Source organism: Amycolatopsis sp. NPDC059021 (assembly GCF_042739895.1).
In the GTDB taxonomy this organism is placed as follows: Bacteria; Actinomycetota; Actinomycetes; order Mycobacteriales; family Pseudonocardiaceae; genus Amycolatopsis.
Genome location: NZ_JBHYIQ010000008.1, coordinates 125,768 through 175,202, shown reverse-complemented (window position 1 = coordinate 175,202; position 49,435 = coordinate 125,768). Strand labels below are relative to the sequence as shown.

Annotated in this window: 57 protein-coding genes and 1 riboswitch; of the genes, 35 read left to right on the top strand and 22 right to left on the bottom strand. The window is 70.8% G+C overall.

The annotated features are described in order from the left end of the window. Positions 1–1,037, bottom strand: a 1,037-nt coding sequence (locus ACFWX1_RS07365; RefSeq protein ID WP_378384807.1) for an ABC transporter transmembrane domain-containing protein, incomplete at its 3' end; no start/stop codon positions are given. Between the two features lie 14 nt (positions 1,038–1,051). Then, positions 1,052–2,734: an ABC transporter ATP-binding protein gene (locus ACFWX1_RS07360; RefSeq protein WP_378384781.1), complete on the bottom strand. Its 1,683-nt coding sequence runs from the start codon at positions 2,732–2,734 to the stop codon at positions 1,052–1,054. A 127-nt stretch (positions 2,735–2,861) separates the two neighbouring features. Here ACFWX1_RS07360 and ACFWX1_RS07355 point away from each other — a divergent pair, with 127 nt between their 5' ends. Continuing rightward, positions 2,862–3,914 (top strand): FecCD family ABC transporter permease, encoded by a 1,053-nt coding sequence (locus tag ACFWX1_RS07355; RefSeq protein ID WP_378384779.1) that lies wholly within the window; start codon positions 2,862–2,864, stop codon positions 3,912–3,914. Continuing rightward, positions 3,911–4,966, top strand: a complete 1,056-nt coding sequence (locus ACFWX1_RS07350; RefSeq protein ID WP_378384777.1) for a FecCD family ABC transporter permease — start codon at positions 3,911–3,913, stop codon at positions 4,964–4,966. Before ACFWX1_RS07355 ends, ACFWX1_RS07350 begins: the two co-directional genes overlap by 4 nt. Here the strand turns inward: ACFWX1_RS07350 and ACFWX1_RS07345 are convergent. Beyond that, positions 4,963–5,829 (bottom strand): hypothetical protein, encoded by an 867-nt coding sequence (locus ACFWX1_RS07345; protein ID WP_378384775.1) that lies wholly within the window; start codon positions 5,827–5,829, stop codon positions 4,963–4,965. The two genes, ACFWX1_RS07350 and ACFWX1_RS07345, sit on opposite strands and share 4 nt — an antisense overlap. A 44-nt stretch (positions 5,830–5,873) precedes the next feature. Here ACFWX1_RS07345 and ACFWX1_RS07340 point away from each other — a divergent pair, with 44 nt between their 5' ends. The 3 genes from ACFWX1_RS07340 (at position 5,874) to ACFWX1_RS07330 (ending at position 8,443) form a co-directional block, all read left to right on the top strand. After that, entirely contained in the window at positions 5,874–6,401 is a 528-nt protein-coding gene (locus ACFWX1_RS07340) for a DinB family protein (protein WP_378384773.1), read from the top strand. A 203-nt stretch (positions 6,402–6,604) separates the two neighbouring features. Then, positions 6,605–7,723, top strand: coding sequence for a hypothetical protein (locus ACFWX1_RS07335; protein ID WP_378384771.1), 1,119 nt, complete (start codon positions 6,605–6,607; stop codon positions 7,721–7,723). Positions 7,724–7,732: 9 nt separating this feature from the next. Continuing rightward, positions 7,733–8,443 carry an MBL fold metallo-hydrolase gene (locus ACFWX1_RS07330; protein WP_378384769.1) on the top strand — a complete coding sequence of 237 codons (711 nt, stop codon included), beginning with the start codon at positions 7,733–7,735 and terminating at the stop codon, positions 8,441–8,443. Positions 8,444–8,455: 12 nt separating this feature from the next. On the opposite strand, the gene ACFWX1_RS07325 is transcribed toward ACFWX1_RS07330, so the two are convergent. Beyond that, positions 8,456–9,457: an amidohydrolase family protein gene (locus ACFWX1_RS07325; RefSeq protein ID WP_378384767.1), complete on the bottom strand. Its 1,002-nt coding sequence runs from the start codon at positions 9,455–9,457 to the stop codon at positions 8,456–8,458. 316 nt (positions 9,458–9,773) lie between these two features. Here ACFWX1_RS07325 and ACFWX1_RS07320 point away from each other — a divergent pair, with 316 nt between their 5' ends. From ACFWX1_RS07320 to ACFWX1_RS07305, 4 genes are read left to right on the top strand one after another with little or no spacing between them, the layout of a single operon-like run. Next, a complete protein-coding gene (locus ACFWX1_RS07320; protein WP_378384765.1) occupies positions 9,774–10,595 on the top strand; it encodes an ABC transporter permease in 822 nt (273 codons plus the stop codon). Further along, positions 10,580–11,296: an ABC transporter ATP-binding protein gene (locus tag ACFWX1_RS07315; RefSeq protein WP_378384763.1), complete on the top strand. Its 717-nt coding sequence runs from the start codon at positions 10,580–10,582 to the stop codon at positions 11,294–11,296. The genes ACFWX1_RS07320 and ACFWX1_RS07315 overlap by 16 nt, the downstream gene beginning before the upstream one ends. Then, a complete protein-coding gene (locus ACFWX1_RS07310; RefSeq protein WP_378384759.1) occupies positions 11,283–12,305 on the top strand; it encodes an ABC transporter substrate-binding protein in 1,023 nt (340 codons plus the stop codon). The genes ACFWX1_RS07315 and ACFWX1_RS07310 overlap by 14 nt, the downstream gene beginning before the upstream one ends. After that, positions 12,302–13,456 (top strand): LLM class flavin-dependent oxidoreductase, encoded by a 1,155-nt coding sequence (locus ACFWX1_RS07305; protein WP_378384757.1) that lies wholly within the window; start codon positions 12,302–12,304, stop codon positions 13,454–13,456. Before ACFWX1_RS07310 ends, ACFWX1_RS07305 begins: the two co-directional genes overlap by 4 nt. A gap of 79 nt (positions 13,457–13,535) precedes the next feature. Here ACFWX1_RS07305 and ACFWX1_RS07300 read toward each other — a convergent pair whose 3' ends face one another. After that, positions 13,536–14,294: an IclR family transcriptional regulator gene (locus ACFWX1_RS07300; RefSeq protein ID WP_378384755.1), complete on the bottom strand. Its 759-nt coding sequence runs from the start codon at positions 14,292–14,294 to the stop codon at positions 13,536–13,538. Positions 14,295–14,335: 41 nt separating this feature from the next. Here ACFWX1_RS07300 and ACFWX1_RS07295 point away from each other — a divergent pair, with 41 nt between their 5' ends. Together ACFWX1_RS07295 and dmpG are read left to right on the top strand one after the other, a co-directional pair. Beyond that, positions 14,336–15,232, top strand: a complete 897-nt coding sequence (locus ACFWX1_RS07295) for an acetaldehyde dehydrogenase (acetylating) (protein ID WP_378384753.1) — start codon at positions 14,336–14,338, stop codon at positions 15,230–15,232. Next, the gene (gene dmpG, locus ACFWX1_RS07290; protein ID WP_378384751.1) at positions 15,229–16,281 is read left to right on the top strand and encodes a 4-hydroxy-2-oxovalerate aldolase; all 1,053 of its coding nucleotides are present in this window, start codon (positions 15,229–15,231) and stop codon (positions 16,279–16,281) included. The genes ACFWX1_RS07295 and dmpG overlap by 4 nt, the downstream gene beginning before the upstream one ends. Here the strand turns inward: dmpG and ACFWX1_RS07285 are convergent. Continuing rightward, entirely contained in the window at positions 16,275–16,871 is a 597-nt protein-coding gene (locus ACFWX1_RS07285) for a TetR/AcrR family transcriptional regulator (RefSeq protein ID WP_378339144.1), read from the bottom strand. The two genes, dmpG and ACFWX1_RS07285, sit on opposite strands and share 7 nt — an antisense overlap. A 92-nt stretch (positions 16,872–16,963) precedes the next feature. Here ACFWX1_RS07285 and ACFWX1_RS07280 point away from each other — a divergent pair, with 92 nt between their 5' ends. Continuing rightward, on the top strand, positions 16,964–17,890 hold the full coding sequence (locus ACFWX1_RS07280) for an oxygenase MpaB family protein (protein WP_378384749.1): 927 nt from the start codon (positions 16,964–16,966) through the stop codon (positions 17,888–17,890). A gap of 13 nt (positions 17,891–17,903) precedes the next feature. Then, positions 17,904–18,929 (top strand): LLM class F420-dependent oxidoreductase, encoded by a 1,026-nt coding sequence (locus ACFWX1_RS07275; protein WP_378384747.1) that lies wholly within the window; start codon positions 17,904–17,906, stop codon positions 18,927–18,929. 13 nt (positions 18,930–18,942) lie between these two features. On the opposite strand, the gene ACFWX1_RS07270 is transcribed toward ACFWX1_RS07275, so the two are convergent. Then, positions 18,943–19,482 carry a DUF2599 domain-containing protein gene (locus tag ACFWX1_RS07270; RefSeq protein ID WP_378384745.1) on the bottom strand — a complete coding sequence of 180 codons (540 nt, stop codon included), beginning with the start codon at positions 19,480–19,482 and terminating at the stop codon, positions 18,943–18,945. 187 nt (positions 19,483–19,669) lie between these two features. On the opposite strand from ACFWX1_RS07270, the gene ACFWX1_RS07265 reads away from it, so the two are divergent. Beyond that, entirely contained in the window at positions 19,670–20,986 is a 1,317-nt protein-coding gene (locus ACFWX1_RS07265; RefSeq protein WP_378384743.1) for an MFS transporter, read from the top strand. 68 nt (positions 20,987–21,054) lie between these two features. On the opposite strand, the gene ACFWX1_RS07260 is transcribed toward ACFWX1_RS07265, so the two are convergent. Genes ACFWX1_RS07260 through mrf form a run of 4 tightly spaced genes read right to left on the bottom strand, consistent with a single transcriptional unit; the run spans position 21,055 to position 23,820 of the window. After that, positions 21,055–22,140: a GTP-binding protein gene (locus ACFWX1_RS07260; RefSeq protein ID WP_378384741.1), complete on the bottom strand. Its 1,086-nt coding sequence runs from the start codon at positions 22,138–22,140 to the stop codon at positions 21,055–21,057. After that, positions 22,137–22,295, bottom strand: coding sequence for a 50S ribosomal protein L32 (gene rpmF, locus ACFWX1_RS07255; protein WP_345392056.1), 159 nt, complete (start codon positions 22,293–22,295; stop codon positions 22,137–22,139). The genes ACFWX1_RS07260 and rpmF overlap by 4 nt, the downstream gene beginning before the upstream one ends. Continuing rightward, entirely contained in the window at positions 22,295–22,558 is a 264-nt protein-coding gene (locus ACFWX1_RS07250; protein WP_378384739.1) for a type B 50S ribosomal protein L31, read from the bottom strand. The genes rpmF and ACFWX1_RS07250 overlap by 1 nt, the downstream gene beginning before the upstream one ends. Next, entirely contained in the window at positions 22,555–23,820 is a 1,266-nt protein-coding gene (mrf, locus tag ACFWX1_RS07245) for a ribosome hibernation factor-recruiting GTPase MRF (RefSeq protein WP_378384737.1), read from the bottom strand. Before mrf ends, ACFWX1_RS07250 begins: the two co-directional genes overlap by 4 nt. A 93-nt stretch (positions 23,821–23,913) precedes the next feature. On the opposite strand from mrf, the gene rpmB reads away from it, so the two are divergent. The 6 genes from rpmB (at position 23,914) to cobA (ending at position 26,645) form a co-directional block, all read left to right on the top strand. Further along, positions 23,914–24,150 (top strand): 50S ribosomal protein L28, encoded by a 237-nt coding sequence (gene rpmB, locus ACFWX1_RS07240; protein ID WP_378384735.1) that lies wholly within the window; start codon positions 23,914–23,916, stop codon positions 24,148–24,150. Continuing rightward, positions 24,151–24,318, top strand: a complete 168-nt coding sequence (gene rpmG, locus ACFWX1_RS07235; protein WP_378322673.1) for a 50S ribosomal protein L33 — start codon at positions 24,151–24,153, stop codon at positions 24,316–24,318. Then, positions 24,318–24,623 (top strand): 30S ribosomal protein S14, encoded by a 306-nt coding sequence (rpsN, locus tag ACFWX1_RS07230; RefSeq protein WP_378384733.1) that lies wholly within the window; start codon positions 24,318–24,320, stop codon positions 24,621–24,623. Before rpmG ends, rpsN begins: the two co-directional genes overlap by 1 nt. Next, the gene (rpsR, locus tag ACFWX1_RS07225) at positions 24,620–24,871 is read left to right on the top strand and encodes a 30S ribosomal protein S18 (RefSeq protein ID WP_378384731.1); all 252 of its coding nucleotides are present in this window, start codon (positions 24,620–24,622) and stop codon (positions 24,869–24,871) included. The genes rpsN and rpsR overlap by 4 nt, the downstream gene beginning before the upstream one ends. 95 nt (positions 24,872–24,966) lie before the next feature. Then, positions 24,967–25,362 carry an ankyrin repeat domain-containing protein gene (locus ACFWX1_RS07220; RefSeq protein WP_378384729.1) on the top strand — a complete coding sequence of 132 codons (396 nt, stop codon included), beginning with the start codon at positions 24,967–24,969 and terminating at the stop codon, positions 25,360–25,362. 53 nt (positions 25,363–25,415) lie between these two features. Next, on the top strand, positions 25,416–26,645 hold the full coding sequence (cobA, locus tag ACFWX1_RS07215; protein WP_378384727.1) for a uroporphyrinogen-III C-methyltransferase: 1,230 nt from the start codon (positions 25,416–25,418) through the stop codon (positions 26,643–26,645). Here the strand turns inward: cobA and ACFWX1_RS07210 are convergent. Beyond that, the gene (locus ACFWX1_RS07210) at positions 26,633–27,508 is read right to left on the bottom strand and encodes an alpha/beta fold hydrolase (protein WP_378384725.1); all 876 of its coding nucleotides are present in this window, start codon (positions 27,506–27,508) and stop codon (positions 26,633–26,635) included. The two genes, cobA and ACFWX1_RS07210, sit on opposite strands and share 13 nt — an antisense overlap. Before the next feature lie 120 nt (positions 27,509–27,628). Here ACFWX1_RS07210 and ACFWX1_RS07205 point away from each other — a divergent pair, with 120 nt between their 5' ends. Continuing rightward, positions 27,629–28,471: a crotonase/enoyl-CoA hydratase family protein gene (locus ACFWX1_RS07205; protein ID WP_378384723.1), complete on the top strand. Its 843-nt coding sequence runs from the start codon at positions 27,629–27,631 to the stop codon at positions 28,469–28,471. Between the two features lie 25 nt (positions 28,472–28,496). Here the strand turns inward: ACFWX1_RS07205 and ACFWX1_RS07200 are convergent, their stop codons facing one another. Then, positions 28,497–28,886 carry a hypothetical protein gene (locus ACFWX1_RS07200; RefSeq protein ID WP_378384721.1) on the bottom strand — a complete coding sequence of 130 codons (390 nt, stop codon included), beginning with the start codon at positions 28,884–28,886 and terminating at the stop codon, positions 28,497–28,499. Positions 28,887–28,911: 25 nt separating this feature from the next. Next, a complete protein-coding gene (locus ACFWX1_RS07195; protein ID WP_378384719.1) occupies positions 28,912–29,433 on the bottom strand; it encodes a hypothetical protein in 522 nt (173 codons plus the stop codon). Positions 29,434–29,745: 312 nt separating this feature from the next. Here ACFWX1_RS07195 and ACFWX1_RS07190 point away from each other — a divergent pair, with 312 nt between their 5' ends. The 6 genes from ACFWX1_RS07190 (at position 29,746) to ACFWX1_RS07165 (ending at position 33,201) form a co-directional block, all read left to right on the top strand. Further along, entirely contained in the window at positions 29,746–29,973 is a 228-nt protein-coding gene (locus ACFWX1_RS07190) for a hypothetical protein (protein ID WP_378322682.1), read from the top strand. A gap of 64 nt (positions 29,974–30,037) precedes the next feature. After that, positions 30,038–30,640, top strand: a complete 603-nt coding sequence (locus ACFWX1_RS07185; protein ID WP_378384717.1) for a CDP-alcohol phosphatidyltransferase family protein — start codon at positions 30,038–30,040, stop codon at positions 30,638–30,640. Between the two features lie 101 nt (positions 30,641–30,741). Next, complete coding sequence (gene gcvH, locus ACFWX1_RS07180) at positions 30,742–31,125, top strand: glycine cleavage system protein GcvH (RefSeq protein ID WP_378384715.1); 384 nt, start codon at positions 30,742–30,744, stop codon at positions 31,123–31,125. Between the two features lie 149 nt (positions 31,126–31,274). Next, positions 31,275–31,739, top strand: a complete 465-nt coding sequence (gene garA, locus ACFWX1_RS07175; protein ID WP_378384713.1) for a glycogen accumulation regulator GarA — start codon at positions 31,275–31,277, stop codon at positions 31,737–31,739. Next, positions 31,739–32,500, top strand: coding sequence for a MerR family transcriptional regulator (locus ACFWX1_RS07170; RefSeq protein WP_378384711.1), 762 nt, complete (start codon positions 31,739–31,741; stop codon positions 32,498–32,500). Before garA ends, ACFWX1_RS07170 begins: the two co-directional genes overlap by 1 nt. Before the next feature lie 227 nt (positions 32,501–32,727). Continuing rightward, complete coding sequence (locus ACFWX1_RS07165) at positions 32,728–33,201, top strand: bifunctional nuclease family protein (protein ID WP_009078856.1); 474 nt, start codon at positions 32,728–32,730, stop codon at positions 33,199–33,201. Positions 33,202–33,300: 99 nt separating this feature from the next. Here ACFWX1_RS07165 and ACFWX1_RS07160 read toward each other — a convergent pair whose 3' ends face one another. Further along, entirely contained in the window at positions 33,301–33,942 is a 642-nt protein-coding gene (locus tag ACFWX1_RS07160) for a TetR/AcrR family transcriptional regulator (protein WP_378384709.1), read from the bottom strand. 304 nt (positions 33,943–34,246) lie between these two features. Between ACFWX1_RS07160 and ACFWX1_RS07155 the strand changes: the two genes are divergently transcribed. Continuing rightward, entirely contained in the window at positions 34,247–34,825 is a 579-nt protein-coding gene (locus ACFWX1_RS07155) for a MerR family transcriptional regulator (RefSeq protein WP_378322687.1), read from the top strand. Positions 34,826–34,871: 46 nt separating this feature from the next. Continuing rightward, positions 34,872–34,975: riboswitch (glycine riboswitch) on the top strand. 456 nt (positions 34,976–35,431) lie between these two features. Further along, positions 35,432–38,311, top strand: a complete 2,880-nt coding sequence (gene gcvP / locus ACFWX1_RS07150) for an aminomethyl-transferring glycine dehydrogenase (RefSeq protein ID WP_378384707.1) — start codon at positions 35,432–35,434, stop codon at positions 38,309–38,311. Positions 38,312–38,321: 10 nt separating this feature from the next. On the opposite strand, the gene ACFWX1_RS07145 is transcribed toward gcvP, so the two are convergent. Further along, complete coding sequence (locus tag ACFWX1_RS07145) at positions 38,322–38,684, bottom strand: nuclear transport factor 2 family protein (RefSeq protein ID WP_378384705.1); 363 nt, start codon at positions 38,682–38,684, stop codon at positions 38,322–38,324. Positions 38,685–38,818: 134 nt separating this feature from the next. Between ACFWX1_RS07145 and ACFWX1_RS07140 the strand changes: the two genes are divergently transcribed. Continuing rightward, positions 38,819–39,619, top strand: a complete 801-nt coding sequence (locus ACFWX1_RS07140) for a helix-turn-helix domain-containing protein (RefSeq protein ID WP_378384703.1) — start codon at positions 38,819–38,821, stop codon at positions 39,617–39,619. A gap of 53 nt (positions 39,620–39,672) precedes the next feature. Then, complete coding sequence (locus ACFWX1_RS07135) at positions 39,673–40,530, top strand: aldo/keto reductase (RefSeq protein ID WP_378384701.1); 858 nt, start codon at positions 39,673–39,675, stop codon at positions 40,528–40,530. Here the strand turns inward: ACFWX1_RS07135 and ACFWX1_RS07130 are convergent. The 6 genes from ACFWX1_RS07130 to ACFWX1_RS07105 form a co-directional block, all read right to left on the bottom strand. Next, positions 40,517–41,203, bottom strand: coding sequence for a hypothetical protein (locus tag ACFWX1_RS07130; RefSeq protein WP_378384699.1), 687 nt, complete (start codon positions 41,201–41,203; stop codon positions 40,517–40,519). The two genes, ACFWX1_RS07135 and ACFWX1_RS07130, sit on opposite strands and share 14 nt — an antisense overlap. Before the next feature lie 118 nt (positions 41,204–41,321). Further along, a complete protein-coding gene (locus ACFWX1_RS07125; RefSeq protein ID WP_378384697.1) occupies positions 41,322–42,197 on the bottom strand; it encodes a 3-methyladenine DNA glycosylase in 876 nt (291 codons plus the stop codon). Further along, positions 42,194–43,237: a hemolysin family protein gene (locus ACFWX1_RS07120; RefSeq protein WP_378384695.1), complete on the bottom strand. Its 1,044-nt coding sequence runs from the start codon at positions 43,235–43,237 to the stop codon at positions 42,194–42,196. The genes ACFWX1_RS07125 and ACFWX1_RS07120 overlap by 4 nt, the downstream gene beginning before the upstream one ends. Continuing rightward, positions 43,234–44,592, bottom strand: coding sequence for a hemolysin family protein (locus ACFWX1_RS07115; protein ID WP_378384693.1), 1,359 nt, complete (start codon positions 44,590–44,592; stop codon positions 43,234–43,236). Before ACFWX1_RS07115 ends, ACFWX1_RS07120 begins: the two co-directional genes overlap by 4 nt. Positions 44,593–44,798: 206 nt before the next feature. Continuing rightward, on the bottom strand, positions 44,799–45,365 hold the full coding sequence (locus ACFWX1_RS07110) for a TIGR03086 family metal-binding protein (protein ID WP_378384691.1): 567 nt from the start codon (positions 45,363–45,365) through the stop codon (positions 44,799–44,801). 47 nt (positions 45,366–45,412) lie between these two features. Then, complete coding sequence (locus ACFWX1_RS07105; protein ID WP_378322699.1) at positions 45,413–46,009, bottom strand: TetR/AcrR family transcriptional regulator; 597 nt, start codon at positions 46,007–46,009, stop codon at positions 45,413–45,415. 211 nt (positions 46,010–46,220) lie between these two features. On the opposite strand from ACFWX1_RS07105, the gene ACFWX1_RS07100 reads away from it, so the two are divergent. Genes ACFWX1_RS07100 through ACFWX1_RS07085 form a run of 4 tightly spaced genes read left to right on the top strand, consistent with a single transcriptional unit; the run spans position 46,221 to position 49,328 of the window. After that, complete coding sequence (locus ACFWX1_RS07100) at positions 46,221–46,646, top strand: hypothetical protein (protein ID WP_378384689.1); 426 nt, start codon at positions 46,221–46,223, stop codon at positions 46,644–46,646. Further along, positions 46,643–47,290, top strand: coding sequence for a DUF3558 domain-containing protein (locus ACFWX1_RS07095; RefSeq protein ID WP_378384687.1), 648 nt, complete (start codon positions 46,643–46,645; stop codon positions 47,288–47,290). Before ACFWX1_RS07100 ends, ACFWX1_RS07095 begins: the two co-directional genes overlap by 4 nt. Before the next feature lies 1 nt (position 47,291). Continuing rightward, positions 47,292–48,572, top strand: coding sequence for a hypothetical protein (locus ACFWX1_RS07090; RefSeq protein WP_378384685.1), 1,281 nt, complete (start codon positions 47,292–47,294; stop codon positions 48,570–48,572). Positions 48,573–48,596: 24 nt separating this feature from the next. Beyond that, positions 48,597–49,328, top strand: a complete 732-nt coding sequence (locus tag ACFWX1_RS07085; protein WP_378384805.1) for an ESX secretion-associated protein EspG — start codon at positions 48,597–48,599, stop codon at positions 49,326–49,328. The last annotated feature ends 107 nt before the right edge of the window (positions 49,329–49,435 follow it).

The window sequence follows — 49,435 nt, the reverse complement described above, 5'->3', positions numbered from 1 at the left end:
ACGGGATTGCCCGCGGCGGCGACCGGCCGGGCCGGCCGTTCCGGTTCGGTCGTGGCGGGGAGGTCGGCGACGCCGATGATCCGCGCCAGGCTCGCCGCCGCCGACTGCGCGTCGTCGACGAGCGCGAGCGCGACGTTGATCGGATTGAAGAGGCTGTGGAAGTACAGCGCGGCCGCCGAGGCGACGCCGACCGTGGCCGTACCCGCACCGACCAGGAGGAATCCGGTCGCGAGAATCGCGGACAGGCCGACGAACTCGGCGAGGTTGAGGCGGGAGAAGAACCGCGTCATCAGGCGGACGCCGCGCAGCGCGAGGCCGACGGCGGCGTCCGAGCGGTCCCGGACGCGGCCGATGTGGGCGTCGGCGAGCCGGAACGCGCGGACGGTCGGCGCTCCGCCGATCGTGTCGAGCAGCTGTTGCTGCTGTGCGCCGACCGCCTCGCGCTGGGCGGCGTAGACCGGCTTCGCCCGCCGGACGTACCAGCGGACGGTGTGCAGCTGGATCGGCGCGGCGATCAGCGCCGCGATCAGGAACCGCCAGTCCAGCACGGCGAGGGCGACGAGGGTGAGCACGATCGTCAGCACGGACCGCGCCAGCTGCGGCAGCGCCTTGCGGACGGCGTCGGCGACCACGGAGACGTCGTTGGTGACCCGGGCGGTGAGATCCCCGGACCCGGCGCGTTCGATCTGTTCCAGCGGCAGGTGCAGGGCACGCTCCACGAAGCGTTCGCGCAACTCCGCCAGCATCGTCTCGCCGAGCCGGGACACCAGCGACATGCCGAGCGCCGTCGCGATCGCCTGCGCGACGGCGACGAGCGCCAGCGCCACCACCGGGGTCACCAGTTCGGCCGCCGTGCGGTGCCCCGACACGATGTCGACGACCCGGCCGAGCAGCGGCGCGGTGAGCAGGCCGATCGCGGTCGCCCCGACGAGCAGTGCGAACGATCCGGCGGCCAGGAACTTCGCGCGGCCGAGGAGTTCGCCGAGGACGGCACGGATGCGCTGCCCGGAAGCGGTCGGCAGCAGGTGAGCGTCCACTGTGGATGGAGTAGTCACGAGAGCACCACCGCCCGGTAGTCGGCCCGTTCGGCGACCAAGCCGGTGTGCGTGCCTTCACCGGTGACGCGGCCGCCGTCGAGCAGGACGACGCGGTCGGTCGCGGCCAGGAGCGCGGGGCTGGTGGTCACCAGGATGGTGGTGCGGCCACGGCGCAGCCGCGCGAGCCCCTCGGCGATGCGTGCCTCGGTGACGGTGTCCACCGCCGTCGTCGGATCGTGCAGCACGAGCACCGGCGCGTCGGCGGCCAGCGCCCTCGCGAGCGCGACCCGTTGCCGTTGCCCGCCGGACAGCGAACGCCCGCGTTCGGACACTGCCGTCGCGGCTCCCGAGGGGAGTGCCGAAGCGACTTCGTCGGCCGCGGCGGCATCCATCGCTTCGGCCGTGCGAGCGCCGCCCGCCCGGACATTCTCCGCCAGTGTCCCGGCGAAGAGATCCGCGTCGTGGGCGGCGACCAGCACTGCCTCTCTGACCCGCTCGGGGTCCACTGTGGACAGCGGGACCGCGTCGACCAGTACCGAGCCGGACGCCGGATCGACGGTCCGGCCCAGGCAGTCGAGCAGCGCGGTGGCGTCCGCGGGATCGGCGGCGGCGACGCCGAGCAGCTCGCCGGGTCGTGCTTCGAGGTCGATTTCGCGCAATTGTCCTTGTGAGACGGCGGAAAGCCGGACGTGACCGGTCACCGGGGACGGCAACCCGGCCGAGCCGCCGTCGACGGTGTGCGGTGCGGAAAGCACGGCCGCGATCCGGCCCGCCGAAGCCCGGCCCTGCGCCAGGTCCGAGTTGACCTCGGCGAACACGGAGAACGGGGTGATGAGGTACTGGGCGAGGCCGACCGCCGCGACGAGGTCGCCCACGCTGATGTGGCCGTCGAGCGCCAGCTTCCCGCCGACGAGCGCGACCACGGCGATGAAGATCCCGGTCAGCGCGAGCAACGCGCCGTTGTGCCAGGCCTGTGCCCGCGCCGCGCGCAACGTCGCCAGCAGTGAGGAGCGGCTCGTGCGGCGGTAGCGTTCGATCGCGGCCGGTTCGGCGCCGATGCCCTTGAGCACCCGCAATCCGGCGACGAGGTCGGTGGCGACGCCGGAGGCGTGCGCGGACCGTTCCTGTTCGGCCTCGCTGCGCCGTTCGAGGGGTTTGCCGATCAGGTGTGCCAGCACCAGGATCGGCGGCGTGCCGAGCAGGACGAGCAGGCCGAGCGGAACCGACATCCGCAGCAGCATGACCGCGCTGACCAGCAGTCCGGAGAACGCCGCGACGCCGAACGGGATGATCGCGTCGACCACGCCGACCCGCCGGGCGTCCGAGGTCCCGATGCTGACGAGTTCCCCGGCGAGGTTCCCGGTTTCGGCGCCGCGAGGGTGCAGCACGCGGCGGCTGACCTCGATACGGAGGTCGTGCGCGCTCCGTTCGGCGGCGCGTTCCGCGGCTCGCGCGCCGAAGCGGTAGCAGTTGGACAATCCGGCGAACACGGCGCCGAGGACGGCGAGCCAGCCGAGGAGGACCCAGCCCGAGCCACCGGCGACGGCCTGGTCGATCACGACGCCGATGACGACCGGCACCAGCGCTTCGCCCGCCTGGTGCCCCGCGGCCAGCACGGAAGCGAACACGATGGGACGTCGCTGGCCGGCGATCGCGCGGCGCAGCACGTCCCGGCCGGTGATCCCTGCTGCCGTCACCGGCACCTCCGTGCTGCTCAGGGGATGGGTCGCGGGATAGGTAAGGCTAGTCTAAGTGCGGGCCCTCATTGTTCCCCTTCCGGGCGTTCGGTTAGCCTCGCCTCAGTTCCCCGAGCCCGGAGGTTTCGTGACAGCGACGACGGCGAGTCCGCCGGTTCACGAGGGGAGCCCGCCGGGCGCGCGGGCCCGGACTTTCCGCTCCGCCGGGTTGCTGGTGGCGTTGGCCGCGCTGGGCCTGGTGTTCCTGCTGAGCGTGTGGGTCGGCTCGAAGGGGATCCCGTTCACCGACACGTGGTCGGTGCTGTGGCACAACGACGGCTCCGCCGACGCGATCATCATCCACGACCAGCGCATCCCGCGGACCCTGCTCGGCGCCTTGGTCGGGGCCGCGCTCGGGCTGGCGGGCGCGGTGATGCAGGCGCTGACCCGCAATCCGCTCGCCGACCCCGGGCTGCTCGGCGTCAACAACGGTGCCGCGGCGGCGGTCGTCTCGGCGATCGCCTTCGCCGGGGTGACCGGTGTGCTCGGGTACGTCTGGTTCGCCTTTCTCGGCGCGGCGGCCGCGGCTGTCGCGGTCTACGTGCTGGGCGCGGCGGGCCGCGGCGGCGCGACCCCGGACCGGCTCGTGATGTCGGGCGCGGCGATGAGCGCGGTGCTGATCGCCTACATCAACGCGATCCTGCTGATCGACCCGAAGACGTTCAACCAGTTCAGGTTCTGGGACGTCGGCTCGCTGTCCGGTCGCCGCTGGGACGTGCTGGCGCAGCTCTCGCCGTTCATCGGCGCCGGCATCGTGCTCGCGTTGTTTCTCGCCCGCCCGCTCAATGTCCTGGCGTTGGGGGAGCAGACGGGCAAGGCACTCGGCGCGCACATCGGCCGGACCCGCGTGCTCGGCGCGGTAGCGGTGACACTGCTGTGCGGCGCTTCGACCGCGGCGATCGGGCCGATCGCGTTCATCGGGCTCGCGGTGCCCCAGGCCGTCCGCATCCTCGTCGGTCCCGACCAGCGGTGGGTGCTGCCGTATTCGATGCTGCTGTCCCCGATCCTGCTCATCGGCGCGGACGTCCTCGGCCGGATCGTCAACCCGCCGCAGGAACTTCAGGTCGGCATCGTGACGGCGTTCCTCGGCGCGCCCGTGTTCGTCGCGCTCTGCCGCCGCCGGAAGCTGGCCCGGCTGTGAACGCGGTGAAGGAGCGGCAGGGCCGCGTGCTGCGCACCCGGGGTGGTTCGGTGTCGATGCGGGTGACTCCGCGTGCGCTGATCGTCGGGGTGATCCTGCTGATGGCGGTGCTCGTCGTGAGCGCGATCAGCCTGACCACCGGTGATTACCCGGTGTCGGTCGGCGACGTCGTGAAGACACTTTTCGGCTTCGGCGACGCCGGGACCGAGTTCATCGTGACGACGTTGCGGCTGCCCCGGCTGCTGACCGGGTTGCTGGTCGGCGCGGCACTCGGCGTCAGTGGCGCGATTCTCCAGAGCCTGACCGGGAATTCGCTCGGCAGCCCGGACGTCATCGGCTTCACCGAGGGCTCGGCCTCCGGCGCGCTGCTGGTGATCGTGCTGGCGCACGGCGGGATGCTGGAGATCGCGGCGGGCGCGCTGGCGGGCGGGCTTCTCACGGCACTGGTCGTCGGCCTGCTCGCGGCGCGGCGCGGCGTACAGGGCTTCCGGCTGATCCTCGTCGGGATCGGTGTCTCGGCGATGCTCGTGGCGGCGAACAAGTACCTGATCACCCGCGCGTCGGTGCCGGACGCGGTGTCGGCGCAGGCCTGGCTCGTCGGCGGACTCAACGGGCGCGGCTGGGAACACGTCGTCCCGATGCTGATCGCCGTCGCGATCCTGCTGCCCCTCGCCTTCGGCTACGGCAGGCGGCTCGCGTTGCTGGAGATGGGCGACGACTCCGCGAAGGGGCTCGGCGTTCCGGTGGAGCGGAGCCGGATCGTGCTGATCGCGGTGAGCATCGGACTGGCGTCGGTCGCCACCGCGGTGGCCGGGCCGATCACGTTCCTCGCGCTGGCGGCGCCACAGCTGGCGAAACGGCTGGCGCGCTCGGCTCGCCCGGCGCTGGGCTCGGCCGCGCTGATGGGCGCGCTGCTGCTCGTCGGCAGCGATCTGGTCACGCAGCGGGTGTTCGGCGAGGAAGGGCTGCCGGTCGGGATCGTGACGGGCGGGATCGGCGGGCTCTACCTGATCTGGCTGCTCAGCCACGAATGGCGCCGCAACCGCGGCTAAGTACGCGCCGGAGAGTCCACTTCGGACTCGACGGGGGCAGGCTCGCCGAACCGGGCCAGCGCCAGCGCGGCGGCCACGGCGAGCACGAACCCGGCGACGGCGACGATCGCGAAGCCCGGCCGCGTCCGGTCGCCGAGTGCGAAAATCCCGATCAGCGAAGGGAAGACCGTCTCGCCGAGGACCATCATCGCGGTCGAGGTCGTGACGCTCCCGCGTTGCAGCGCGGTCGCGTAGAACAGCATCGCCATCGGCCCGGCGACCACCACCGTGTAGGTCGCGGGGTCGGTGAACAGGTCGAGCGGGGCGAGGCTCGGGATGACCCGGCCCGCTATCGCGACGGCGCCGAAACACAGCCCCGCCACCAGCCCGAGCGCGGGCGTCCGCACCCGGCGTCCCGCCTTCCCCGCGACGAACCCGCCGATCCCGAGCACCACGACGGCGCCGATCAGCACGAGCCGGAACCCGAGCCCGACCGGATCCGACCCTTCGCCCTCCGCCGACGTCCCGAGCAGCGCGAGCCCGGCGCAGACGAGGCCGACCGCCGCCCATTCCCGGCCGCCGAGCCGGATGCCGAGCACCCGCGCCGCGACGGCGGTCACCGCGAGGCTGGCCGCGAGCGCGGCCTGCACCACGAACAGCGGCAGGACGTGCAACGCGGCGATCTGGGCGACGAAACCGAGGACGTCGAGACCGACGCCCACCACGAACCGCCACTGGCCGAGCACCCGCACCAGCAGCCGCGGATCGACCCCGGCGCGGTCGTCACCGCCGTTGTCGGCGGCACGGGCGGCCACCGCCTGCATCACCGAAGCGACGCCGTACGCGCACGCGGCGCCCAAGGCGCAGAGCAGTCCCCACCACATGAGCCCAGCCTAGAGGTCGCGTTGCTCGCTGTAGGGTACGCGTCATGTCGAACGAGCGTTCGAGGATCGCCGAGCCGGTCGGCCGGTCGTGGCCGGCGAACATCGCGGACGACGAACTGCGCCTGCAGTGGGAGTTCCTGGCCTTCCTGCGCGCCACCGCGGTGAACAAGGTCGCCGGGCTGAGCCGCGCCCAAGCCGCCGCGACCCCGCTGGCGACGTCGCCGCGGCTGAGCGCGCTGGGCGTGCTCAAGCACCTCACGGCGGTGGAGCGGTGGTGGCTGTCGATCGAGGCGGGCGGCGCGGACCTGCCGTCGTTGTGGGCGGGTTCGCCGGATCCGAGCTGGGACCTCACGAGCGACGACGACCCCGTGTCGGTGGTCGAGGCCTATCGCGCGGAATGGGCGCACGCCGCCGCGTCCACGGCCGGTCTCGGCGCGGGGGACCGGGCGCGGCGTTCACCGGACGAGTTCACGGTGCGCTGGATCCTGGCCCACGTCGTCCAGGAAACGGCCCGGCACGTCGGGCATCTGGACTTGCTGAGGGAGCTGGCCGACGGCGAGACCGGCGAATAACGCGCGAATTCCGGTGCGCCCGCCGGTATGCTGGGTTCGTGGCCGTCGTAGCGGAAACCCGCCGATTTACCGGCCCCCTGGCCCCCAACGGGCGCCGCGGGGAACCGGTGCCACTGCACGCGTGCTGACCCGCCTCGCCGAGCGCTCCGGGGTCAAGGGGGGAGAAGTCCCGCCCGATCCCGTTCCGCTCAGGAGGCTTCGTCATGTCCACCCTCAGTTCCGCGCAACTGGCCCACGATCTCGCCGTTCGCGATCTCAGCGACCCCGCGACAGGCCCGCACGCACTTCAGCTCGTCGTCGAACGCGCGGTCGGCGCGCTGACGTCGCTGTGGGACTGCGAGGTCCGCTGGTGCCGCGGCGACCGGATCGTCACCGTCGAGGACAACTACGACAACCTCGGCTACGACCCCGCCGATGTCACGCGCGACGCGCGCTACACCCGCTACATCGACGAGCACCGTATGCTGCGCAGCCATTCCAGTGCGCTGATCCCCGCCGCGCTGCGCTCGCTCGCCGCGGCGCCCGTCGACGACGTCCTGCTCGTCTGCCCGGGTGTCGTGTACCGCCGCGACAGCATCGACCGGCTGCATACCGGTACCCCGCACCAGCTCGACCTGTGGCGGATCAGCCGGCGCGCGCCGATGGACCGCACCGCCCTGCACGAGATGATCACCGCGCTGCTGGCCGCGCTCGTGCCCGGCAGACCCGACCGCCGGGAACCTCGCCGTCATCCGTACACCCTCGACGGCGTCCAAGTGGACGTCGAGCATGGCGGCGAATGGGTCGAGGTCGCCGAATCCGGCGTCGCCCATCCCGGCGTCCTCGCCAAGGCCGGGCTCGACGGCGCCTGGTCCGGACTGGCGCTGGGCATGGGACTCGACCGGATGCTCATGCTGCTCAAGGGCATTCCGGACATCCGGCTGCTGCGCTCGGCCGAGCCCTCCGTGGCGGCCCAGCTGGGCGACCTCGAGCCGTATCGGCCGGTCTCGGCGATGCCCCCGGTACGCCGGGACCTCTCGGTCGCGGTCGACGCGGACGACCTCGCCGAAGACCTCGGCGACCGGGTCCGCGACGCGCTGGGGCCGGACGCCGACAGCGTCGAATCGGTGGAGATCCTCGCGGCGACGCCGTATGCCGAGCTGCCGCCGCGGGCGGTGGCACGGCTCGGCGCGAGCCCCGGGCAGAAGAACCTCCTCATCCGCATCGTGCTGCGGCCGCTCGGCGCCACGTTGTCCGATCACGAAGCCAACGTGCTGCGGGATCGGGTGTACGCCGCGCTGCACCGGGGCACCGTCATGCAGTGGGCGGCGGGCGGGTCCTAGGGTGGGCCCATGGCAGATCGGCTGTACTTCCGGCAGTTGCTCGCGGGCCGTGACTTCGCGGTCGGCGATCCGGTGGCGACCCAGATGGTCAATTTCGCCTACCTGATCGGCGATCGCGAGACCGGTGACGCGGTGGTCGTCGACCCCGCGTACGCCGTGCGCGATCTGCTGGACGTGCTCGCCGCCGACGGCATGCGGCTCACCGGCGTGCTCGCGACGCACCACCATCCCGACCACGTCGGTGGCGAGATGATGGGGTTCTCGCTGCCCGGGATCGCCGAGCTGCTGGCGATCGAGCAGGTCCCGATCCACGTCAACGGCGCCGAGTCGGAGTGGGTGCGCCGGGTCACCGGGGTGTCCGGCACCGACCTGCGCACCCACGACCACGACGACGTCCTCGAGATCGGCGCGATCCCGGTCCGGCTGCTGCACACGCCGGGACACACGCCGGGGAGCCAGTGCTTCCTGGTCGAGGACAAGCTCGTCTCGGGGGACACGCTGTTCCTCGAAGGCTGCGGCCGCACGGACTTCCCCGGCGGCGACGCGGACGCGATCTTCCGCAGTCTCCAATGGCTGGCCGGGCTGCCGGGTGATCCGGTGGTCTATCCCGGGCACCAGTACTCGCCGGCGCCGTCGGCCGCGCTGTCCGAGGTCAAGTCGACGAACTTCGTCTTCCGCCCGCGCTCGCTGCAGGAATGGCACCAGCTCTTCGGCGGCTGACGGGGTTTCGTCTCAGCCGTCGAGACCGAACAACGCGGCCGCGTTGCCCGAAGCGAACTTCTGCCGGTCCACCTCGGACGGGAAATGTCCGAGGAAGGCGTTGATGTCCTCTTCGGACGGTTGCTGGAAGGGATAGTCGGTCGAGAAGATGAGGCGGTCGGCCGAGGTCACCGCCAGTGCGTGGTGCAGGAGAGCCGGGTTGAGCATGCCGGACGCGGTGATGAAGAAGTTCGACCGGAGGTAGTCCGACACCGTGCGCCGCAGACCGGCGACCCGGGAAAGGCTGTCGGCCCGGTCCAGCCAGAACAGCAGCAGCTCGCCCCAATGGCCGAGCACGATCTGGAGATCCGGATGCCGGTCGAACGTGCCGCGCAGGATCAGCCGCAGCGCCGCGGTCCCGGCCTCGAGATGCCAGCCCCAGCCGAAGGTGGCAAGGGCGAGATCGGTCGTCGGGCCGAAGCCGCGATAGGACGCGTCACGGATGGCGCGCGACGGCAGCTGAGGATGGATGAACACCGGTTGGCCGAGTTCCGCGGCGGCCGCGAAGAAGTCGTCGTAGACCGGGTCGTCGAGGAAGCGGTCACCCGAACGGCCGTAGACCATGGTGCCCACGTGGCCGAGTCCCGCGGCCCGTTCCAGCTCGCCCGCGACGTCCTGGGGTGCGGACAGGGGCAAAGCGGACAGTGCGCGGAATCGGGACGGGTTCGCGCGCACGGCCGCCGCAGCGGTGTCGTTCGCGGCGCGGCTCAGCCGCAGCGCGTCCTGAGGTGGGAGCGGCTGGGTGCCCGGTGGGGTCAGCGCGAGGATCGACACGTCGATGCCCTGCGCGTCCATGGCCGCGATCCGGCCGGCACCCAGGTCCTCGAGCCGCTGCCGATGGTCGCCCCTTTCGTTGAGGGTGAGGCTTTCGTCGCGGACCTCCGGTGGCAGGGCGGTGAGGGCGGAGGTCAGTTCCGGCAGGATCCAGTGTTCTTCGATGGCGATGAGAGGCACGGTTCGGGTCAGGCCGGTCACCCAATCTCCTCTCGAGCGATAGTTGTCAAGTGACAGCAAAGATAGCGTGGACATCGCCGGAGAGCGCGGTCCCACGGGTGTCCGTCGTGCAACCGTTCCCACGGATGCGTTCACATTCCGGGACGCGCGGTCCACTGGTTGACTCCGCGCCGAGCGCGCGACGATGCTCGGGAGCATGAACCGCGGTGCGCTCCTGGTCGCCCGTCTGCACGTCGATCTCCGGCAGCAGGCGAGCGCGGTCTGTCCGGCTGGCTGATTCGCGCCCCGGCGTCCGCCGGCCAGTTTCCCCTTCCCCGAACGAAATCCGGAGAAATCCGTGTCCTTCTCCACGGGCGTGCTCACGCGCGCCGAACCGGCCGTGCCCGAGGCACCGCCGCGCCGCAGACGGTGGCGGCTGCCGAATCTGCGCCGCTGGATCAGCCCGCTAGCGCTCATCGCGCTCTGGCAGATCGCGAGCGCTACCGGGATCCTCTCGCCGGACAAGCTCAGCTCGCCGTGGACGGTGGTGCAGGCGGCGGGCGAGGTCGTCCGCAGCGGCGAACTGGGCACGGCGTTCGCGGTGTCGATCGGCCGGGTCGGCGCGGGGTTCGCGCTCGGCGCCGTGGCGGGGATCGCCCTCGGTATCCTCGCCGGGTTGTCCCGCTGGGGCGAGGCGCTGGTCGATCCGTCGGTGCAGATGCTGCGGACCCTGCCGTTCCTCGGCCTGATCCCGCTGTTCATCCTGTGGTTCGGCATCGGCGAGGAGACGAAGATAGTGCTCGTGGCGCTCGGCGTCGCGTTCCCGCTGTACCTCAATGTCCACTCGGGAATCCGCACCACCGACGAACGGCTCGTCGAAGCGACCCGCGCGCTGGGTTTCAGCCGGTCGGAGCGGCTCTGGCACGTGGTGCTGCCGGGGGCGCTGCCGCAGGCACTGGTCGGGCTGCGGCAGTCGCTGGGGCTGGCGTGGCTCGCGCTGATCGTCGGCGAGACGGTGAACGCGGACGCCGGAGTCGGCTACCTCATCAACAACGCGAGGGACTTCCTGCGCACCGACGTCGTGGTCGTCGGCCTCATCGTCTACGCACTCCTCGGGCTGGTCACCGACGCGCTGGTCCGGCTGCTGGAAAGGAGGGCGTTGCGATGGCGAGCCCGGTGACGGTTTCGGGGCTGACCAAGCGGTTCGGGGACCGCACTGTCCTCGATGGACTTGAGCTGACGATCGGAAGCGGCGAGTTCGTCGCGCTGCTCGGCCGCAGCGGCTCCGGGAAGTCCACCCTGCTGAAGGTGCTGGCCGGGCTCGACGCGGACATCGAAGGCGAGGCACGCGTCGAAGGCACGGTGTCCGTCGCCTTCCAGCAGCCGAGGTTGCTGCCGTGGCGGCGGGTGTGGCGTAACGTCGTGCTGGGGCTGCGCCAGGACGGCGTCAGCCAGGCCCGTGATCGCGGGCTCGCCGAACGCGCGCTGGCGGAGGTCCAGCTCGCCGCGCACGCCGACGACTGGCCGCTGACGCTGTCCGGTGGCGAGGCACAGCGGGTGTCGCTCGCCCGCGCGCTCGTCCGGGAACCCGATCTGCTGCTGCTCGACGAGCCGTTCGGCGCGCTCGACGCGCTGACGCGCATCGCGATGCACCGCCTGGTCGAAGACCTGTGGCGGCGTCACGAACCGGCCGTGCTGCTGGTGACCCACGATGTCGACGAGGCCCTGCTGCTCGCCGACCGGATCCTGGTGCTCGGCGAGGGCCGGATCGTCGCCGAACACGCCCTCGGCCATCCCCGGCCGCGGGCGCTCACCGATCACGTCGAGGTCCGCGCGCGGGTGCTCGAAGACCTGGGAGTGACCGAAAATGCGCTGGCGTAAGACGATCACGGCGGCCGTGTCCGTAGTGGCCCTCGGCGCGCTGACCGCCTGCGGGGCGTCGGAAGGCTCGACGGGGAAGGCCGCGGTACCCGGTCCGGTTTCCGCGGCGGACCTGGCGAAGGTGACGCTCAAGGTGGGTGACCAGAAGGGCGGGGTGCAGGCGCTGCTCACCGCGGCGAACCTCCTGGGCGACGTGCCGTACAAGATCGAATGGTCGACGTTCACCTCGGGACCGCCGCTGCTCGAGGCGGCGTCGGCGGGCGCGATCGATCTCGGCCGCGTCGGCAACACGCCGCCGATCTTCGCGGCCGCGGCCAAGGCGAAGATCGCCGTGGTGAGCGTCGCCACCAGCAACGTCGAACGCGAGGCGCTGCTCGTGCCTGCCGACTCGCCGGTCAAGGACGTCGCTGCGCTGCGAGGCAAGACGATCGGCGTCGCGAAGGGCAGCTCGGCGCACGGCCAGATCCTCAACACGCTGCGGAAAGCCGGTTTGTCCACAAAGGACGTCCAGTTGTCGTTCCTGCAGCCGGCGGAGGCGTACGCCGCGTTCACTCAGCACCGCATCGACGCCTGGGCGATCTGGGATCCGTACACCGCGCAGGCCCAGCTCGACGCGGGTGGCCGGACGATCGCGGATGGCAGGGGCAGTTCGAACGGGCTGAGCTTCCAGACCGCGAGCACGGCCGCGCTCGGCGACGCCGGCAAGAACGCCGCGATCAAGGACTACCTGATCCGCGTGGTCAAGGCGCAGAAATGGGCGGACACGCACCGCGCGGAATGGGCGAAGGCATGGGCGCAGGGGACCGGGCTGCGGCTCGACGTCGCGCAGAAGTCGGTCGACGCGGGCCGGGATTTGCCCACCCCGCTCGACGACACGGTGGTGAAGTCGGAACAACAGCTCGCCGACGCGTTCGGCGAGGACAAGACCCTGCCGGGCAAGGTGGACTTCGCGTCCTTCGTGGACCGCCGCTACGGGCCCGAGCTGGAAGCCGCGAGGAGCAACGGATGAGCGTCACCCTGCACTGGTTCCTGCCCACCAGCGGGGACGGCCGGACGATCGTGGAACGCTTCCACGCCAACAAGTCCGCCGGGCCGGCGGCACAGCGGGACCCGGACATCGGCTATCTCGCCCAGGTCGCCCGCGCGGCCGAGAGCCAGGGCTTCGAGGGCGTGCTGACGCCCACCGGCACGTGGTGCGAGGACGCCTGGCTGACCACGGCCGCACTGATCAGGGAGACCGAGCGGCTGAAGTTCCTGGTCGCGTTCCGGCCGGGCGTCATCTCGCCGACGCTGGCCGCGCAGATGGCCGGGACGTTCCAGCGGCTGTCGGGCGGCCGGACGCTGCTCAACATCGTCACCGGCGGCGACGCGGTGGAACAACGCCGTTTCGGCGACTGGCACGAGCACGATCAGCGCTACGCCCGCACCGACGAGTTCCTGTCCATCGTGCGCGGGGTGTGGTCGGGCAAGCCCTTCGACTTCTCCGGCGAACACCTGAAGGTCGAGGGCGCGACGACGCTGGCGGTGCCGGATCCCTTGCCGCCCTTGTACTTCGGCGGTTCCTCGCCCGCGGCGCTCCCGGTCGCGGCCCGGCACGCCGACGTCTACCTGACCTGGGGTGAACCGCCCGCCCAGGTGGCCGAGAAGATCGCCAAGGTCAGGGAACTCGCGGTGGAACACGGCAGGACACCGCGCTTCGGCGTCCGCCTGCACACGATCTCGCGCGACACGTCGGCCGAAGCGTGGGCGGAGGCGCAGAAACTCCTCGACGCGCTGAGCCCGGAGCAGGTCGCGAAGGCGCAGAGCCAGCTGGCCGCGAGCGAGTCGATCGGCCAGCAGCGGATGGTCGCGCTGCACGGCGGCCGTCTCGATGCCGGGGTGCGCGGCCTGGAGATCCATCCGAACCTGTGGGCCGGGGTCGGCCTGGTACGCGGCGGTGCGGGCACGGCGCTCGTCGGCAGCCACGCCGAAGTCGCCGACCTCATCGAGGAATATCACTCGGTCGGAGTCGACGAGTTCGTCCTCTCCGGGTATCCGCATCTGGAGGAGGCGTACTGGTTCGGCGAGGGCGTCCGGCCCGAACTGGCGCGGCGCGGCCTGCTCGCCGACGTCCCGGCCCTGCGACGCGCCCACCCGGAACGCAACGTCGCCGCGCTCTGACGTGAGCTGAAGGGGACTTTCCTCCCACCGCATGCGCTGAAGGGCGCTTTCCTCGCATCCCACGCGAGGAAAGTCCCCTTCAGAGCGCGCGGGACAGGGCCAGCGCGACCGTGCGGACCGCCGGGGCGACCCGTTCGGTCCGCATCCGGTTGGCCCAGCCGGAGATCGACACCGCGGCGACGGCGGTGCCCGTGGCGTCCACCAGCGGACTCGCCGCGCAGACGACACCGACGCCGGATTCCTCGCGCTCGAAGGCGATTCCCTCCTCGCGGATACGGGTGAGCTGACGTCGCAGCAACCCGGGCGCGGTGATCGTGCGGGTGCTGACGCGCGGCAGCCCGGCGTCGATCACCGCGGCGACCACCGGCTCCGGCGCGTGCGCGAGGATCGCCTTGCCGACACCGGTGGCGTGCGCGGGGAACCGGCCGCCGATGCGGGACGGCAGCGACGGGGCGTCGGGCCCGCGCAGGATGTCGAGGTAGACGACCTCTGTCCCCTCGAGCACCGCGAGGTGGACGGTGTTGCGTGTCGCCTCGCGGAGATCGGCGAGATACGGCCGCGCCGCCTCGACGAGCCCGCGGCGCCGGACGGCGAGCTGGCCGATCTCGAACAGCCGCAGGCCGAGCCGCACCGCCGTGCCCTCGCGTTCGAGCAGTCCGGTGTCGACGAGGTGCCCGGTCAGCCGGTGCACGGTCGTCTTCGCCAGCCCGGTCCGCCGCGCCAGCTCGGAGACGCCGAGCGCGTCGTCGCCGGGCCGGAAGGCGCCGAGCAGTGCGGCGAACCGATCGGCGACGAGGCCGTCCTTCGTGCCCTCGCCGTTCCGCCCAGTGGTACGCATGGGTTGAGTATGGACCACCCGGGCGAGGACCGTCACCAGGCATGGGACGGAAGGTGGTGGCCGCGATCGTCGGCCCCGGCAACATCGGCACGGACCTGCTCGCGAAGCTGCGCCGCAGCGAGCGGATCGAGGTCCGGTACATGGTCGGCGTCGATCCGGCGTCGGACGGGCTGGCGAAGGCGGCGAAACTGGGCCTGGAGACGTCCGCGGACGGCGTCGACTGGCTGCTGGCACGCGACGAGCTGCCCGAGCTGGTTTTCGAGGCCACGTCGGCGAAAGCGCATCTCGCGAACGCGCCGCGCTTCGCGGACGCGGGCATCCGGGCGGTGGATCTGACCCCGGCGGCGGTCGGGCCGTTCGTGTGCCCGGCGGTCGCGACCCCGGAGCAGCTCGACGTGCCCAACGTCAACATGATCACCTGCGGGGGACAGGCCACGATCCCGATCGTGCACGCCGTTTCCCGGGTGACCCCGGTGCCGTACGCGGAGATCGTCGCGTCGGTGTCGTCGCGCTCGGCGGGGCCGGGGACCCGGGCGAACATCGACGAGTTCACCGTGACGACCGCGCGCGGCATCGAGGAGGTCGGCGGCGCGGCGAAGGGCAAGGCGATCATCATCATCAACCCGGTCGAACCGCCGATGATCATGCGGGACACGGTGTTCTGCGCGATCGGCCCGGACGCCGACACCGCCGCGATCACCGACTCGATCCAGCGGATGGTCAAGGACGTCCAGCAGTACGTGCCGGGTTACACGCTCAAGGCCGAACCGCAGTTCGACACCCCGCGCCCCGAGTGGAAGGGCCTGGCGAGGGTCGGGGTCTTCCTGGAAGTCGCGGGCAACGGCGACTACCTGCCTCGTTATGCCGGGAATCTGGACATCATGACGGCCGCCGCGGCGCGTGCCGGTGAGCTGCTGGCGCAGGAGGTGGCCGCGTGAAGTGGGACGACGTCGAGCGTGAGGTCCGGCTGGTCGACACGACGCTGCGCGACGGCAGTCACGCGATGGCGCACCAGTTCACCGAACAGCAGGTACGTGACACGGTACGGGCGCTGGACGACGCCGGGGTGTCGCTCATCGAGGTGACCCACGGCGACGGGCTCGGCGGCTCGACGTTCAACTACGGCTTCTCCCTTGTGGACGAACGCGAGTTGATCGCCGCCGCCGTGGACGAGGCGAGCCGGGCGAAGATCGCCGTGCTGCTGCTTCCGGGCCTCGGCACGGTCGAGGACCTGAAGGTGGCGGCGGATCTCGGCGCGGGCGCGGTCCGGATCGCGACCCACTGCACCGAGGCGGACGTCTCCGAGCAGCACTTCGGCGCGGCCCGCGCGCTCGGGCTCGAAACCGTCGGATTCCTGATGCTCTCCCATATGTCCACACCGGACGATCTGGCGAAGCAGGCGCGGATCATGACCGACGCGGGCTGCCAGTGCGTGTACATTGTGGACTCGGCGGGCGCGTTGATCCTCGAAGACGCGTCGGTCCGGGTCGAGGCGCTGGTCGCCGAACTGGGCGAGCAGGCGCAGGTCGGCTACCACGGGCATCAGAACCTCAGCTTCGGCGTGGCCAACTCGGTGCTCGCCTACCGCGCGGGCGCACGGCAGATCGACGGCTCGCTGGCGGCACTCGGCGCGGGCGCGGGCAATTCGCCGACCGAGGTCCTCGCCGCGACGTTCGAACGGCTCGGCATCACCACCGGCGTCGACAAGGACGTGCTGATGGACGCCGCCGAGAACGTCGTGAAGAAGTACCTGACCCGGCTGCCGGTGATGGACCGATCGTCGATCGTGCAGGGCTTCGCCGGGGTGTACTCCAGTTTCCTGCTGCACGCCGAACGCGCCGCCGAGCGCTACGGCGTTCCGGCACACGAAATCCTCTACCGCGTCGGCGCGGAACGGTACGTCGGGGGACAGGAGGACATGATCATCGACATCGCGCTGCGGCTCGTCGCCGAGAAAGCCGAAAAGGGCGAAAAGGCGGCTCAGTGAGCCAGGTCGTCGGCGCCGAGCACCAGCCGCACGCAGTGCGCGACGAGCCGTTCCCTGGACACCTGGAGCGTCCCGTCGAGGTAGGCGATAAAGACGTTGCTCAGCGCGCCGACGAGGCCGATCGACACCAGCCGCCGTTCGGTCTCGTCGCCGCGCGAGAGCTGCTCGCCGACGAGCGCGGCGAAGGCGGGCAGCAGGTGCAGTCCGCGCTGGGTCAGCGCCGGGTCGGTGAGCGGGGCGAGCAACAGGACCCGGCCCTTGCGGGGATCGTCGACGATCAGCTCGACGAACGCCTTCACCGCGTTCTCGGCGCGCTCGGCCGCGCTGGGCGCGTCACGGACGGCGTCGACCAGCACCTGACGGGCTTGCTCGCCGACGTGCTCGTACACGGCGGCGACGAGTTCCTCGCGGTCGGAAAAGCTCTCGTAGAAGTACCGCTCGGTGAGTTTCGCGTGGCGGCACACCGCGCGGACACTGACCGCGATGCTGCCCTCGGTGCCGAGCAGGTCGAGACCCGCTTCGACCAGTTGCCCGCGGCGCACGGCCTTGCGGTCGTCGAGCGTCGTCCCGGCCCAGGTCCGCCCCGGCATGTCCCCACTACTCCTCGGTTGACTACAAGCGTTGTCACATTCTAGCGTGACAACAGGTGTGGTCAGTTGGACGACTCGACGAGGAGCGGACGATGACACGGGAAGAACCGATACCGCTGGGACCGGATTCGCTCACCTGGAAGTACTTCGGGGACTGGCGGGGCCTGCTGATCGGGCTGTGGGCCGGGTCGATGCAGAACATGCATCCGGGGCTCGGCGCCGGCGTCGAGCAGCACTCGCGGTTCTTCGAGGAGCGCTGGCAGCGGCTCTTCCGCTCGCTGTACCCGATCGGCGGCGTCGTGTTCGACGGTCCGAACGCGCACCGGACCGCGCTCGAAGTGCGGGGTTACCACGACCGCATCAAGGGTGTGGACGCGAAGGGCCGTCGCTACCACGCGCTCGACCCGGAGACGTTCTACTGGGCACACGCGACGTTCTTCATGAGCACGATCCACATCGCGGACCACTTCATGGGCGGTATCGGCGAGGCCGAGAAGCGGCGGTTGTTCGACGAACACGTCCAGTGGTACCGGATGTACGACATGAGCATGCGCCCGGTCCCGGAGAGCTGGGAGGACTTCCAGCTGTACTGGAAGCACATGTGCGCCGAGGTGCTGGAGGACAACAAGGCCACCCGCGACGTCCTGGAAATCGGCGAGCTCCCGAAACCGCCGTTTCTGCCGTGGCTGCCGGACTTCGTGTGGCGTCGCGTGCGAGTCGTCGTCGCGCGCGACTTCGTCCGGCTGACCGTCGGCATGTACGAGCCCGAAGTCCGCGAACTGCTGGGCTTCAGCTGGAGCGCGGCCGACGAACGCTGGTTCCGGCGGTTCGGGCGGGTCGTGAACACGCTGTTCAAGTTCGTCCCGCACGACCGCCGTTACCACCCGCGCGCCCGCGCGGGCTGGCGGCGGGAACGCGGGGAACTGGCGCCGGACACGCCGGTCGTCGAGACTCCACGAAGGAACCTGCCGCCGCTTTCCGAACGTGGGAAACCGGAGCACTATTCACCGAACGTGTGACCTTGGAGGGTGCATGAAGCTGGGCTATCACCTCGGGTACTGGTCGGCCGGGCCGCCGCCGGGCGCGCTCGACGCCGTGAAACGCGCCGAGGAGCTGGGCTTCGACTCGGTGTGGACGGCCGAGGGCTACGGCTCCGACGCGTTCACCCCGCTGGCCTGGTGGGGCGCGTCGACGAGCCGGATCAAGCTCGGCACCAACATCGTCCAGATGTCCGCCCGCACGCCGACGGCGACGGCGATGTCCGCACTGACGCTGGATCACCTTTCCGGCGGCCGGTTCGTCCTCGGGCTCGGCGCGTCCGGCCCGCAGGTGGTCGAGGGCTGGTACGGCCAGCCGTATCCGAAACCGCTGGCGCGCACCCGCGAGTACGTCGACATCGTCCGCAAGGTCGTCGCGCGGCAGGAGCCGGTGACGCATGACGGCGAGTTCTTCCAGCTGCCGCTCAAGGGCGGGACGGGGCTGGGCAAGGCACTGAAGCCGACGGTCCATCCGCTGCGCACCGAGATCCCGATCTACCTCGCCGCCGAGGGGCCGAAGAACGTCGCGCTGGCGGCCGAAATCTGCGACGGCTGGCTCCCGCTCTTCTTCTCGCCCAAGAGCGACGCCTTCTACCGCGGCGCGCTGGAGGAGGGCTTCGCGCGCCCGAACGCGCGGCACACCCTCGACGACTTCGAGGTCGCGGCCTCGGTGCCGGTGCTGGTGCACGACGACGTCGAGGAGGCGGCGAGCTGGATCAAGCCCTCGCTCGCGCTCTACATCGGCGGAATGGGCGCGAAGAGCGTCAATTTCCACCATGACGTGTTCGCCCGCATGGGCTACGCGGACGTCGCGGACAAGGTCCAGGAGCTCTACCTGGCCGGCCGCAAGGACGAAGCGACGGCGGCGATCCCGACGTCGCTGGTCGAGGACACGTCCCTGATCGGCCCCGTGGCGAAGGTCCGCGAGGAACTGGCGCGGTGGGAAGAAACCGTCGTGACCACGCTGCTGTTGCGCGGCGACGCCGACACGCTGGCGAAGGTCGCCGCCGCGCTCACGTGAGCCTGAGCCCGGCTCAGGTGGGATTGTAGCGGGCGAGCACGGTCCGGGTGTAGCCGACGTCCGGGCGCCACTGCTCGAGGTTCCAGCTCGGCTTGTCCGGTTCGGAAATCCGGGCGAAGTCGTAGTGGCACAGGAACTGGTCGCGCATGTTGGTGTGGTTCGCGCTCGGCGCCAGCTTCACGACCTCGTTCCAGGCGTTGAGCCGTTCGCTCGCCGGGGCCTGGCGGCGTCCGTACTCGGTCGGGAAGACCGCGAGGCGCGGCCCCTTCGGGTCTGGGAGCCATTCGGTGTGGTCGACGATCGCCTGACCGGTCGCCGTCCGCAGCGCGGTGGCCGGGCCGACGGGGACGACACCCGCGGTGCGGACGTCGTCGGGCGACGGGACGGAGGGGGCATGGGCATAGAATTTCGCGGAGCGCTGCTCATGCGCCCGACCGGGTGCGGGTGTCCCGCAGGACACAGGGGTGGCGCTCGCGGTGCCTGCGGTCGCGAGAGTGGCGGCGGCGCACAGCAGGGCGGCCACGCACACCCGGGTCGTTCTCGGGGATCTCATCCGATTCCTCCTCGATGCCGGAAGATCCACCCTGGCACAGGCGGACGTGCCGGGTGGCGTACTCGCCGAAATCGGCCCGGTACGGCCCGCGCATCACGACGGTGGCACGATTCCTCCCGACCACTACCCGGTGCGGGCAGAGATCCAGTACTGAATCGTTCGCCGGGAACACCTCGACAGGAGGATCATGGCGACGCTGCCCCGAACGCTGCCCCGCCGGACGAGGTACACCTACTCGCTCGGTTCGTTCGTGACGGGATCCTTCGGCACCGTGCCGGGTCTCCTGCTGCTCCCGTACCTGACCGACACGATGGCCGTGCCGTCGGCCTGGGCGGGCGTGATCGTGTTCGTGCCCAAGGCGTGGGACGTCCTGTTCAACCCGGTCGCCGGGCGGCTCTCGGACGCGAGCCTGGTCAAACGCGGCAGCAGGCGGCTCTTCCTGCTGTACGGCGGGATCGGCGTCGCCGTGCTCTTCGCTGCGCTGTTCGCGCATCCCGGGTTCGGCAGCCCGCTGCCGGACGCGAGTTACGTCGTCGTCGCGTTCTTCCTGTGCGCCACGGCGTACGCGTTCTTCCAGGTGCCGTTCAACGCGCTGCCCGCCGAGATCACCGACTCCGCCGACGAACGCACCCGGCTGACCAGCGTCCGGATCGGCTTCCTCGCGGTGGCGATCCTGGTCTCCGGTGGCGGCGCGCCCGCCATCACCGAGGCGATCAAGGGCGTCGCGGGTTACCGCGTGATGGGCGTCGTGATCGGCGTGATCGTGCTGGCCGCGACGCTCGGGGTCTACTTCGGGCTGAAGGACGCGCCGGTCGGTTCGCTGCGGCCGACCACGGTGAGCTTCCGCGAGCTGGTGACCACGATGCGGGAGTGGCGGCCGTTCCGCTGGCTGCTCGGCGTGTACTTCATCCAGGCGCTCGGCGTCGGCGTCGTGCTCGCGGCGATCAGCTACTACGCCCAGCACATCCTCGGCGATCCCGGCTACCGGACGTTGTTGTTCGTCGGGGTCGTCGCCCCGGCGCTGCTCACCATGCCGCTGTGGCCCCGGCTCGGGAAGCGCTGGGGCAAGCTCGCCGGGTTCCGGATCGCCACGCTGTCCTTCGTGGTCGGATTGGCCGGGATGATTGGCGGCAAGGTCCTGCCGCTCCCGCTGACCTTCGTGTGCGTCGCGCTCGGCGGTGTCGGCTACGCGGGGATTTCGGTGTTCCCGCTGTCGATCCTGGCCGACCTCATCGGTGACGAAGAGGAACGCACCGGCGCCACGCGCGCGGGCATCGCGGCCGGGGTCTGGACGGCGTCGGAGACGCTGGGCCTCGCGCTCGGCCCCGGCGTGTTCGGGATCGTGCTCGCCCTCGGCGGCTATGTGTCCAGTGTGGACGCCGCGGCCGTCCAGCCGGGCAGCGCGATCACCGCGATCCTCATCGGGTCCAGCGTGCTGCCCGCCGTCCTCGTCCTGCTCGGCATCCCGCTGCTGCGCCGCTCCGTCCTGCGCTCCCGCGTCTGAAGTCGTCGAAGGTCCGTGGGGGCCTCCTTGAGGGACCCAGAGTCCCTCAAGGAGGCCCCCACGGACCGTCAATGGACGTGGACGGCGTCCCAGGTGGGGAATGGGTCCTCAGTGGACGGAGCGTCGGCCAGGCAGGACGTGAGCGCGTCCGTGAGCGCCGGGGCCGCCAGATCGACGCCGATGAACACCAGCTCCTGGCGCGGCGTGTCCGCGACACCCTGCGGCTCGAATCGCGCGACGGACCCCGCCTGCGACCACAGCCCGGTCACCCCGGGCCGTGACGACAGCGCGAAGAACCCCTTGGAGCGCAACACGGTCCCGAACTCGCCGGAGTCCAGGCGGCGCGCGACGAGCTCCCACAACCGGGACGGATCGAACGCCTTGTCCGCGCGGAACACGACGCTGGAGATCCCGTACTCCTCGGTCTCCGGGACGTGGTCGCCGTTCAGCTCGGCGACCCAGCCCGGCGCCTCCGCCGCGCGGGCGGCGTCGTACCGCCCGGTGCCGAACACCCGCTCCAGCGGCACCTCGCCGAAGCTCGACGTCAGGACGTCCGCCGCCGGATTGAGCCGCCGCAGCACCGCGACCAGGCGCTCCAGCTCATCGGATGGGACGAGGTCCGCCTTGTTCAGCAGCAGCACGTCGGCGAACTCGACCTGATCCATGAGCAGATCCGACACGGTCCGCTCGTCGTCTTCGTACTGGTCGAGCCGGCGCTCCACCAGGGAGTCGCCGCCCGCCAGTTCACGGCCGAAGTTCACCGCGTCCACGACCGTGACCATCGTGTCCAGCCGTGCCGCGCCGAGCACCGGCCGCCCGTCCTCGCCGGGGAAGGAGAACGTCGCCGCCACCGGCATCGGCTCGGAGATCCCGCTCGACTCGATCAGCAGGTGATCGAACCGGCCGTCGCGGCACAGCCGGTCCACCTCCTCCAGGAGATCCTCCCGCAGCGTGCAGCAGATGCATCCGTTCGTCATCTCGACGAGCCGTTCCTCGGTACGGGAGCGGACGAGCGCGGCGTCGATGTTGACCTCGCTCATGTCGTTGACGATCACCGCGACCCGCACACCCTCGCGGTTGGCGAGGATGTGGTTGAGCAGCGTCGTCTTGCCGGCGCCGAGGAATCCGGAAAGGACGGTGACGGGGACGCTCACCGTTCGAGCCGCTGGAAGTGCTTGATCAGCCGGCGCGGGACGAGCTTCGTCTCGCCGTCGACCTTGATCGGCACCAGATCCGGCACCGCGGCCTTCCACTGCGAACGCCGGGAACGGGTGTTGCTGCGGGACGTCTTCCGCTTCGGGACGGCCATCAGCGGTCACCGCCGGTCTTGCGCCGCCCGTACCGGCGGTGGAACTTCTCGACCTGGCCCGCGGTGTCCATGATCCGGCGGTTGCCGGTCCAGAACGGATGCGACGCCGAGCTGATGTCGACGACCACCAGGGGATAGGTGTTCCCGTCGGACCACTCGATGGTCTTGTCCGAGGTCATGGTGGAGCGGGTCAGGAACGCGTCGCCGGTCGACGAGTCCTTGAACACCACCGGGTGATAGTCGGGGTGGATACCGGATTTCACTGGTTTTCGTCCTTTCGGTCCGACGCGTCGTTCAGCACTGACGCGTCGTGCTTGGCGGGATCGACTTCGGTGTCGTCGCACGGTTCCTCGTGCCAGTCGCCGAACGGATCCGGGTAGTACCGCCAGACGTCCTGTCCGGCGGCGAGTTCCTCGTCGGTGAGCAGCGCGCCGTTCAGCGCCGCCTCGATCTCCTCGGGCGTGGTGTGGTCGGTGACCACGACGATCTCCTGCGCCCGGTCGCCGTGTTCGGGGTCCCAGCGCAACGACGCGAGCGTGCGGCGTTCGGCCGAGACGTCCGTCCACTCCGGACCGTCCGCCGAGGCCAGCCACGAGCCCGCGTGCCCGATCCCGAGCCCGCCGCCCGCCGACTCGATCCAGAACGCGACGTCGGGCTGGCTGGCCACCCACGCCCGGCCGCGGGTGCGGACGACACCGTCGAGCAGGACGTCGATGGCCTCGTGCAGGCGTTCCGGGTGAAACGGGCGCTGCGCGGTGAACGTGACGAGCGCGATCCCGCAGTCGGTGTGCAGCGGCGGCTGGCCGCGCAGCAGCGCCCCGTGCATGTCGGTGACCTCGCCGCGGCGCGCGTCCGACGGGACGGCGTCGAGCACGCTCGCACCGTCCACACGGGACAGTTCGACCCTGGGCACCGAGGGCGCCACCCGGTCGAGGACCGCCGAGGACTTCGCCGCCGTCCACGCGTCGGGGGCCGCGCCCGCGAGCACGAGGACGTCCGCGAATTCGACCTGCGAGAGCGCGACCTGGGCGACCGTGCGCTCGTCCTCCGGGCTCGCGCGCAGGTCGCGCTCGGCGAGCAGCGCGTCGCCGGTCGCGTCGCCGAGCCAGGTCGCGCAGTCGACGACGGTGAGCACGGCGCGCAGGTCGACGTCGTCGAGTACCGGATGGTCGCCGACCAGGACATTGCGGATCGCCCAGCTGACCGGTTCGGGCTCCATCGCCTCGTCGAGGCGCAGGACGATCCGCCGCACCTCGGGGTTCCGCGCGAGGCGGCGCAGCAGCGGCAGGAGGTCCTCGCGCAGGGTGCAGGAGACGCAGCCGTGCGCGAGTTCGAGGGCGGTGAGCTGGTCGCGGTCACCGAGCTGGATCCGGCGGCGGACGATGCCGGCGCCGATCTGCCGCAGGTCGTGGTGCACCACGGCGGTGCCGGGCTCGGCCTCGCGCAGCAGCGCGGCGAGGGTGCTGTTCGGTCCCGGGGCGAGGCCACTGATCAGGAAGAGGGGCACACGCGGGTGATCGGTCACTGAGGCTCCAGAACGGACGGGGTCGTCGGAATGAACGGGTACGACTGTGTAGAGTAAGTGACAACGATTATCACTATCAACTTGGGAGGGCATGTGTCAGCCGTGTGCCAGGTCACCGGCCGCAAGCCGGGCTTCGGGAAGAAGGTGTCGCATTCCCACCGGCGGACGTCGCGCCGATGGGATCCGAACCTGCAGACGCGCCGCTACTTCGTGCCCAGCGAAGGCCGCTGGGTGAAGCTGCGGGTGTCGGTCAAGGGCATGAAGACGATCGACAAGCGCGGCATCGAAGCCGTCGTCGCCGAGCTGCGGGCGAAGGGAGTGAAGCTGTAGATGGCCAAGGCCACCGACATCCGGCCGATCATCAAGCTCCGGTCGACCGCCGGGACCGGCTACACCTACGTGACCAGGAAGAACCGGCGCAACAACCCGGACCGCATGGTGCTGCGCAAGTACGACCCGGTCGCGCGCAAGCACGTCGACTTCAAGGAAGAACGCTGATGGCCAAGAAATCCAAGATCGCGAAGAACGAGCAGCGGAAGGTGATCGCCGCCCGCTACGTCCAGCGACGTCGTGAACTGAAGGCCGTCATCGCCTCTCCGACCGCGTCGCCGGAGGAGAAGGCGAGGGCCGTCTCGGCGCTGCAGGCCATGCCGCGCGACGCGAGCGCCACCCGGATCCGCAACCGCGACGCCGCGGACGGCAGGCCGCGGGGCTACCTGCGCAAGTTCGGGCTCTCCCGGGTCCGGATGCGGCAGATGGCGCACAACGGCGAGTTGCCCGGCGTGTCGAAGTCGAGTTGGTGAGCGCCGTGCCGAAGCCGAACCGTGACCGTCCCGGCCGCCGCAAGGTGAACCCGCTGCACGCCGCCCGGGTCACCGAGGTCGACTGGAAGGACGTCGACCTGCTGCGCAAGTTCATCTCCGACCGCGGCAAGATCCGCGCCCGCCGGGTGACGGGATTGACGCCGCAGCAACAGAAACAGGTCGCCACGGCGATCAAGAACGCCCGCGAGATGGCACTGCTCCCGTATCCCGGCCCCGCCAGGGGCTGAAGGGGACTTTCGGGAGACAGGACGAGCTGAAGGGGACTTTCCTCGCATCCCACGCGACGAAAGTCCCCTTCAGCACCCTGTGGGAAACTGGCGACATGAGCGAGAATCCGGAGGAAATCGACCCTGAACTGCTCCAGCTGTGGGCCAAGGTGTTCGGCTTCGCCCGCGCCGGGCAGACCGCCGAGCTGGCGGCCTATGTGGACGCGGGGATCTCCGCGAATCTCACCAACGACCGCGGCGACACGCTCGTCATGCTCGCCGCCTACCACGGCCACGCCGACACGGTCGCGGCACTGCTCGAGCGCGGCGCGGATCCCAATCGTGCCAACGACCGCGGCCAGACTCCCCTCGCCGGCGCGGTGTTCAAGAACGAGCCGGACGTGGTAAGGGCGCTGCTGGAGGGTGGCGCGGATCCGGCGGCGGGGCAGCCGTCGGCGATCGACACGGCCCGGATGTTCGGGAACGAGGGCCTGCTCGAAAGCCGGGAGTGAGGGAAAGCACGCTCGGCTAGCGCGAACGGGGCAGGTCAATAGACTCTCCGCGCATGGACGACCCGCACTATCTCTCCGGCCTCCAGCTCACCGGCCGCCGCGTCGTGGTGATCGGTGGTGGCACGGTCGCGCAGCGCCGGCTGCCCCGGCTGATCCGCGCCGGCGCCCGCGTCGAGCTGATTTCCCCGCACACCACCCCTTCGGTGAGCGCGATGGCCGACGCCGGCGAGATCGTGTGGCACCAGCGGCGCTACACCGAGGGCGACCTCGCCGGCGCCTGGTACGCGCTGGCGTGCACCAACGATCCGGAAACCAACGCCGCGGTATGCGCGGAAGCCGAGCGCGAGCGGGTGTTCTGCGTACGCGCCGACGACGGTGACCTCGGCAGCGCCGTCACCCCGGCTTCCGGGCGGCACGGCGGGCTGCTGGTCGGTGTGCTGTCCGGTGGCGAGCCCCTGCGCTCGGCGGCGGTGCGCGACAGCATCCTCGACGCGCTACATGCGGGCACGGTCGAGGACGGCCGCGGCCCCCAGCCGGACGACACGCTGCCCGGCGTCGCCCTCGTCGGCGGCGGGCCCGGCGACCCGGACCTCATCACCGTGCGCGGGCGGCGGCTGCTGTCCCGCGCGGACGTCGTGGTCGTCGACCGGCTCGGCCCGCGGGAACTGCTCGACGAACTCGCCCCCGAGGTGGAGATCGTCGACGCCGCGAAGATCCCGTACGGCCGCGCCGCGAGCCAGGACGTGATCAACAGCACCCTGATCGACCGGGCCAAGGCGGGCAAGTTCGTCGTGCGGCTCAAGGGTGGTGACCCGTACGTCTTCGGCCGCGGCTTCGAGGAGGTGCTCGCCTGCGCTGAAGCCGGGGTCCCGGTGACGATGGTCCCCGGGATCACCAGCGCGTTCGCCGTCCCCGCGGTGGCCGACGTGCCGGTGACGCACCGCGGCGTGGCGCACGAGGTCGTGGTGGTGTCGGGGCACGTCGCCCCCGGGCACGACACCTCGCTGGTCGACTGGTCGCTGCTGGCGCGGATGCGCGGCACGATCGTGCTGATGATGGGAGTCGAGCGGCTTCCCTTGTTCGCCAAGGCATTGCTCGAAGGCGGACGGCCCGCCGAGACGCCGGTCGCGATCGTCGAGGACGGCACCATGCGCACCCAGCGGGTCCTGAGGTCCACTTTGGACACAGTGGTGGCGGACGCCGCGGCAGCGGGCGTGCGGCCGCCCGCGGTGATCGTGATCGGTCCGGTCGCCGGGTTGCCCCAGCCGGGTCAGTCCTCGTAGCAGCGCGCGGCGAATTCGCGGATCGCGGTGGTCAGCCGGGTGGGGTCGAAGCGCAGTTCGACCGGGCTGCGCGCCTGGAGGAATTCGGCCCCTGGCATGTCCGCCGCGAGCGTGTCGGCGTCGCCGAACGGGTGAATCGGGTCGCGCTCGTGCCCGATCACCAGCGCGGTGGCGGTGATCCGCCGCCGCACCGACTTCGGCGGCGCGATGCGCCCGAACAGCACGCCGTGCAGCAGCGCGGCCATCGGCTCCGGCCGCTGCGACAACGTGTCGGTGACGACGTCGACCCACTGGTTGCCGTGCGGCACCAGCCCGGCCGCGAGCGCCACGCCGCGCACGGTCACCGGCAGGAACCGCGCGGCCAGCAGCAGTGGGGCGAACGTGACCAGTCCGGCCACGATCGCGTTGTCCAGTACGGGCATTTCGACGAGCAGGCCGCGGACCCGCTCGGGCGCGGCGACGGCCACCTCGAGCGCCACGTTCGCGCCGAGGGACGTCCCGCCGATCACCGCCCGCTCCACGTCGAGATGGTCCAGCAGCGCGACGGTCTGCTCGGCGAACGCCGTCATCGAGTAGCGCCACGACTCGGTCGGCCGGTCGGAATCGCCGTGCCCCAGCAGATCGAGGGTGACCACCCGGAAGCCTTCGCGCGCCAGCCGCCGGGCCAGCGGGGCGTGCATGCGGCGCGTCAGCATGATGCCGTGGGTGAGCACCACGACGCGGTCGCCCGCGCCGAACTCGGTGTACCACAGCCGGTGGCCGTCGTGGTGGAACGAGCCGGACAGCTCGATCGGCCGCGAAGAGCGCCGCGCGGGGGCGGCCTCCGGCGCGGACGCGAGGTCGTCGATCGCGGTCGCGCTCACGGGCCACCGTCCTTCCGCTCGTGGGGGACACGTCTACCCAAGGAAAGCATCCCGGGCCGGAATTGGCACTCTGTCAATCCGGGTTGGCGGGGTCCGGCGGGCATGAGCGAAGATGACCTCATGACCGCTACCGCTGACAGCCTGTCCGACCTCGTCGCGCTGAAGGTCGAGATCGACGGCCACGTCGCCGAGGTGACCCTGCTCGGCCCGTCCAAGGGCAACGCGATGGGCCCGGACTTCTGGCGCGAGCTGCCCCTGGTCTTCCGCGCGCTCGACGCCGACCCACGGGTCAGGGCGATCGTGCTCACCGGGAGCGGGGCGCACTTCTCCTACGGCCTCGACCTGCCCGCGATGATGCCCGGCTGGGCCCCGATGCTGCAGGGCGACGCGCTCGCCGGGCCGCGCACCGCCTTCCTCGACGAGGTCCGGCAGCTGCAGGACGCGGTGAGCTCGATCGCCGAATGCCGCAAACCGGTCGTCGCCGCCGTCTCCGGCTGGTGCATCGGCGGCGGGGTCGACGTCATCGCCGCCGCCGACGTCCGGCTGGCCAGCGCCGACGCGAAGTTCAGCGTGCGCGAGGTCAAGGTCGCGATCGTCGCCGACCTCGGCAGCCTCCAGCGGCTGGCCTCGATCATCGGCGAGGGGCACCTGCGCGAGCTGGCGCTGACCGGCAAGGACATCGACGCGGCGCGCGCGGAGAAGATCGGCCTCGTCAACGACGTCCACCCCGACCAGGACACCCTGCTCGCCGAGGCGCGCAAGCTCGCCGGGGAGATCGCCGTGAACCCGCCGCTGGTCGTCCAGGGCGTCAAGGACGTGCTCAGCACCAACACCGAGCGGCAGGTGGCCGACGGGCTCCGGTACGTCTCGGCGTGGAACGCGGCGTTCCTGCCGAGCAAGGACCTCGCCGAGGCCGTGCAGGCCTTCCTCGCCCGCCGCCCGCCGGAGTTCACCGGCGAGTAGCCGATGTCCATAGTGGACGGTCAGGTCAGCCCGCCGTGGTGGCGCTGACCTGGCGGTCGTCCTCGGTCGAGCAGGTCGTCACCGGCTCGCCGGGCCCGCTGCCGCAGGTCCACTCGCCGAGCGCGAGCGGGCCGGTGCCGGTCGCGGAGCGCGCCGCTTCCGGGGGCAGCTTGGCGAAGTAGTCGGCGAACAGTTTCACCGCCTGCGCGCAGTCGGCCTTCCCGTGCGCGACCACCTTCGCGGTCTTCCCGCCGGAGTCCCGGACGTCGCCACAGGTGACGCCGGCGGGCACCGGTGCGGCTGCGGCGGCCTGCTGGGCCGGGGCGGACGGGGGAGCCGCCGGTGGCGCTCCCGAGCCGCATCCGGCGAGCACTGCGACGGTGGCCAGGAACAGCGTGGGGGGAAGTGCGCGCATGGGCCCTTCTCGTGCGGTTCTTCGGTTATTCGGACGGGACGACGGAGGCGAACACGGTCTGCTCGCCCTTGCTGCAGGTGGTGCCGCCCTGCGCGGCGGGCGCGCCGGACACGCACAGCCAGCCGTCGACGGTCTCGTTCACCGCGTCGTTGGAGCCGGCGCCCTGCCTGCCGGCGATCTTCCGGTGGAACTCGGTGACCAGCTTCGTCGCCTCGGCGCAGGGAATCCCGGCGGTCTTGCCGTCGACGACGTCGAGGGTCAGCCCGCTGGCCGCCGTGACGGTGCCGCAGAAGCCCGCCGCGGGCGCCGCCGCCGGGGTGGCCGTGCCCGGTTTGGCCGCGGGTGGCGGCGGTGGTGCGGTCGTGCCGGTGTCCGGCAGCGGCGGTGGCGCGTGGGTGGCGGCCGACGTGGGCACGCTCGGCGGAGTGCCGGGCGCGGACGGAGCGGGTGGCGGCGCCGGATCGCCCGAGCAGGCGGTGAGCGCGGGAACGGCAAGGCAGGCCGCCAGCAGCGCCCGCCACGCTCGCGGGGAGGTCGGATGAGGCACCGCGCTCCTTTCGTCCGGCGGTCGGGGCTCATTCTGACCCACCGGGGGGCGCCGCGCCGGGATTGACGCTCCGGCAAGTTCGCCGGAGGCCGGCGACGCACGTCCGCGCGGGTTCACCGGCCCCGCGTTTCGACTGTCCATTGTGGACAATTAACATCCCGTTCACGCAGCGACACAAGGGACTGTCATCGCGCATCGATCGGTGGAATTCCCGGTGTGGCGGTTAACATCCACCGCTTCGCTGCCGAAGATCTACCAGAGCGTCCCGGCGCTTTCCGTCCCCGTGTATCCCGTCCCCGAATCGTGAGACCGATGACCAGCGAAGCAGCATCCGGCCCGGCCGGTGCATCAGAAAGCCCTTCCGGCGACCCCCTGCCGACCATTCCCTCGAGCGTCGTGTGGTGCGGCGGACGCCCCTACGTCCTCGAGATCCGGCCCGGCAGGGCCCGCTGGATGGGCACCGACGAACGCGGCAGGCCGGAGGCGCTCAGCAGCGCCGAACTCGAGCGGCGGGGCTGGAGCCCGCGCCGCGCGTGCTGACTCGATTCACCACCCGCCACCACCCTCGATGGGCAGTACGCCGCGCACACATTAGATTCAGCCCGTGAGTACCGCCCCGGATCAGAGCGCGGAGCCGTCGCTGCTGCGACAGGCACTGAACGTCCCGAACCTGCTGTCGCTGCTGCGGCTGGCCGGTGTCCCCGTCTTCCTCTGGCTGCTGCTGGGCCCGAAGGAGGACGGCTGGGCACTCGCGGTGCTCGTGTTCAGCGCGCTCACCGACTGGCTCGACGGCAAGCTGGCCCGCTGGCTCAACCAGATGTCCCGGCTGGGCCAGCTGCTCGACCCGGCGGCCGACCGGCTCTACATCCTCGCCACGCTCATCGCGTTCCTCCTGCGCGAGATCATCCCGTGGTGGGTGGTCGTGCCGCTCGTCCTGCGCGAGGCCGTCCTCGGCGTCTGCGTGCTGCTGCTGCGCCGCCGCGGGTTCGCACCGCCGGAGGTCACCTACATCGGCAAGGGCGCCACGTTCGTGCTGATGTACGCGTTCCCGTTCCTGTTGCTCACCCAGGGCGGTTCGGACATCGCCGCGATCGCTCGGCCGATCGGGTACGCCTTCACCGTCTGGGGTGGTGTCCTCTACGTCTGGTCCGGCGTGCTGTACGTCATCCAGGCCGCGCGCGCCCTGCGCGATGCCCCGGCGGGCTGAGGGGGAGGCCGTTCGGGGGGAGTGGCGGGCGCCGCCGCGGGGCTGGTGGAACACTTGTGCGCGACGAGATCGCCCGTGCTGGACCAGAAAGGGGAGCGGCGTTGTCCACTCCGGAAGAGCTGCGCTACACCGAGGAACACGAGTGGGTCGCCACGCGCGAGGGCGCGCTGGTGCGGGTGGGCATCACCGAGTACGCGCAGGAGCAGCTGGGTGACGTCGTGTTCGTCGACCTGCCCGAGGTGGGCAAGCAGCTCGGCGCCGGGGACGCCTTCGGCGAGGTGGAGTCCACCAAGAGCGTTTCGGAACTGTTCGCGCCGGTCGACGGCGAGGTCGTCGCGGTCAACGAGGCCGTGTCGCAGTCGCCCGAGCTGATCAACAGCGATCCCTACGGCGAGGGCTGGCTGATCGAGATCCGGCTGGACGACCCGGCCGGGCTGGAAGCGCTCCTCGAAGCCGAGGCGTACCAGGCGCTGATCCAGGGCTGAAACCCCTTCCGCGCGAAGGGTTCGCGCAGGCCGCGGCGCCCCACCGCCGGTAGAGGGGAGCCCGGGGCCGGAGAATCGATCAGACACGGTACGTTGAGCGCTACACGTTCTTGAGTACTGGCAACATCATGCGTGAGGAGAGAGCTCAGGTGAGCACGAACGACGGGCCCGGCGTTCCCCCGGAGCAGTCTCCGGAGCGGACCTCTGTCTTCCGGGCCGACTTCCTGGCCGACGTGGAAGGCCAAGAGTCCGCGCCGGCCGCCGAAGCACCGGTACAGGGCGTCGACGCCCTGCCGCCGGGTTCGGCACTGCTGGTCGTGAAGCGGGGCCCCAACGCGGGGTCGCGGTTCCTGCTCGACCGGGACACCACCAGCGCCGGACGGCACCCGGACAGCGACATCTTCCTCGACGACGTCACCGTCTCCCGCAGGCACGCCGAATTCCGGCGTGAGGGCGGCGAGTTCGTCGTCATCGACGTGGGCAGCCTCAACGGCACCTACGTCAACCGCGAACCGGTCGACCAGGCGGTGCTGGCCGGGGGCGACGAGGTGCAGATCGGGAAGTTCCGCCTGGTCTTCCTGACCGGACCGGGGCACGGTGGCCAGGGGGCATAGTGACGGCGGCCGGGCGGCCCGGACGTTCTTCGGCACAGCGCGACGGGTTGAGCATCGGGGCGGTACTGGCGCAGCTGCGCGATGACTTCCCCGACGTCACGATCTCCAAGATCCGGTTCCTCGAGGCGGAAGGCCTGGTCCAGCCGGGCCGGACGCCGTCGGGGTACCGGCAGTTCGCCGCGGCGGACGTGGAGCGCCTGAAGTTCGTGCTGTCCGCCCAGCGGGATCACTACCTTCCGCTGAAGGTCATCAAGGAACAGCTGGACGCGGCCGACCGGGGCGCCGAGCCCGCACCGGGCACGCCCCGGTTGCCGCGCAAGCTGGTCCCGCTCGACGACCCCGCCGATCCCGGCGGGCTGCCCGCACCGGACGACTTCGCGTCCGGCAGGGACGTCCGGCTCACGCAGGAAGAGCTGCTGGAACAGGCCGCCATCGACGAGGCCACCCTCGCCGAACTGCGGCAATACGGTCTGGTGCGGCCCGGCCCCGCCGGGTTCTACGACCCCGACGCGGTCCAGATCGCGCGCACGGTCCGGGCGATGACCGAATTCGGTATCGAGCCGAGACATCTGCGTGCCTTCCGCGCCTCGGCCGACCGCGAGGTCGGCCTGTTGGAACAGATCGTGACCCCGGTGTATCGCCACCGTGACGCCGACGCGAAAGCGAGGGCCGACGAGGTGGTCCGCGAGCTCGCGGCACTCTCGGTGACCCTGCACACGCTGCTCGTGAAAGCGGGAATCCGGGGTGTCACGGGTGGTTGACACCGGGCGAAGCGCGCTCGCGCACTGAGAACCCTTGCGACGCCGGATGTCAATGACTGAATGTTGGCCACCCTATGCCGTACCGTGAGAGCAGGGTTTGCCGCGCGCGAACCGAGAAAGTCCGCCACTAGCGAGCACAGCGCTCGGATCACGGGTAGCGTCGAGGATGTCGGCGCCGACGCCGGGACAGCGTTGCGGCCCGTGCGCACGAGAGGAGGCGAAGCCCGATGAGCGAGATGCGCGTCGTCGGCGTGCGGGTGGAGCTACCCGCGAATCAGCCGATCTTGTTGCTGCGGGAGACCGAAGGCGAACGGTACCTGCCGATCTGGATCGGCTCGGTCGAGGCAACCGCCATCGCCTTGGAGCAACAAGGAGTCCGCCCCGCCCGCCCGCTCACCCACGACCTGCTCAAAGAGGTCATCGGAGCGCTCGGCCGGGAGCTCGAACAGGTCGTCATCACCGACCTCAAGGAAGGGACGTTCTTCGCCGAGCTCGTCTTCGACGGCGATATCAGGGTCTCCGCCCGCCCGAGCGACTCCGTCGCGCTCGCACTGCGGATCGGTGTCCCCATCCACGCCGTCGACGCCGTCCTCGAGGAAGCCGGCCTGATCATCCCGGACGAACAGGAGGACGAGGTCGAGAAGTTCCGCGAGTTCCTCGACTCCGTCTCCCCCGAGGATTTCCGCGGCGCCGACACCTGATCCGCGCCGCCACGCCACCGCGGGCCGCGACCTCCGCCCATCGATGCCGATGAGCGGAAGCGCGGCCCGTCGTCGTGGTGGGGGCGCTTTCCGGATCGTTCACCTCGCGGCCGGAGCGGTGGCCTTCTCGAACAGGTCGGCCACTTCGCGGCCGTAGCGGTCGATGTCGAGCGACGGGTCCGCCTTCAGCTGAGCCGCCACGCCGTCGATGGCCTGGGCGATGGACATCGCCATCACGTCGGGCGCGAAGTCACCGAAAGCGCCTTCCGCCTGTCCCTGCTTCAGCTGCCGGTACACACTCCCCACCCGCAGGTCGTTCAGCACGGGCCCGGCCATGCCCCAGCCGTCCTCGTCCTCCGCGTTCGCGGTCATCTCCGTGAGCACCCGCACACACTCCGGATAGTCACGGAGAAACGCCACCGACGTCTCGATGTGCGCCCGCAGGTTCCCCCGCCGGTCCGCGGCGTCGATCCGGCCTTCGGTCCGCTCCGCGAGGAAGCGGCTCTTCGTCTCGATCACCGTGCTCAGCACCGCCTGCATCAGCCCGGCCTTGCTGGTGAAGTGGTAGGAGATGATCCGGGTGCTGCTCAGCCCGGCGCGTTCCTTGATCCGGGCGAACGTCGTCTTCCGATAGCCGACCTGGGCCATTGTCGCGATGGTCGCGCCGATGATCTGGGCCCGGCGGGCGGCCTCGGTCACGGAGAGGCCGAGCTCCGCCTGCGTGTCAGTGTTTACTTGCATGAGTAAAAAATAACACGCACGAGTAAATCTGTCCAGCCGACCCGCTCGACGTCGGCGTCGTACGGCGAACGGACTAAAGCCTCAAGACGAACTTGAGGTCAGCCGCGCGTCGCGTTGACCGGTACCTTGCATGCGCTTACCGTCGAAGGCGGTAAATCGCCACGGTGTGATTCGACGCCGGTATGTGAACGCGGTCGTGTGAACGCGGGGGCACGAGCGTGGCGATTCATCCCGGCCGGTCCCACTCCTGGGTCCGACCGGCTTGTCGTTCGCCGGCCACCAGGTCGGGCGAGGGGAGGCACGCGTGGTCGAGGCTGGTCCTGAGAAGCAGCCTGTTCAGGTCGCCGGCGGCGAGCAGGGTGAACTGTTCCCCGACGCCTCGCTCCCGGACGAACTGGTCGGCTACCGGGGCCCCGCCGCCTGTCAGATCGCCGGGATCACCTACCGGCAGCTCGACTACTGGGCCAGGACGAAACTGGTCGCGCCGAGCATCCGCACCGCGCATGGTTCGGGATCGCAGCGGCTGTACTCGTTCAAGGACATCCTGGTCCTCAAGGTCGTGAAGCGCTTACTGGACACCGGGGTCTCGCTGCAGAACATCCGCGTCGCGGTCGATCACCTGCGGGTACGCGGGGTGCGTGATCTGGCCAAGGTGACGTTGTTCTCGGACGGCACCACGGTCTACGAGTGCACGTCGCCGGAGGAGATCGTCGATCTGCTCCAGGGCGGTCAGGGTGTGTTCGGCATCGCGGTCAGCGGAGCCATGCAGGAGATCAGCGGCACGATCCACGAGTTCCCGGCCGAGCGCGCCGACGGCGGCGAGGTCGAGTCGATGGTGCCCGACGAGCTGACTCAGCGCCGCAACGCCCGTCGCACCGGGTGACCACCGGCGCTCGAGCGGGTCAGGGTAGGCTCTGTCCCGCGGTCGACGAATCCGCGCGGGAGAGACCGGGTCATCAACAACCTTGAGCCCGGCGCCGAAGGAGCAAGTCCTCCCCGGAACCTCTCAGGCACCCTGGACCGCGCGGACGAGACGCCTCTGGAAAGTGGGTCGCCAGGACACAGCCTGGCGGCTCCGCCGAAGGTGCAAACCCGGCTCAACACACGGGTGAAACTCTCAGGCGCCCTGCGGGTACGGACAGAGTGGGGAGGGGTCCTTCGGGGTTGGGTGAGCTCTGCTCGCGGAATGCGCTCGCCGAACCCCTCCGGAGTGTCTTGTGGGGGGGGGACCCCCCCCCCCCCCCCCCCCGGGCGGGGCCCCCCCCCCCCCCCCCCCCGCCCCGCACCCGGGGGGGTTCGGGGGGGGGGGGTGCCGGGGGGGTGGGGGGCGCTGTGGTGGGGGATGGGCCTCGCCCCCCCCGGCGGGTTGTTTGTGGGGGGGGCCACCCCCCCCACCCCGCCCGGCGGGCTTCGCCCCCGGACCCCCACCGTGGTCCCCTTCTGTTCTAGAGTCGGGTTGGGCAGGCACCGCCCTTCGGAGGAGGCAGGCGTGGAACCGTCTCTCGCCGAGCTGGAGCAGGGAATTCCCTTCGCTGACAGGCACATCGGTCCCGGGCCGGACGAACTGTCCCGCATACTCGATGTCGTCGGCGTCGCTTCGCTCGAGGAGCTGGCCGAGCGCGCGGTCCCCGGTTCGCTGCGGGCCTCGGCCCAGGCCCCGGAACTGCCACCTGCTGCCACGGAAGCCCAGGCGCTGGCGGAACTGCGGGCGCTCGCCGCGCGCAACCGGCCGATGGTCCAGATGATCGGCCTCGGGTACCACGACACGATCACCCCGCCGGTGATCCGCCGGAACCTCTTCGAGAATCCCGCCTGGTACACGGCTTACACGCCGTACCAGCCGGAGATTTCCCAAGGCCGCCTGGAAGCGCTGCTCAACTTCCAGACGATGACCGCGGATCTCACCGGTCTGCCGATCGCGAACGCGTCGATGCTCGACGAGGCGACCGCCGCGGCCGAGGCGATGACCCTGGTCCGTCGCGCCACCCGCTCGAAGTCCGCGCGGTTCGTCGTCGACGAGGACACCCTGCCGCAGACCATCGAGGTGCTGCGTACCCGCGCGGAGCCGCTCGGCATCGAACTGGTCGTCACCGATCTGTCCCAGGGCATCACCGGGCTCGGCCTCGGCGGTGACTTCTTCGGCATTCTGTTGAGCTACCCCGGCGCGTCCGGCGCGGTGCGCGAGCTGGACCCGGTGATCGCCGAGGCGAAGGCGCTCGGCGCCGCCGTCGTGGTGGCCGCCGACCCGCTCGCGCTCACCCTCCTGCGCTCGCCGGGCGAACTCGGCGCGGACGTCGCGATCGGTTCGGCGCAGCGGTTCGGCGTCCCGATGGGCTTCGGCGGGCCGCACGCCGCGTACCTTGCTGTCCGCAAGGGACTCGAACGGCAGGTCCCGGGCAGGCTCGTCGGCGTCTCGGTCGACGCCGACGGCGCGCGGGCGTATCGGCTCGCGCTGCAGACCCGTGAGCAGCACATCCGCCGCGAGAAGGCGACGTCCAACATCTGCACCGCGCAGGTGCTGCTCGCCGTGATGGCCGCGATGTACGCGGTGTACCACGGTCCGGAAGGATTGCGGGCCATCGCGCATCGCGCCCATCGCATGGCCACGGTGTTCGCCGCCGGGCTCGCCGAGGGCGGCATCGAGATGCGCCACGGCGAGTTCTTCGACACGGTGACCGCGGTCGTGCCGGGCCAGGCGGCGGCGATCGTGGCGGCCGCGCGCGACCTCGGGGTGAACCTCCGGCTCGTGGACGCGGACCACGTCGGCGTCGCCTGCGACGAGACCACGACGCGCGAACGGCTTTCGTTGGTGTGGAAGGCTTTCGGGGTCACTGTGTCCGATGTGGACTCGCTGGACGCGGACACCGCCGACGCGCTGCCCGTGCCGCTGCGGCGGACGGGGGAGTACCTGACCCATCCGGTGTTCCACACGCATCGCTCGGAAACCGCGCTGCTGCGGTACCTGCGTTCGCTGGCGGACAAGGACCTGGCGCTGGACCGGAGCATGATCCCGCTCGGCTCCTGCACGATGAAGCTCAACGCCGCCGCGGAGATGGAACCCGTCAGCTGGCCCGAATTCGCCGGGCTGCACCCGTTCGCGCCCGCCGAGGACGCCGCGGGTCTGCTCTCTGTGGTGTCCGATCTGGAGGGTTGGCTGGCGCGGATCACCGGCTATGACAAGGTTTCGCTGCAACCGAACGCCGGAAGCCAGGGCGAGTTCGCCGGCCTGCTGGCGATTCGTGCCTACCATCGTTCCCGTGGCGAGGACGCTCGCGACGTCTGCCTGATCCCGGCCAGTGCCCACGGCACCAACGCCGCCAGCGCGGTGATGGCCGGGATGCGCGTCGTCGTGGTGCGGTGCGACGAGGGCGGCAACATCGACCTCGCGCATCTGAAGTCCACTGTGGACGAACACGCCGCCGACCTCGCGGCGATCATGCTCACCTACCCGTCCACCCACGGCGTCTACGAGGACACCGTCGGCGAGGTCTGCGGTCTGGTGCACGACGCGGGCGGCCAGGTGTACGTCGACGGGGCGAACCTCAACGCGCTCATCGGGCTGGCGCAGTTCGGCCGGTTCGGCGCCGACGTCTCGCATCTCAACCTGCACAAGACCTTCTGCATCCCGCACGGCGGTGGCGGGCCCGGTGTCGGCCCGATCGGCGTCCGGGAGCACCTCGCGTCGTTCCTGCCGAACCATCCGCTGCAGCCCGCCGCCGGTCCGGCCACCGGCGTCGGCCCGATCAGCGCGGCACCGTGGGGCAGCGCGTCGATCCTGCCGATCTCGTGGGCCTACGTGCGGATGATGGGCGACGAAGGCCTGCGCCGCGCCACGCTGACCGCGGTGGCGAACGCGAACTATGTTGCCCGCCGTCTCGGCGAGCACTACCCGGTGCTCTACGCGGGACACGACGGGCTCGTCGCCCACGAGTGCATCCTCGACCTGCGCGGGATCACGAAACGCACCGGTGTCACGGTGGACGACGTCGCGAAGCGGCTGGCCGACTACGGCCTGCACGCGCCGACGATGTCGTTCCCGGTCGCGGGCACGCTGATGGTCGAGCCCACCGAGAGCGAGGACCTCGGCGAACTCGACCGGTTCTGCGCCGCGATGATCGCGATCCGCGGCGAGATCGACCGGGTGGCGGCGGGGGAGTGGCCCCTGGAGGACAGCCCGCTCCGCAACGCCCCGCACACCGCCCGCTGTATCACCGGCGAGTGGACCCGCCCCTACTCGCGCGAACTCGCCGTCTTCCCGGCAGGTCCTTCGCCGGCGAAGGCGTGGCCCCCGGTGCGCCGCATCGACGGCGCCACCGGTGACCGCAACCTCGTCTGCTCCTGCCCACCCCCAGACGCCTTCGCGGACTGACGCGAGTTCGTCAGCCGGGCTGCTTGTCCAGGAAGCCGTGCACCTTCGCGATCCGGCCGTCCGCCAGCTCGACGACGTCGAAGCCGATGACCACCGGCTCCTCGGCGCCGGGTGCGCCGAGGTACCACTGGAACCGGGCGAGGTCGTGGTGCGCGTCGGCCTCGGCGGGCAGGCTGAACACCAGCCCGGCGAACTGCGCCTGCGCCCCGCCGATGAAGCCGTCGATGCCGTCGTGCCCCTCCACAGCGGCCAGCGGGTCGGTGTACCGGGCGTCCTCGGTGAAGACGTCCGCGATCAGCGCGCGCCTGCGGGCCGGGTCGGTCTCGTTCCACACGGCGATGTACTGCTCGACGATGTGCTGGACGTCCGACATGGGATCCCTCTTTTCGTTACCGGACAACGCTTTCGTCGTCCTCGATGACGCAAAGCCTGCCCGGTGCGGGTGCGGCGCGTCGATTACCCGGGAGGTAATGGCGGCGCCGCGGCGGGCCCCGTAGCGTCGGCGTCGTGACTACTCCCGTGAAGGTGGGCGAGCTACTGCGGCAATGGCGGGACCGCCGCCGGATCAGCCAGCTCGACCTGGCGATCTCGGCGGACATTTCGACCCGCCATCTGAGCTTCGTGGAGACCGGCCGGTCCCGTCCCAGCCGCGACATGGTGCTGCGCCTCGGCGAGCATCTCGACGTCCCGCTGCGCGAGCGCAACCAGCTGCTGCTGGCGGCCGGGTACGCGCCGGCGTACGGCGAGAGCGAGCTCGGCGACCCCGAGATGGCGGCGGTCCGCGAGGCGGTCCGGCTGCTGTTGAAGGGGCACGAGCCCTATCCGGCCGCGGTCGTGGACCGCGCCTGGAACCTCGTCGACGCGAACGCGAGCCTCGGGATCTTCACCGAGCAGGTGGCACCCGAACTGCTGGTGCCGCCCGCCAACGTGCTGCGCGCGACGCTGCACCCGGACGGGATGGCGCCGCACGTGCTCAACCTGGGGGAATGGCGGGCCCACCTGCTCAGCCGGTTGCGGGGCCAGGTCACGCAGACCGCCGATCCGGCGCTCGCCGCACTGCTGGAGGAACTGCGCGGCTATCCGTGCGACCAGCCGGTGCCCGAGGTGGAGGTGCCCGGCCCCGGCGACATCTTCGTCCCGCTGCGGTTCTGCCACCGGGGCACCGAGCTGGCTTTCTTCAGCACGGTCGCCACGTTCGGCACGCCACTCGACGTGACCGTCGCGGAACTCGTCATCGAGTCGTTCTTTCCGGCGAATCCCGACACCGCGGCGTATCTGCGCGACTGGGCGGCCGCCGAAGTGCGATGATCGGGTGCGGAACTCCCCGCAGCAGCCGATGACGCAGTGAGGATCACCCCTTCATGGCCCTGTCGCCCCTGCTCGCCCTGACCGACGACGTCCGCATCCCGCAGCTCGGTTTCGGTGTCTGGCGGGTGCCCGCCTCGGACGCCACGAAGGTGGTCCGCACCGCCATCGACGCCGGCTACCGCGCCATCGACACCGCCGCGGCCTACGGCAACGAGTCCGAGGTCGGCGCCGCCATCGCCGGCTGTGGTGTCCCGCGCGAGGAACTGTTCGTCACGACGAAGCTGTGGAACGCCGACCACGGCTACGACGCCGCCCTGCGCGCGTTCGACCGCAGCATGGCCGCGCTCGGGCTGGACCGGCTCGACCTCTACCTCATCCACTGGCCGCTGCCGAAACGCGGCACCGCCGTGGACACCTGGCGGGCACTGGTGAAGCTGCGCGACGACGGCCGGGTCCGCGCGATCGGCGTGTCGAACTTCCAGGTCCCGCATCTGCGCGAGCTGATCGACGCGACCGGTGTCGTGCCCTCGGTCAACCAGATCGAGCTGCATCCCTGGCTCCAGCAGGTCGCGCTGCGGGAGTTCCACGCCGAGCACGGCATCCTCACCGAGGCGTGGAGCCCGCTCGCGAAGGGGCGGCTGCTCGGGGACGAGGCGGTCACCGCGCTCGCCGCGAAGTACGGCAAGAGCCCGGCCCAGATCGTGCTGCGGTGGCATCTGCAGCAGGGCACGGTGGTGATCCCGAAGTCGGCGACCCCGGCGCGGATCCGGGAGAACCTGGACGTGTTCGACTTCGAGCTGGCCGAGGACGACCTGGCCGTGCTGGGGGAGCTGGACAACGGCACCCGGACCGGGCCGGACCCGGACACCTTCGACCTGACCTCGGCGCTGGGCGACGTCAGGCGGCCTTGATCCCCGCCGCCGCGAAGTCGGCCTGCTGCGCGGGCTGCTTGAGGTACTCCCGGAACGTCTGCGCGGCGCGCTGCTGGATGTCGTCGGCGGCCTTGCCGCCCAGGCAGATGAACGGGTAGTCGGCGGAGCGCGCGGTGGCGACGGACTGCGCGGGCGAGCTGATGAGCTCGGGCTTGGCCGTGGTCAGCTCGCTGACCCAGTAGCCGGACTCGGGCAGCCACGCGGCGGGCAGGCCGCCGATCGCGTCGACGTTGGTGCGGCCGGTCAGCGCGTCGAGCACCTGCGCGGACGGCATCGATTCGACGGTGACGTGGATGCAGCGGCCGTGCACGACGGTGGCCGCCTGGTTCCACTTCGCCGCGGCCTGGGTCACCGGCTGCGCGGCGCTGGGGGTGACGAGGACGCGGAGGTCGGAGGTCCCGCCCGCGCAGCTGGCCGCCTCGGCCTCGGCCCTGCTGTTGAGGAGACCGTCGGCCCAGTTCCAGCCGAACACGCCCAGCGCGACGAGCGCGGCCAGTACGACGGCCGCGATCGGCCACTTCGCGATGCGGCGGCGCGGAGCCTTCTTGCCGACGATGCGATGCGAACCGGTGGTCTCACTGCGGCCCGCGGCCCGCTTCGGTGGGTCCAGGGGATGCGGCACCGGCTCCTCGGGCAGGCTGTGACGCCCCATCGTTGTCCTTTCGAAACGCGCGCACACGCGCTGCTACGCAACCAAATCGTTATCACTCTAACAGGTGAGCTGTGAGGCGGGAATAATGTGACTCACAGTTGGTTCGCCCGTACTAAATTCACCTTGACGAAGTGAGTAATTCCTCGCAGTGCGCGATCAGCCGGGTACGCAGCGGGGCCGCCCGGCGGGCGAATTCCGCCTGCGCACGGGCGTATTCGGCCCGTCCTTCGGCGGTCTCGATCCGCACCGGCGCGTACCCGAACCCGGAAAGGTCGTACGGGCTCGCGCGCATGTCCAGTTCCCGGATGTCGGCGGCCAGCAGGAAACAGTCGGCGATCAGTTCCGCGCCGACGAACGGGTCCAGTTTGTAGCCCCATTTGAAGAGATCCATGTTGGCGTGCAGACAGCCGGGCTGTTCGAGTTCGACCTGGGTCTCGCGGGTCGGCGTGAGCTGGTTGCGGGGGCGCGCGGGCCCGGTGAAGAAGCGGAACGCGTCGAAGTGCCCGCACCGGATGTCGAGTGATTCGACGACCGCGTCCGTCCCCGGCGAGCCGAGCCGCAACGGCAGCTGGGCGTGCCGGACCCGGTCGGCGGGCTCGCGGTAGACCATCGCCCACTCGTGCAGCCCGAAACAGCTGAGCCGGGGTGCCCGGGACGCGGTGGCGGTGAGCAGCCGCCGGACGAACTCCGCCGTCCGCGCCTTGGACTCGGTGAAGCCGGACGGGTCGAGGCACACGCCGTCGGCCGTCTCGACGTAGCCCTTGCGGTCGAGGAAGCGCCGCGCCGCGTCCCCGGCGAGCACGACACCGGGGCCCGGCTGCCAGCGTTCGAGATGGGCCGGGCGATAGGAGTAGTAGCTGAACAGGAAGTCCAGCACCGGGTGCTTCTCGCCGCGGGCCCGGCGTTCCTGGTGCGGGACGGTCCAGGCCCGCATGCGCTCGACGTGGTCACGCTCCCGCGCCAGCCAGTCGGCCTCGGGGAGCACGAGCGTCATACGCCCACGTGGGTGCCGTCGCGGACGGTCCCCACGTATTCCTCGACGAGGTCTTCCAGCGCGACGACGCCGACGGCGGCGCCGTTCGCGTCGAGCGCACGGGCGAGGTGGCTGCCTTCCGCGCGCATCGCCGAGAGCGCGACGTCGAGCCGCGCGTCGGCGCGCAGTTCGGTGAGCGGCCGCGTCTTGGCCGGGGGCACCTCGCTCGACGGATCGTCGCCGAGCAGGTCCAGCACGTCCTTGACGTGGAGATACCGCGTGAGCGAGCCGTCGTCGGCGCAGACGGGGAACCGGGAGAACCCGGTCGAGGACACCGCGCGTTCCACGTCCCCGAGGGTAGGAGCACACGGCAGCGTGGTGAGCTGCGCGGTCGGCACCAGGACGTCGGCGACGGTCTTCTGCACCGAGGACAACGTCTGCGAGAGCCGCTGGTGCTCGGACTGCTCCAGCAGGCCCTCCCGCCGCGACTCGCTCAGCAGCTCGGCCAGTTCGTCGGAGGTGTAGGCGGTCTCGAGCTCGTCCTTCGGCTCGACCCGCACCAGCCGCAGCAGGGCGTTGGAGACATGGTTCAGCAGCCAGATGAACGGATTGGCGATCTTGACCCACGCCACGTGCACCGGCACCAGCCACAACGCGAGCCGCTCGGGCTCGGCGATGGCGAGGTTCTTCGGCACCATCTCGCCGATCATCACGTGCAGCACGGTGATGAAGGCGAGCGCGATCGCGAACGAGATCGGGTGCAGCAGCGCCATCGGCAGCCCGATGAGGTCGAAGAAGCCGGACAGCCGGTGCGCGACGGCGGGTTCCCCGAGCCGCCCGAGCAGCAGCGAGCAGATCGTGATCCCCAGCTGCGCGCCCGCGAGCATCTGCGAGACGTTGCGGCTCGCGTTGATCACGGTCTGCGCGCGCGTCTTGCCCTGTTCGAGCAGGGCTTCCAGCCGGTCACGCCGCGACGAGATGAGGGTGAACTCGGCGCCGACGAAGAAAGCGTTGGCCAGCAACAGAACCACGACGAGAGCGATGTTCAGCCAGTCGTTCATCGGGCCATCGCCTCCTGCTCGGTCCCTGTCCCGGTGGGGGCGGTGTTTTCGACGGGACGCACCTCGACCTCGGCGATGCGGTGGCGGTCCATGGTGGTGACGGTGAGCCGCCAGCCGTCGACCTCGACGGTGTCGCCGGGCGACGGGATCCGGCCCAGCCGCTCGAGGATCAGGCCGGCGATCGTCTCGTAGTCGCCATCGGGCATGTGGAACCCGGTGACGTCGGTGACCTCGTCCGCGCGCAGCTGCCCGGACACCATCCAGCTGTCGGCGTCCAGCTGCTGCGCGGCGGGTGCCTCCCGCTCGTCGTGTTCGTCGCGGACGTCGCCGATGATCTCCTCGACGACGTCCTCCAGCGTGACCAGCCCGGCGGTGCCGCCGTACTCGTCGACGACGATCGCGAGCTGGAAACGGGAGTCGCGGAGCTTCGTCAGGAGCGCGTCCCCGGACAGGGATTCCGGCACCGTCGGCACGTCCTGCATCACGTCGCCGATCCGCACCTCGCCGCGTCCGGCGGCGGGCACGGTGAACGCCTGCTTGACGTGGACCGCGCCCTGCACGTCGTCGAGATCCTCGGTGTAGACCGGGAAACGCGAGAATCCGGTACGCCGCGAGATCTCGATGAGGTCGCTGATCGTGTCGTCGACGGTCAGCGATTCCGCCTGCACGCGCGGGGTCATCAGCTCCTCGGCGGTTCGCTCGCCGAAGCGGAGCGACTTGCCGAGCAGTTCCGCGGTCGCCGTGTCGAGCGTGCCGCTTTCGGCGCTGGAGCGCACGATCGAGCCGAGCTCCTGCGGCGAGCGCGCGGACCGCAGCTCTTCCTGCGGCTCGACGCCGAACTTGCGCACGACGAAGTTGGCGCTGTTGTTGAGCAGCGTGATGAGCCAGCGGAACAGCGACGAGAACCGCGAGTGGTAGCCGGCGACCGCGCGGGCGGTCTGCAGCGGCCGCGCGATCGCGAGGTTCTTCGGGACCATTTCGCCGAGGATCATCGACAGCGAGGTCGCGAGGACCAGCGAGACGGCGAGCGAGACGCCGCCCGCCACGCCGGAGGACAGGCCGAAGGCGCGGAACAGCGGCTCCAGCAGCTGGCCGATGAGCGGTTCGGCGAGATATCCGGTGACCAGGGTGGTCAGGGTGATCGCGACCTGGGCACCGGAGAGCTGGAAGGACAGCGAGCGGTGCGCCTTCTGCACGATGTGCGAGCGCTTGTCGCCGACCTGGCGGACGTTCGCCTCGACCGTGCTGCGTTCGAGCGCGGTCAGCGAGAACTCCGCGGCCACGGCGAGACCGGTGCCGATGGTCAGCAGGACGAAGAGGATGACGCCGAGGACGGCGAGCAGGATCTGGATCATTCCGCACCAGCCGGAACGGCGGGGGAAAGCGCTATGGAACAGCCGGGCCGGTCACCCGGCTCGGTACTGTCACCGGGTGACTGTGCGTCGCGCACCTTGAGTGGTCACTCCTAGCCATGAATGAGGGTTGTACTGCGGCGATGCCCCCATCTTAACGTGTCCTTGGCGCCGATCGGGTGCTTGTGCCGCGTGGCGGCGGTCTCCGCTCAGCGCGGATCGCGGCCGAGCAGCGCGATGAGCCGGGTCGGCGCGCCCGCGGCGCGGCCGACCGGGACCGGCGGGTCGAAGATCCCGATGCCCTGCCAGGTGTCGACCATCGGGCGCAGGATGTCGAGCAGCCGCTCCGCGAGCGGCGCCGGGACCGGGTTCGGCAGGCCGAGCGCGGTGGCCAGGTCCCAGCCGTGCACGGCGAGGTCGATGGTCATCTGCCAGCCGTACTCCTCGGCCGGGATCAGCCCGCTGGAGACGTGCACCGTGCGGCGCAGTGTCCCCGGCCGCGTCCACGCCTCGCGAGCGGCGGCCGAGGAGGACTCCCACGCGCCGACCGGATCGTCCCCGAGCACGTCACCGTCGAACCGGTCGCCGACCTCGTCGAGCGTCGCGCCGTCGAGCAGGTGAGGTGCCCAGAGCTGCTCGTTCACCAAGTGGTTGACCAGATCGCGCACCGACCACTCGGTGCACGGGGTCGGCCTGTCCCAGTCCTGCTCGCCGACGGCGTGGACGGCGTCGTCGAACACCCGCCGGGCCTGCTCGTGCGCGTCGAGGAGATCCACGGCCCCATTTGACCACGTTCGCGGGGAGGAACGCCGGGTGGGTGAGGTCAGGAGGAGTGGTCCGCGATCCCGGTCCGGTGCCGCCGCACGGTCTCCTCGACCAGGTCGAGCACGGGGCCGAGGTCGTCGCCGGGCAGGCCCATCGCCAGGTGGGAGACCAGCCCCTCCAGCACCAGTTCGAGGAAGGCGGTCAGCACCTGGACGTCCACGTCGTCCCGCAGATTGCCGGCGTCGCGCTGCCGCTGGAGCCGCTGCCGGGTCGCGGTGGTCAGCTGCTCGGAGCGCTCGGCCCAGCGGGCCCGGAACTCCGGGTCGGTCCGCAGCCGCCGCGAAACCTCCAGCCGGGTGCCGAGCCAGTCGGCCGGATGTTCGGTGTCCCCGGCCAGCAGATCGCGCATGACCTGCACGAGGCCCTGCTCGGCGACCACGTCGGCCATGCGCACGGCGTCGTCCTCGGCCAGCGCGAGGAAGAGCGATTCCTTGTCGCGGAAGTGATGGAAGATGGCGCCGCGGGAGAGCCCGGTGGCTTCCTCCAGGCGCCGGACCGTGGCACCTTCGTACCCGTACCGTGCGAAGCACACACGGGAACCGTCGAGGATCTGGCGCCGTCTTGCGTCGAGGTGATCCTGGCTTACCCGTGGCATCCTGAAATCCTGACACTCGGGACGGGGATATCGCAATCCGTACGTACGTCTTGTGACACCTGTCCTGTCATTCGGACGCGTTCGGGGGAACCCGCGCGACCTCGCCCACGTCGGAGTGTTCGTCCGGTGTCTTGCTGACACGATGTCGGCCGTTTGGCTAGTCTTTGCCTATCGTGTTTGCCCATTGTGGCCGGACAGCACGGTGCGTGACGTGGTGAGGAAGGTGGGGGCGTTGATCATCGGTGAGGCCGGGCGGGCCGCCCAGGCCGTCTGGGGCATCGAGCCGGGGCAGAACGGCAAGGTGTACGGCGGTGGCGGTTCCGGCAAGGGCGGCAGGTTCGAGATGGACCCCGCCGAGCTCAAGGCCGTCATCGGTCTCTGGGAGGACCAGCTCAAGAAGATCACCGAAGACGGCCAGAAGATCAAGACCATCATCCGCAGCATGCGACCACCCGCCGAGGACACCGCGAGTGGGAGCTATGTGTCCACGGGAAATGATTCCCTGTCCGCCTTGCAAGCCCAGAACGACTCGATGAAGAAGTACGTTCAGCTGTATCTCGAGAAGCTCAGGGAAGCACAGGGCAAGACCGTCAAGACCGACCAGGCACTGGGCGGCCCGTTCACCCAGGCGACGTGATCGTGCGGAACACAGTGACCCGGTCGGTACTGGGGGCGGCCGCGGTGTCGATCTGTCTGGGGGCGTCGGCCTGCTCGACGCAGACTCCAGGTACGGCGACACCCGCTCCCGGCGGCAGTGGGAAGCCCTCGTCTTCACGCGCGGCGGACCCGAACGTGCCGAAGGTGTCCCAACCCCTCAGTGTGGCGAAGTACGAGAGTGATCCATGCCAGACCATCCCGCAGTCCGTGTTGACTGCGTTGCGGTACACGGATCCCGGCAAGGTACAGCCGCGTGACAACTCGCCAGCGGGAGAAGTGGGACCGAGTTGCGGGTGGGTGATCGGCGCGGAGGGCTTGGGGCTGCAGGTCATCCTGGAAACCGGTAACCGGGACAAGGGCATCGGCGGGATCGCGGGTCAATACACCGGTAAACGCATGGGGCAGCTGGGATTCGTCATCCCGGCTCCTGATGTCGACGGTTACCCGGCGGTGTACGCCGATCTGAAGGATCGCCGGGCCGAGGGGAACTGCAGTCTCGTGGTCGGGATCGCCGACGATCTCGTGTTTTCGGTCGGCGCAGAGGGCTACAAGGGCGAGCAGGATTCGTGCAGGGTCGCACAGCAGGCCGCTTCGGCGGTCATCAAGACACTCAAGGGGGCCTGACGTGGACGGCAAGGCGATCTACGAGAACTTCACGAAGGGCAACACGGTCGGGCTGAGAGACGCCGCGCGGGGCGTCGCCGAGCTTCAGGCGGCGTACAAGGAGCGCGCGGAGAGCATCAAGGCGTTGCAGGGCCGGATGCGGAAGGCGTGGACCGGTGACGCCGCGGACGCCGCGAACGCGGGGGCGGGACCGCTCGAACAGGCCTTCTTCGACACCGCCGGCCCCCTGGACACGACGACCGCGTCGGTGGAGGCCCAGGCGAGCAGTTTCGACGCGTCCGGGCACGCGGTGGTGGAGGTCCCGCCGAAGCCGGACAAGCCGAATCCCTGGACCACCGGCCTGAAGGCGGCGATCCCGATCGCGGGACCGTCGATGGCGATGAACGACGTCACCTCGTACCAGAAGAGCATGCAGAAGTACAACGCTGCCAACGAGAACAACGTCCGCGTCATGGACCAGTACAGCAACGTCACGTCGAGCACGAAGTCCGCGCTCCCGACCGACTACGGCCTTCTGCAGTCCGACGGCGCCGCGATCTCGGTGAAGGAGCCGACGCCGCCCGGCCACGTCCAGCCGTTGCCCGGCAAGACGTCGCGGACAACGAAGCGCGGCGGGAACGAGCAGACGACGTCGAGCAGTCACGTGCCGGGGCAGACCTCGGGGGACCAGATCGGGGGTAAGCCGACCACACCGTCCGGCACGGACCGGCCCGGGGACACCGGTGGCACGGGCGGCACCGGGGGAACGGGCGGCACCGGTCGTCCCGGCGGCAGGGACGAGACGACGACGCCGACGGGATCCCGGCCGGGCCGGACCGGGGTCCTGCCGCCGACCGGCGTCACCGGACGGAAGCCCGTGGGTGACAGCGAGCGGTCCGAATCGACGCTGACGGGGCTGCTCACCACGCAGGGCCCGAACACCACCGGGTTCGGCAGCGGTGTCGAGGAGCCCGGCACGGGAGGCGGCCGCGGTAGCGGCAACGCGGGGAGCCGTCTGCTCGGCGGTGACGGCCGCGGCGGCGTCGGCGAGAACGCGCGCGGGCTCGGTGGGGGACGGGGCTCGGGTGTCGGCGGCATTGGCAACGCGGCGGCTTCGGAGGCCGCCGCGGCGAGGGCGGCCGGTGGCCGGGGCAGCGGCCCGATGGGTCCGATGGGGCCGCACGGCCGCGGCGAGCGCGAGGAGGACGAGGAGCACCAGCGCCCCGATTTCCTGATCGAGCCGGATCCGGACTCGCTGTTCGGGACCGACCAGAAGACGAGTCCGCCGGTCATCGGCGAGTAGGAGGCAGTGGTGGCGACGGGCCGGGTGGACGTGCCGGTCGAGGCGCTCGCGGCGCTGGCCGAACGCGAGCAGATCGGCCGGTTGCACCTGACGTTGCGGCCGGACCCGATCTGGCTCTCCGACGAAGCGCGGGCGGAGGCCGACAAGCGCATCGACGCCGCGCTGGCCGAGGCGGGGCTGGTCGACACGCACGGCCGCACGCTCGTCGACTTCCTCGACTGGCTGCCGCTGCTGGTGAAGCCCGCCCGGGAGTTCTACGGCTGGATCGGCACCGGCGAGCGGACCTACGGCGTGCTGGCGGCGACGCGGGGACTGCAGGCCGTGCTCGCGGTGTCCGACGGCGAATGGGTCGGCGTGCAGGAGATCGACCGGCGCAGGCTGGCCGAGTCCCTCGTGGAGCAGCTCCCGCCACTCGGCCCCGGTGGCGGGAATCCGCGCTCCGTAAGGGTTTTCGACCTGCACGAGGCCGCCCGGCGAGGGGAGGACGCGTATCCGCTCGAGCCCGCGATCGCCGACGTCGTGAAGCTGGTGCAACGGCCTGTCGCGGGCAGCGGTGAGCTGTATGCGGGGCAACGGGACGAGGTCGGGCGGTACACCTGCCTCGACCAGCCCCTGCACTACGCGGACACCGACTGGGGCCGCTACCTCAGCTACACCACGGGCGAGGGCGACGACGCCGTGATCCACATCGGACCCGCCGGGCCCCGCGAGCTCGCCGAAACACTCCGGGAACTCGCCGGGACGCTGCCGGGCTGACCCCAGTGAGGTTCTCTCACTGAGAGGGTGTGCCAGGGCGGGCGCCGCGAGGACGTGGGGGGGCGGGGCCGGGGGGCGGCCGGAGCGGACAAGAAACAACAGCGAGA

Coding starts and splice junctions, on each gene's coding strand:
- rpmF (WP_345392056.1), bottom strand. CDS start 22,295: ATGGCCGTCCCGAAGCGGAAGACGTCCCGCAGCAACACCCGTTCCCGG.
- ACFWX1_RS07105 (WP_378322699.1), bottom strand. CDS start 46,009: ATGCCACGGGTAAGCCAGGATCACCTCGACGCAAGACGGCGCCAGATC.
- ACFWX1_RS07115 (WP_378384693.1), bottom strand. CDS start 44,592: ATGATCCAGATCCTGCTCGCCGTCCTCGGCGTCATCCTCTTCGTCCTG.
- ACFWX1_RS07335 (WP_378384771.1), top strand. CDS start 6,605: ATGTCCACCCTCAGTTCCGCGCAACTGGCCCACGATCTCGCCGTTCGC.
- ACFWX1_RS07205 (WP_378384723.1), top strand. CDS start 27,629: ATGACCGCTACCGCTGACAGCCTGTCCGACCTCGTCGCGCTGAAGGTC.
- ACFWX1_RS07265 (WP_378384743.1), top strand. CDS start 19,670: ATGGCGACGCTGCCCCGAACGCTGCCCCGCCGGACGAGGTACACCTAC.
- cobA (WP_378384727.1), top strand. CDS start 25,416: ATGGACGACCCGCACTATCTCTCCGGCCTCCAGCTCACCGGCCGCCGC.
- ACFWX1_RS07145 (WP_378384705.1), bottom strand. CDS start 38,684: ATGTCGGACGTCCAGCACATCGTCGAGCAGTACATCGCCGTGTGGAAC.
- ACFWX1_RS07275 (WP_378384747.1), top strand. CDS start 17,904: ATGAAGCTGGGCTATCACCTCGGGTACTGGTCGGCCGGGCCGCCGCCG.
- ACFWX1_RS07200 (WP_378384721.1), bottom strand. CDS start 28,886: ATGCGCGCACTTCCCCCCACGCTGTTCCTGGCCACCGTCGCAGTGCTC.
- ACFWX1_RS07305 (WP_378384757.1), top strand. CDS start 12,302: ATGAGCGTCACCCTGCACTGGTTCCTGCCCACCAGCGGGGACGGCCGG.
- ACFWX1_RS07310 (WP_378384759.1), top strand. CDS start 11,283: ATGCGCTGGCGTAAGACGATCACGGCGGCCGTGTCCGTAGTGGCCCTC.
- ACFWX1_RS07340 (WP_378384773.1), top strand. CDS start 5,874: ATGTCGAACGAGCGTTCGAGGATCGCCGAGCCGGTCGGCCGGTCGTGG.
- ACFWX1_RS07315 (WP_378384763.1), top strand. CDS start 10,580: ATGGCGAGCCCGGTGACGGTTTCGGGGCTGACCAAGCGGTTCGGGGAC.
- rpsN (WP_378384733.1), top strand. CDS start 24,318: ATGGCCAAGAAATCCAAGATCGCGAAGAACGAGCAGCGGAAGGTGATC.
- ACFWX1_RS07220 (WP_378384729.1), top strand. CDS start 24,967: ATGAGCGAGAATCCGGAGGAAATCGACCCTGAACTGCTCCAGCTGTGG.
- ACFWX1_RS07330 (WP_378384769.1), top strand. CDS start 7,733: ATGGCAGATCGGCTGTACTTCCGGCAGTTGCTCGCGGGCCGTGACTTC.
- ACFWX1_RS07120 (WP_378384695.1), bottom strand. CDS start 43,237: ATGAACGACTGGCTGAACATCGCTCTCGTCGTGGTTCTGTTGCTGGCC.
- ACFWX1_RS07135 (WP_378384701.1), top strand. CDS start 39,673: ATGGCCCTGTCGCCCCTGCTCGCCCTGACCGACGACGTCCGCATCCCG.
- ACFWX1_RS07280 (WP_378384749.1), top strand. CDS start 16,964: ATGACACGGGAAGAACCGATACCGCTGGGACCGGATTCGCTCACCTGG.
- ACFWX1_RS07130 (WP_378384699.1), bottom strand. CDS start 41,203: ATGGGGCGTCACAGCCTGCCCGAGGAGCCGGTGCCGCATCCCCTGGAC.
- ACFWX1_RS07285 (WP_378339144.1), bottom strand. CDS start 16,871: ATGCCGGGGCGGACCTGGGCCGGGACGACGCTCGACGACCGCAAGGCC.
- ACFWX1_RS07300 (WP_378384755.1), bottom strand. CDS start 14,294: ATGCGTACCACTGGGCGGAACGGCGAGGGCACGAAGGACGGCCTCGTC.
- rpmG (WP_378322673.1), top strand. CDS start 24,151: ATGGCCAAGGCCACCGACATCCGGCCGATCATCAAGCTCCGGTCGACC.
- ACFWX1_RS07125 (WP_378384697.1), bottom strand. CDS start 42,197: ATGACGCTCGTGCTCCCCGAGGCCGACTGGCTGGCGCGGGAGCGTGAC.
- ACFWX1_RS07295 (WP_378384753.1), top strand. CDS start 14,336: ATGGGACGGAAGGTGGTGGCCGCGATCGTCGGCCCCGGCAACATCGGC.
- ACFWX1_RS07165 (WP_009078856.1), top strand. CDS start 32,728: ATGAGCGAGATGCGCGTCGTCGGCGTGCGGGTGGAGCTACCCGCGAAT.
- ACFWX1_RS07270 (WP_378384745.1), bottom strand. CDS start 19,482: ATGAGATCCCCGAGAACGACCCGGGTGTGCGTGGCCGCCCTGCTGTGC.
- ACFWX1_RS07160 (WP_378384709.1), bottom strand. CDS start 33,942: ATGCAAGTAAACACTGACACGCAGGCGGAGCTCGGCCTCTCCGTGACC.
- ACFWX1_RS07345 (WP_378384775.1), bottom strand. CDS start 5,829: ATGTGGTGGGGACTGCTCTGCGCCTTGGGCGCCGCGTGCGCGTACGGC.
- ACFWX1_RS07190 (WP_378322682.1), top strand. CDS start 29,746: ATGACCAGCGAAGCAGCATCCGGCCCGGCCGGTGCATCAGAAAGCCCT.